Genomic DNA, 54,327 nt, shown 5'->3' with positions numbered 1-54,327 from the left:
GCCCCTGGGCCGTGTGGTCGGGGGGCGGGGCCCGCCGCGCCGCGATGCCGGGCGCGGCCGCGGCGCCCCCCCCCGCGGGGGGGCGGGGCCACCCCGCCCGGCACGGCTGAGCCCCGGCACGGCTCCCTACAGCTCCTTGCCGTACCAGACTTCCGAGTACGGGCTGCCCGTGTCGTACGCGGGGATCTCCCGGTACCCGTGCCCGGTGTACAGGGCGCGCGCCTCGACGAGGTCGAGGCGCGTGTCGAGCCATACGCGGCTGGCGCCGAGCCCGCGCGCGGCCTCTTCGGCAGCCGGGATCAGGACCCGCCCGGCCCCCTTGCCGCGCATCTCCTCACGCACGAACACCCGCTTGAGCTCGGCCGTCTTGGCGTCGAGCAGCCGCACCCCGACGCATCCGGCCGCCACACCGTCGTACCGTGCGACGAGCAGCGCCCCGTTCGGCGGCGCGAGATAATCTCCGCGGTCCGCGGCGATCTCGCGCTCCAGTTCGTCGGCGGGCGTGCTGTGTCCCGCCCCGTACTCGCGCGCGAACCAGCGGTCGCTGACCTCGGTGTAGTACGCGGCCCACAGGGCGGCCGCGTCGGCGGAGTCGAAGGGTTCGGGAGTGACGGTCCAGGCGTTCACGCCAGGTATTGTCGCGGCCCGCCCCTCACGGACCGCAACCGAATAACCCAGGGCTGGATACCCAGGCTGGCTCAGGCCTGCTTGGGCGCGGCCTGCTGGACGACCTCGAAGGACCACACGGTGGACCCGGACGCCGCGGGCTTGGGCCGCTCGCCGCCGCCCTCCCCGCCGCCCTCGCCGCCGCCCTGGCCCTGGCTCTGGCCCTGGCCCTGGTGGGCGGCCTTCATCGGGCCCTCCATCCAGGCCTGGAAGGACTCCTCGTCGCGCCAGCGCGTGTACACGAGGTACTGGTCGGTCCCCTCGATGGGACGCAGCAGCTCGAACCACTCAAAGCCGTCGGAGCTCTCGACGGTCCCGGCGCGCGACGCGAAGCGCTTCTCCAGGATCTCGCGCTGCTCTTCCGGCACGGTCAGAACGTTGATCTTCACCACGCTGGGCACAAGGCACCTCTCAGGGAACAGGGAACAGGGAACAGGGAATCTGATCGCGCGTGTATCGCGTGTGTGCAGTCTCCTACATCCGCCGGTCAAGGCACCGTGAAGGGGGCTGCTCCGAGGCGTCTTGGCGGTACCCGGCCGTTGCTAAAGTTCAGCGCTGGGTGGGGAGTTGGCGACGCATGGGAGAGAAGACAGACCGTGACCAGCATCATCGTCGTGCCCTCGGCGCACGCGCGGCCAACCGGGCAGCTCAGGCTGCGGCCGGGGGAAGTCCTCCGCTTCGGCCGCGCCCTGCCGTCCGGGCAGGGCGCCCGGCAGCTGAGCATCGCGCACCACGGCGTGTCCCGCAGGGCGGGGAGCGTCACGGCGGCCCAGACCTTCTGGACGCTCAGCAACTTCAGCCGCAGCGCCACCTATGTGGTGGAGAACCCGGAGGGCGCGGGCGAGCATCTGAAGGTGGCGCCGGGCCGTCTCGGGGCGCCGGTGCCGTTCGAGTTCTCGCGGGTCGTGCTGCCCGCGGCCGACGAGTTCGTGACGTTCGACGTCTGGGCGCCGGGCCATGACTACCTGGACCACGACGCGGACCAGGCCGCGAACGGCGACGCGAGCGGCTTCGGGGCCGCCCCCGGTTCGGGGCCCGGCTCCGGGTCCGCCGCCGGGTCCGGGTATCCGTCCACCGTGCTGGGCTTCCCCCTCGATCACAGCAAGCGGTACTTCATGGTGCTCGCCGCGCTCTGCGAGCCCCGGCTGCGCGGCGCGCCGCACGCCCCCGCCCCCACGGCCGATCAGGTCGTACGACGGCTGCGCCCGGTCTGGCCCGAGGTGAGCCGTACGACCGTGAACTGGAGCATCGACTACCTGGCGGTGAAGCTGCGCCTCAAGCCGGGCCCGGACGAGGAGGACCCCTCGGGGGCGCGGCTGTACGGCAAGAAGGAGGCGCTGGTGTCGCTCGCGCTGCGGTTCAACCTCGTACGGGAGGACCATCTGACCGTTCTCAGCCCGCCGCTGCCGCCGAACCCGAGCCCGCCGTCGCCGCCGTCGCCGTCGCCCACTCCACCGGCCGGCGCCTGAGGCGGCGACCGGCCGGTGGGTACCGGCTGCCCCTGCCCACCCCCGTTTGAGGGCAGGGGCAGAGCCTCGGCGGTCGGTCGGGCGGTGCGGTTCGCGCCGCCCGGCCGATGTCTCCACAGTGACGGCAGTCGGCCGCGATCGGCACCTGGATCTATGCAGGGTGCCGCCGGGAACCGGGATGGGCCCCCGCCGCGTCCCTGTAAGGTCCGCGCATCGTAAGGTCCGCGCATCCGAAGACGACGGTCGAAGACGACGAGGGGGCGTACGTGCTCGAACTGACCATGGCCGCGGTGTCCGGGGCCGACGCGGGTTCGACGGCTGGCATGCTGATGGCCGAGGAGCCAAGCGCTCCGGGCGCGGTGCTGCGCGTGGGGCGGGACCCAGGCGTGTGCCGCCTCACGGCGCCCGAGGACTGGCTGTTCGTGTCACGGGCGCACCTGGAGTTCCAGTGCGGCCCGGACGGGGCGTGGACGGTCACCTGGCTGCGCGGCTCGCGTCCGGACCCCGCGTCTCGGGTGCGGGTGACGCTGGACGGGGCCGAGGCGCCCCTCGCGTACGGCGCGAGTACGGCGCTTCCGCGCGGCGGCTCGGGCGAGGTGGTCATCCAGGACCTCGGCGGGCCGCGCAGTGTGAACGTGGGCTTCTACCACGAGGTCTGAGCCGCCCCGGCCGACTGTGATGTTCGTCGCGCCGCCGCACCGCGACCGCCCGCCGTGAGCCCGTCCGCACGGCCCGCCGATGATGACCGGTGGACAGCCAGGTGACGATGGGGTTGCCTGCGTCTGTGCGGAGGGGCGTCGCGCGCCCCTTAGGATCCGGGGACGGAGACCGAGCGCGGTCGGATTCAGGCGGAGGACCGAAGAGGCGTGGCGAACGCGGAGCAGGCGCGGCAGAGCGGGCTGAGGAGCGCCCTGGGGGCCGCTGGCCTGGGCAGCAGGATGAGCGTGGCCCGTGCGGGGCTCTGGCTGGTCGCCGCCGTGCTCGCGGTACGGCAGATCGTCGTCGTCCTGCGCAGCCCCAGAGGCGAGCGCCTGACCGAGCTGGAGACCTGGGTCGGCCCGGACGGCGTGCTGCGGGTGACCGGCTCGCTCTACGACTCGGACTCGTTCACCGGCACGCCGTTCGCCGGGCTCGTGCTCAAGCCGCTGACCCGCGCCGCCGAGCAGGCGCTGGGCCTCGGCTGGACGTTCGGCACGCTGCTGCTGGTCGCCGCGCTCGGCCTGGTCGCGGCCCGCGCGCTGCCGACGCCCGTCTCGCGGCGTACGTCGATGCTCGCCGCGCCGGTGGCGATCTGTCTGCTGATGCTGTCGCTCCCGGTGCGCAACGCGCTGTACCTCGGCCAGACCAGCATCATCCCGGTACTGCTGGTCCTGCTGGGCTGCTTCGCGGTACGCGGCGAGCGCGCCTCGGGCATCCTGATCGGCCTCGGGGCCGCCCTGCAGCCCACCGTGCTGCTGTTCGCGCCGCTGCTGTGGTGCACCGGGCGGCGCAGGGCCGCGCTGTCCGGCGTCGTGACCTTCGCGGCCGGTACCGCCCTGGCCTGGGCGGCACTGCCGCAGGACTCGTGGACGTACTGGGTGCGGCGGCTCGCGGGCGCCGGTCTGGGGGCGAGCCCGGACAGCGTCGCCAACCAGTCGCTGCACGGGGCGCTGCTGCGCCTCGGCCTTCAGGGCCCGCTGGAGATCGCCCTGTTCGTCGTGCTCGCGGCGGCCGTCGCGGTGGTCGGGCTGCGCCGCGCGGTCCGTTACGCCCGTGACGGGCAGCTGCTCCTGGCGGTCGCGGTGACCGGCTGTGTGGCCGTGGCGGTCTCGCCGACGGCCTGGCAGCACCAGCTGCTGTGGGTGCTGCTGGCGGTGGTCGGCCGGGTCGGCAGGCGCGCGTCGGACCGGCTGGTCTGGCCGCTCGCCGTCGTCGTCGTGATGACGCTGCCTACGAAGATGCTGCTGCCTGACATGCGCGTGATGTACCCCGTACAGGACAACGCGCCGCTGCTCATGGCGCTCGCCGCGGCGTGTCTGGTGCCGTTCATCGCCCGTACCTCGCCGTACTTCCAGACGCCGGAGCCCACCGCGTACGAGGCCCCCGCCCCGGCCCGCTGGAAGTGGGTGCCGCTGGTTCCGTTCTGGCGGCGGGCGCTGAGCCGTCCGAACCTGCTGCTCGAACTGCTGCTGATCCGCGTCGGCTACTCGATCTACCAGCAGACCCGCATCCTGGCGACCGGCAGCCGCGCCGCCGCGGAGGAGCACGGCGAGCGGGTGCTCGCGATCGAGCAGGCGCTGTTCCTCGACGTCGAGCACTGGTTCAACCGCGTGGTCGTGGACACGCCGTGGCTGGAGTCGTTCCTCAACTTCTATTACACGTCGTTCCACTTCGTGGTGCCGCTGACGGTGCTGGGCGTCCTGTACGCGCGCCGTCCCGGCGACTTCCGCTGGGCGCGCGGCGCGCTCGGTTTCGCCACGGTGCTCGCGCTGCTGGGCTTCTGGCTGTTCCCGCTGGCGCCGCCGCGGCTGATGCCGGGACTCGGCTTCGTGGACACGGTGCACGGCGTGCAGGACTTCTCGCAGCCGGACTACGGGACGCTGACCGGGGTCACCAACCAGTACGCCGCGATGCCGTCGCTGCACTTCGGCTGGTCGCTGTGGTGCGGCATCGTCATCGCCGTACTGGCCCCGAAGCTGTGGATGAAGCTCCTGGGGCTGCTGCACCCGGCCCTGACGCTGGTCGCCATCGTCGGCACCGCCAACCACTGGGTGCTGGACGCGGTGGGCGGGGCGACCGTGGTGGGCGCGGGCTTCGGCCTGGTCTACCTGCTGTCGGGACCACGGGCGACGAAGCCGACGGCGGCCGCACCGGGACTGCCGGAGCCGACCGAGGCAGCGGAGCTGCCGGAACAGCGCACCGCCTCCGCCGACTCCCCCACCGCCCCCACGGCGTCCGCCTCGGCCGCCACCACCGAAACCGGCACCGGCACCGGCACCGGCACCGACCGACTCCGCCTCGGCTAGGCGCGCCCGCGCGGCTCCGCCTCGGCTAGACAGCCCCGCGAGCCCCGGCCGGAGCCGCCGCGCGGCACGCGGGGCCCGCGGGGCTCCGGTCCAGCTGGGGCTGCCGCGTGGTCTGCGGTGGCGGCCGTCGCCTCAGGCGGGCTGGCTGATCCGTACCCGCAGGCCCTCATCGCCCGCCGCCCGCACGGCGACCGCGCTGAGGTCGGCCGCGTGCGCGGTCGGCCCGTACGCCGCCGCGCGCGGGCCGATCCCGACGACCCGCATCCCGGCCGCGAGGCCCGCCGCGACACCCGCCTGGGAGTCCTCGAAGACGACGCAGTCCGCGGGGTCGACGCCCAGCTCGGCGGCGCCCTTGAGGAAGCCCTCCGGGTCCGGCTTGCTCGCGCCGACGGACTCCGCGGTCACCCTGACGTGCGGCATCCGCAGCCCCGCCGCGCCCATCCGGGCTCGGGCCAGGGCCGCGTCCGCCGATGTCACCAGCGCGTGCGGCAGGTCGGCGATGGCCGCCATGAACGCGGGCGCGCCGCCGATCGGTACCACGCCCTCCAGATCGGCGGTCTCGGCCGCGAGCATCTCGCGGTTCTCGGCGTGGTTCTCGGCCATGGGCCGCTCGGGCAGCAGTACGGCCATCGACGCGTAGCCCTGCCGTCCGTGCACGACCTTGATGACCTCGGCGAAGTCCAGGCCGTGCCGGTCCGCCCAGCGGCGCCAGCAGCGCTCCACCACGGCGTCGGAGTTGACGAGCGTCCCGTCCATGTCCAACAGCAGGGCACGGGCGGTCAGAACGGTGGTGGCAGAGGTGGCCGTCATCGGCGGGCTCCAAGCACTCCAGGCGCTCCCAGAGGAGACGGAGAAAGAGAGAACAAGTGGCCCCGTCCGCCGGTCAGGGAGAACGGACGGAGGCCACTTTGTTCCTCCACGATACAAAACAAGGGGCGCTCCGCGCCACCACCCACCGGATCCGGCCGCCGGAACCGCCCCACGGCGCGCCCCCTCACGGCGCCACGGCCTCGAACAGGCTGATCCCCGCGAGCGCCAGCATCACCACGGCCGCGACCTGGGTGATCAGCCGCAGCGGCACCCGCTTCATCAGCGCCTTGCCGCCCAGGATCCCGATTCCGGCCACCGTCCACAGCGCGAGCACCGCGCCGAGCCCGACCGAGACCGGGTCGTCATACCTGGCCGCGAGGTTCGCCGTCATGATCTGGGTGAGATCGCCGAACTCGGCGACCAGGATGAGCATGAAGCCCGCGCCCGAGACCTTCCAGAAGCTCTGGTCGGCGGGCCTGCGCACCTCCTCCTCGCTCTCGCTCTTCTTCAGGAGCAGCAGCGCCGCGCCCGCCAGGAACAGCACCCCGGTCAGCGCCGCGACGAGCCGGTTCGGCAGCAGGGTCAGCACGCTGCCCGCCGCGATGGCGAGCGCGACATGCACCGCGAAGGCGGCGGCCACACCGGCGAAGACGTACGAGGCGCGGTAGCGGGTGCCGAGCACCAGGCCCGCCAGGGCGGTCTTGTCCGGGAGTTCGGCCAGGAAGACGACGCCGAACACCAGCGCCGTCACACTGAGACTGATCAAGATTCCTCTATCGGTCGAGCGCACCGCCCCACCGAGAGTCACTGCGCGCGAGCCTCGGCATGGCAGCGCGCAGGGGGTACCCGAGCCTCGGGCCGGCACGGCCCGACGGCATCGCACTGCTTGCCGAAGGTCTCGCTGACGGATCGTGATCCACGGTCCGCTCCGGGCGCCGGCCAGGCTCAGAAGCCCGGCAGTATGTCGACGGTCCGGCGAAGAGCTACTCCCCTTCTGCGCCGCCATCGTACGCGACGCGGCGGCCCTGGCGGGATTCCCACCCTCCAATAATGTTGAACTTGCAAGCACTGCTAAGGGCTGCCTAACCTGTGGGCTCCGCCGACCTCCCGTCCCCGGAACTCGGAAACCGAGAACCGAGAGAACCGAAGGAGCCCCCCACATGACCGACCGCCTCAACAGCGCCCAGCCCTACGCCGTAGGCCTGTTCCGGATCGTCATCGGACTGCTTTTCGCCTGCCACGCGGCCACCCCGCTCTTCGGGTGGTTCGGCGGCGCGGCCGTAGAGGTCGGCGCCTGGCCGTACTGGTACGCGGGCGTGATCCACCTCGTCGGCGGCGTCCTGCTGATGCTCGGCCTCGGCACCCGCGCGGCCGCGTTCGTCTCCTCCGGCGCGATGGCGTACGCGTACTTCGACGTGCACCAGTCGCAGGCGCTGTGGCCCATCGAGAACGGCGGCGAGGCCGCGGCGCTGTTCTGCTGGGCCCTGCTGCTCCTGGTGTTCACCGGGTCCGGCGCGTTCGGCCTGGACCGGCTGCTCGGGCGCGACACCGGCACGACGGCCGCCGCCGGCGCCCCAGCCTCCGAGGACGCCCGGACATCCGGAGCGGCGGGCCGCTAAGGCACGCCAACCGGTCGCCCTGTCGGCCCACGTGCGGAATATTTCCGGCATACGAACCCGAAGTATGACGTCAGGTGAACACCCGGCGGCGCGTACATGACCCCCGTGATTCGCCGCCTCACCCGTGGGCGTACGCTGCGTGGCTGACCACAAGGCCGCCCCTGACGCTCCCCGCGCCTCGAGGCGTTACGCCGCCAGGAACCGGGGAGTCGGGGAGTCAACGGGTGCTCGAGAGTGTGGGGACGCTGACCGGCAGCCCATGGATCTACGCCATCGTGGCGGCTTCCATCCTCTTCGACGTGTTCCTGCCGATGCTGCCGAGCGGACTGCTGGTGATCACCGCGGCCACCGCGGCGGCGGCCGGTACCGGGGCCGCGGGGCGGGTGGCCGCGCACGAGGTCCCCGACATCCTGGCGCTCGGTCTGTGCGCCGCGACCGCTTCGGTGCTCGGCGACCTCGCCGCCTACCGGGTCGCCCGGCGCGGCGGCGACAGGTTCGACCGCGTCATCGCCCGCTCCCGGCGGCTCAGCGCCGCCCAGGAGCGGCTCGGGGCGGCGCTCGCGCGCGGCGGCGGCATCCTCGTCATCATCGCGCGGTTCGCCCCGGCCGGGCGCTCGGTGGTCTCGCTGGGCTCGGGCGCGGCGCACCGCACGGTACGGGAGTTCCTGCCGTGGTCCGTGCTGGCGGGCGTGATCTGGGCGGCGTACAGCGTCGGCATGGGCTACCTCGGCGGCCAGTGGCTGGGCGCCACCTGGCTGGCCACCGGCGTCTCCCTGCTCGCCCTGGTCGCGGCGGGCTCCCTGGCGGCGTACGTGGTCCGCCGACGCCGCCCGGCGACGGCGGACTAGCGGGCGCTGGCGGGCTGGCGGGCTGGCGGGCTGGCGGTTAGATCGTTTCCCCGGCCGCCGCTCTGCTCCCCCTCGCCGAGCCGCCCCTGACCTCCAGGTCCCTCAGCAGCTCACGGGTCGCGTCCGTGACGGCGTCCACGGCACGGTCGAAGACCTCGCGGTTGTGCGCGGCGGGCGCGCGGAAACCGGACACCTTCCGTACGTACTGCAGCGCGGCGGCGCGGATCTCGTCCTCGGTGGCCTCCTCGGGAAGCACGGGCGGGCGGAGAGTCTTGATACTGCGGCACATACCCCCAGTCTGCGCCACACCGGCACCCGGCAGTCACACGAGTTCCAGCCATGGACGGGACCAGGGAGACCACGGGGGCTCAGCCCTCTTCCGGGTCTGCCGCCGCGCCCTCCTCCGCCGCCGCGCCCTCCTCAGCTCCTTCGCCCGCTGCCTCCGGCAACCGCTCGACCGCCGCGAGCGCCTCCGTCAGCCAGGCGGTCCAGAACGTCTCCAGCTGGATGCCCCCGCGCAGGACGAGATGGCGCAGCCGGTCCTCGGCCGCGTCCGGCACCACCGGGAAGTGCCGCCCCTCGATCCCGGTGTACTCCGCCAGCCGCTCCTGGTGCAGCGCGAGATGCCGCCGCAGCTCGCGTTCGAGACCCTGCGTGCCGACCACGCCCGCCGCGCGCATCCGCAGCAGCAGCGGGTCGCGGATCTGCTTGGGTTCCTCGGCCTTGGCCACCCACGCGGTCAGCTCCGCGCGGCCCGCGGGCAGCACCTCGTACTCCTTCTTCTGCCCGCGCGTCGGCTGCTCCTGCGGCAGCGCGCGGATCAGCCCGGCGGCCTCCAGCTTCCCCAGCTCGCGGTAGATCTGCTGGTGCGTGGCCGACCAGAAGTAGCCGATCGACTTGTCGAAGCGGCGGGTCAGCTCAAGCCCCGACGAGGGCTTCTCCAACAGGGCGGTGAGGATCGCGTACGGGAGGGACACGCCCGCATCCTAGAAGGCCGCCGGGAACGAGGCACACCACCCGGCTACCGCGGAGACAGGTCCGGCGGGGTTCGTATGCCGTGGTGGCGGCGGAGCGCGGAGAGCGCCGCGAAGTAGCCGCACATCCCGTGCACGGAGGGGCCGGGCGGAGTCGCGGCCGAGCACAGGTACACGCCGGGCAGTGGCGTGGTGTACGGGTCCCAGCGTGCGTGCGGACGGGCCAGTGACTGGCGCAGGGTCAGGGCTCCCGCGGCGATGTCCCCGCCGACGTAGTTGGGGTTGTACTCCTCGTACTGGGCGGCCGAGAGGCCGCGGGCGGCGACGATCGTGTCGGTGAACCCCGGCGCGTACTCCTCGATGCGGCGCCGGATCAGGTCGACCGGGTCACGCGTGTCTCCGTGCGGGACGTGGGCGTAGGCCCAGACCGGTCGCTTGTCGCCCGCGGCACGGGACGGGTCGGTGACCGCCGGGTCGACGACGAGGACGAAGGGCGCGTCGGCGCGGTGTCCCGCCGCGGTGGCGGTCTCCTGACGGAAGATGTCGGCGCGTGTCCCGCCCAGGTGCACGGTGCCGGCCTCGCCCACGAGGGGGTCGGCCCAGGGGACGGGGCCGTCGACGAGGAAGTCGGCCTTGGCCGCCCCTGGGCCGTACGTATAGGACGTCAGGGCTTTCCGGTAGCGAGCGGGCAGCGGATGCCGTCGGCCGGACATGCCGAGGAACCCTTTGGGGCTGACGTCCAGCATGACGAGAGGGAAGTCGCCGAGTTCGGCCAGGTCCCGGATGTGGTGTCCGGTATGGATGACGCCGCCGTGTGCGGTGATGTCGGCGGCCATGGCGTCGGCGATGCGGACGCTGCCGCCTTCGGGGAGCGGCCAGCCGCTGCTGTGGGCGGCGTGGGCCAGCAGCAGGGCGACCGCCGCCGAGGCTACCGAGGGGAGTCTGCCCACCGCGTGCGCGGCGACTCCGGCGAGCAGCGCGCGGGCGGGCTCGGTGCTCAGCGGCGTACGCGAGGTGGCGTGGGCCAGGATGCGCGGTGCCAGCAGCAGCGGAGCGGCCAGGCTGCGGGGCAGGGAGCGCTGGGGGGACAGGAGCAGGTCGACGATGTCGGTGGACCGGGCGGCCAGGGGGGCCATGAGGCGGGTCCAGCGAGGCCCGTCCGGGCCGAGGCGGGCGGCGGTGCGGTCGATGTCGCGCCAGGCCGCGGCCGCCGCGCCGCCGGGCAGCGGGTGCGCGTAGGGCATGTCGGGCTGCAGCAGCCGTACCCCTCGTGCGGGCAGGTCGAACTGGCGGAAGAACGCGGAGGCGGCGGCCATCGGGTGGACCGCCGAGCAGATGTCGTGCGTCACCTCGCGGTCGAACAGCGAGGCGGTGCGCAGTCCGCCGCCGATGGTGTCGGCCTTCTCGTACAGCTCCACCTTCAGACCGGCGCGGGCGAGGGTGACACCCGCGGCGAGTCCGTTGGGGCCGGTGCCGACGATGGCCGCGTCGGCGGTCATGCGGCGGCGCCCTGGTGTTCGGCGAGTCGGCGGTAGAGGCTGCTGCTCTCGTTGAGGTCGGCGTGTGTCCCGGTGGCCTGCACCCCGCCGCCGTCCAGCACGATGATCTTCTCCGCCTGGGTGATGGTGGAGAAGCGGTGGGCGATGACGACGACCGCGCACCGGCGGGAGATGGTGGCGATGCTGTCGCGCAGTGCCGCCTCCGACTCTCCGTCGAGGTGGGCGGTGGCCTCGTCGAGGAGTACGAGCCTCGGGCGTTGCAGGAGGGTACGGGCGATGGCCAGCCGCTGGCGCTGGCCGCCGGAGAGGCCGGAGCCGCGCTCGCCGAGTTCGGTGTCCAGGCCGTCGGGAAGGTTCGCGATCACCTCGGTGAGGTGGGCCATGCGCAGCGCGTCGGCGATGTCTCCCTCCGCGGCTTCGGGGGCCGCGTAGCGGAGGTTCTCGCGGATGGTGCCGCGCAGCAGGGTGTGGTCCTGGTCTACGTAGCCGACGAGGGAGCGCAGTTGGCCGAGCGGCATCCGGGCGGTGTCGGTCCGGCCGATGCGGACGGTGCCGGACGCCGGTTCGTAGAAGCGCTCGACGAGTTGGAAGACGGTGCTCTTGCCCGCGCCGGACGGGCCGACGACGGCGGTGAGTCCGCGTTCGGGGACGGTGAAGGACACGTCGTCGAGGACGACGGTGTCGCTGCCGGGGTAGGAGAAGGAGACCTTCTCGAAGGTGAGGCTGTGCCCTTCGACGGCCGCGTCGGGGCCGTCGCCGTGGTCCTCCTGCTCGATGGCGCCGAGCTCCGCGACGCGGTCGATGGAGGCCCTGCCCTGCTGGAACTGGGCGATCGAGATGAACAGCATCACCAGCGGTGACACCAGGTAGAAGAGGTACATCATGAACGATGTCAGGTCGGCGGGCGCCATGTCGCCGGTGGCGACGCGGGCCATGCCCCAGGCGATGACGACGGTCAGCGCGATCTGGGTGCCGACGTTCATGGCCGGGGTGAGCATCGCCGACAGGGCGGAGACACGGATTCCGGAGCGCCGGGCCTGCTGGGCGAGGCCGGTGATGTGCTCGGTCTCGCGGTCCTCGGCACGGGACGCCTTCACCGTCGGCAGGGCGCCCATGACGCGCATCAGGGCGGAGCCGAAGGTGCTGGTGTCCTCGCGGTTGGTGACCGACACCCGGCGTACCTGACGGGCCAGCAGCAGCGAGACCGCGCTGGCGACTCCGAGACAGCCGAGGGTGGTGGCGAGCAGCAGCGGATCGAGCCAGGCCATCAGCGCGATCCCGCCGATCACCATGAAGGCGCTGGTGACGATCTGGGCGAGGGCCTGGGTCATGCAGACGCGGGCCAGTGAGGTGTCGGTGACCATCCGGGTGAACACGTCGCCCTGGTCCCAGCGGTTGAAGGACTGGAGCCGGGAGCGCAGCAGCCGGGCGGCCAGCGTGTGCCGGATGTCGTGCACGACGTTCTCCCCGGCCCGGCCGATGGCGTACGCGTGGGCGGCCGCGAGGGCGGCGTCCGCGGCGAACAGCGCGGACGCCAGCAGGATCGGTCCGGTCAGCGACCGGTCTGCCGCGACGGCCTTGATCATTTCGCCGATGACCACGGGCTGGGCGAGGGTCGCCGCCGCGCCGGCGATCCCGAGGAGGATTCCGGTCAGCAGCAGTGCGCGGTGCCTGTTCGCTATCTGCCAGATGCTCATGCCGCGGCCTCGGCGTCACCGGACTTGACGTAGGTGGAGACGAACATGGGGGACTGTTCGGTGTAGGGGGCGTCGCCGGACCAGGTCGCGGTGCGGCTCTCCGGTTCCAGACCGGCGTCGCGGGCGTAGGCGTCGACCTCGTCCGGGTGGGTGAGGCGGGACAGTTCGGTGCCGACGCGGGTGCTGCCGTCGGACTCGTACCAGATGTGGGAGCAGTGCCACAGGCCGTCTTCCGGCAGCAGGGTGGAGTGGGTCTGCAGACCGGTGCCGCGCTCCGGGTACGGGGTGAAGTAGGTGGCGTGGCTGCGTCCTTCGTGGAGTGCGAGGATGGCGGGCTTGTTGTGGGTCTCCACGATGAGGCGGCCGCCGGGGACCAGCAGGTCGGCGGCGCGCTGGATCGCCTGCCGCTGTTCGTCCGGGGTGAGCAGCATGGAGAGGGTGCCGCAGACGCAGTAGACGAGTCCGGCGGTGTGGTCGGACGTGTAGGTGCGGATGTCGGCGTGCACGGGGTCCACGGAGGTGTCGCCGTCGAGGGCGGTGCGCAGGCTGTCGAGCATCTCGCGTGAGGAGTCGACGCCCGTGATCTGTCCGGTGTGCTGGGCGAGCGGCAGCGCGATCCGGCCGGTGCCGACGCCGAACTCGACGGTGCCGGCGGCGGGGTCGGGGTGGAGTTCGGCTATCCGCTTCGCGGTGGCGGCGGCGGATTCGTCCTTGGGGAAGAGCCGGTCGTACCAGCCCTCGAACTGCCGCCCGTAGCCGATGTCGTTGACTGCGTTCATGTGCTCTTCCTCTTCCTCTTCCGGTTTCTCTTCAGTTCCCTGCGGCCGACTACCTTCTGAGCACTCCGAAGGCGATGGCTCCGGCGATCGCGGCCCCGATGGCGAGGACGAAGTAGGCGGCCACGGTCAGCTCCTTGTTTCGGTCTTGGCGGGCGTCGTCCCGGTCTTGGGGGGCGTGCCGAGGGCGGTCGGCGCGTGCGGGTCGAGAGGGGTATAGGGGGATACGAACACCATCTCCGGGTCGTGGCTCTTGTCGTAGCCGGTGGCGCGGGCCAGCGCGAACTGGAAGCCCTTGACGGTGCCGGCCGACTCGTGCTGGCTGTTGATGGTCGCGCGCAGGTACTCGGTGAGCGTCCGGTAGGCGGAGGTGCGGGTGACGACGGCGAATCCCTTGTCGATGACGTGCAGGATCTCGCTGCAGATGTCGAAGATGGCCTTCTCCGGACGGCGGGTCGGGAACCAGGCGATCTGCCAGGGCTTGCGGCCCTCGATCACATCGACGCCCTGCCACGGTGATGTGGTGCCGTCGGCGTCCAGCGTGCGGTAGAGGAAGTGGTAGTCGTGCATGGCCGGGGTCGGTGCGAAGAACCGCCAGTTCGGCAGGACCGAGAAGGTGTCCTTGAGTTGCAGCCGGTTGAACATCGGGTTCGGGTGCTGGGTGGCGAGGGTGCTCACCAGCATGACGGCCCCGGTGATCCGCCAGGCGGCGCCCTTGCCGGTGAACAGGCTCGATACGGCGGCGCGGCGGGTGGTCACTTGGCGGCCTCCTGGTCGGTTGAGGGGTCGGCTGCCGCGGTGGGACGGCCGGGGTGGCCGAGTTCGTCGAAGAACGCGATGATGCGGTCGGCCACCCGGTAGGCGAAGCGGCTCTGGGTGAGTACGGTGTCGTGCCCGGCGCCTTCGACGACCAGTGTGTCGGTGCGGCCTCCCCGGTGCGCTTCGGCGAGTTCCTTGTGCATCAGCAGCTGGTCGGGGTCGCGGTCGACGGTCTGCTGGGCGGAGACGACCAGGCCGTGCGCCCCTTCGATCGTCTCCAGCTCGCCGGAGAAGGCGCGGAAGTCGGCTTCCACGGCCTCCCATTCGCGACGCCCGGCATCCCACATCCGCACATCGGCGTACTGAGCGAAGGCCTTCTCGCGGTAGGCGACGGGCAGCGCCTCGATCCAGTCCGGGCGGGACATGAGGATGCCGGTGCCCAGCCGCAGGAACCACGTCATCTGGGTGAGGGAGCCACGCAGCTTGTCCGCGGTGTCGCTCTGCTGCTGGGAGCGGTTGAGCTCGTCGGGATGGGAGGAGTCGAGGTAGACGACGCCGTGCAGGCTGTCGCCGAGTTGCCGGGCGGCCCGGCGGGCGATCTCGCCGCCGAGTGAGTGGCCGACGAGGATGACCTTGCGGTGCGCGGCGACGGCGCCGTTCACGACGTCCACGAGGTCGTCGACGGACTCCGAGAGCCCGAAGCGGGCGGCGGACTTGTAGCGGCTGCCGGCATAGCCGGCGCGGGCGTAGGTGATGACGCCGTACTCGGTCTCCTTGGCGAGACGCTCGGTGATCCACGCGAAATGCTCGCTGGTGGAGACCATCCCGGCGGCGAACACCAGGACGGGCCGCTCGCCGTCGCCCCTGGAGAGCACCTCGTACTGGAGCTCGTTGCCGTGGCGGGTGGTCAGCGTCCGAGAGGTGTGCCAGCCTTCGGTGGCGCGCAGTCGTCGCTGGACGGCGGTGCCGGCGGCGATCACCGTGGCTCCGGCGAGCGCGGTGAGCGCGACGGGCAGGGCGCGGTCGTCGCGTCCGGCGAGTACGGGGTGGGTTCTGGGCGCCGAGGTGTAGGCGACCATCGGGTGCATGGCGGTGAACGAGGTCACGAACCGGCCCAGGCCCATGAAGTAGCCGTTGGCCAGGTGGAACGCGGCAGCGCTGGCGATGATGGGGCGGGCCAGGCGGCCGCCGCTCGCGTAGGCGAGGGGGAAGAGGCACTCCAGCGCGAGCACGCCGTGGGTGAGGTACCTGGCTGCCCTGGGATGGTCCTGGGTCCACTGGAACATGCCCTGGTGGCCGTAGGTGCGGGTGCGCATGACGCCGGGGAGCGCGGAGGCGTCGCGCCAGGGTTCGCCGAGGAGTTTCACCCAGCCGGAGATCAGATACGAGAGGTTGGCCTGGAGAGCGACGTACCAGAGCAGGGCGTCCTTGGCCTGGGGGGACGGTACCAGCCGGGCGGCTCCGGTGGCGGTCTGCACCAGGATCGCCACCTGGTCGGAGCCGTCGGTGCCGTAGCGGTGGCGCGGGTAGAGCAGGGCGGAGGTCGCTCCGAGGAAGACGCTTCCGGCGCCGCGCCAGCGTGAGTTGCCGGGCAGCAGCATGCCGGCGGAGACCGCGGCGCGCGTGACGTGCAGGGCGGTGGTGGTCTTCGGTCCGCTGACGGTGTTCAGCAGTCGGCGGACGAGCGGGGTGGATTCGGCTTGGACGTCCTTGACGATGCGCCAGTCGTTGAGGCCTCCCCGGCGTATCTCTTTTCGCTGCGAAAGATATTCGAGAGAAGACGTCAGTGTGGTGACGGCGGCAAGCCGCTCGGACATACCGAGGGCACGGTCCCGGCTCACCAGCGCCGGGCCGAATACCGCAGCGGTGATCTTTTTGGCGAATTTCACGAGGTCCCTTTCGCAGCGCCCCGCAGGGGAGGTCTAAGCTGGGCGACGGTCTGCCGGGCCAGAACGCACCTCTGGCCCGGCAGCCGTTGAGCACCTGCCCCGGTCAGGGGCCGGCGGGTGTCAGCCGTTCGGGTGTCAGCCGTTGCGGCCGAGCTCGAACGCGCCGACCACGGCGGAGGAGATCGCTACGCCGCCCAGGAAGGCGCCGGGTGTGGCCAGCACCGGGGTGGCGTCGGGGAAGACGACTGCCTCCTCCGGGAGGTCCATTTCATTCACGGCGTTGGTGACGTCGTTCATCTCGCGTCCTTTCGGGTCGTCGCCCGGCGCGGTGGCGCCGGAGCGTTGTGTGTGGCGAAGGGTGCGGGTTTCGGTCCGCGGGCCGGGTCAGCCGATCGCGCGGCCGAGGGCGTAGGCGCCGCCGACCAGGGTCGCGCCGCCGGCGAAGGCGCCGACGGCCTTGGCGCCGCCGATGGCGGCGAGCGCGGCGGCCGGGGTGGCGAGGACCGGGGCCTGGTCGGTGTTGGCGTCGGCGGCCTCGATGGTGCCGAGGTCCAGGTCGTTGACGAAGGAGACGATCTCGTTCATGACATTCCTTTCCCGTATAAGGATTCACAGTGATGACCGGCCGCACCGCATGAGGAAACACGGAGCGGCCATAAACAGCCGGAGCGAAAAAGGGAGCCGGGTCGGAAATCAGGCCGATACGCCCAGGTGTACGACGCGACTGCCCGTCGCATCGCACCTGAGAGATTCCACCCCGTTTGCCGTCCGTGACGCGCCGTTGGTTCCGTCGGCGCATGAAGCCGTCGCAGGCATGGAATACCGTCCCCCTGTTTCGCTCTGCCTGGTCTGCCATCGGCGGTCATTCCGAGGCCATCACCAGGCGGCGTGTTCCGATACAAACATCACCGAGAGACACACCATATGACCTGGATCACACCGACATCCGGAGGGTGCGCTTCCGGCGGATGACACATGTCATGCGGCGTCATGACACCTGCCACGCGAACCCATGACGCTCCTCACCGCCACCGGCGTGCGCAGTCGGTGAACATGTTCGTCATGACAGCCATGATCCAGCAGAATGTGATCGAGGTCACGGACCTGTGGCGCCGGTACGGCCGCACGGAACCGCACTGCTTCGACGCGGTCCGCGGAGTCGAACTGGCCGTGTCCGAGGGGCAGTTGTTCGCGCTTCTCGGCACCAACGGCGCTGGTAAGACCTCGACGGTGGAGCTTCTCGAAGGGCTCGCCCGGCCCACGAGAGGGACGATCAGCCTCTTCGGGGGACTCGATCCCGTACGGGACCGCAGGCGGGTGCGCGCGCGTACCGGGGTGATGCTCCAACACGGCGGATTCCCCACGGATCTGACCGTGTCGGAGACCGTCCGCATGTGGGCCTCCTGCACCACCGACCCCCGCCCGGCCGGTGAAGCCGTCTCTCTGGTCGGCCTGGCCGGACGCGGCGACGTCGCCGTCAAGAACCTCTCCGGGGGCGAGAAGCGGCGGTTGGACCTGGCACTGGCCACCCTCGGTCGGCCGGACCTGTTGTTCCTGGACGAACCGACCACCGGAATGGACCCCGAAGGCCGCCACGACACCTGGCAGATCATCAAGCGGCTGCGCGGTGAGGGAACCACGATCCTGCTCACCACGCACTACCTCGAAGAGGCCGAGCAGCTCGCCGACCGGCTGGCGATCATGCACGCGGGGCGGATCGCCACGACCGGCACGGTCGCCGACATCGTCGCCGCCCACCCCTCCACCCTCGGCTTCCGCCTCCCGCCCGGCCTCGGCCCCGACGACCTGCCGTCGGCCGCCGAACTCAGGGCGGAGGCCGGGATCGCCGACGACGGCCGCGTCGAGTTGTCCACCGGGGACCTTCAGCACACCACCACCGAAGTCCTCACCTGGGCCCGCGCCAAGGGAGTCACCCTGCACGGACTCAACGCCAGTTCGGCCTCCCTGGAGGAAGCCTTTCTGCGGGTCGCCAGGACGGGAACGAAAGAAGCCGCATGAACACCCACGCCGCCCATCTCACCGCGCTCTCCCGAGTGGAATTCACCCTCTTCCTGCGCAGCAAAAGCAATCTGTTCAACGTCCTGGTCGTCCCCGCACTGATCGTCATGGGGACCACAACGGTCATGAGGCAGTTCGACCTCGAGGACAACGGGCTGGCCATGGGCCAGGTGATGATCTCCACCAGCGCCGGAATCGTCCTGATCATGGCCCTGTACGCACCGCTCATCGGCGTCTACGTGCTGCGCCGTGAGGAGCACGTCCTGAAGCGGCTGCGCACCGGAGAGGTCGGCGACCTCGTCGTCCTCGCGAGCCCGGCCGTCCCGATGGCCATCGCCGCCGTGTTCCAGTTCGCCCTGATCGCCACCGCCGTCTCGGTCATCGCCGGTCTCGGCGCACCCGCCGCCCCGCACCTGGTCGCCGTCGGCGTCCTGCTCGGCACGCTGCTCACCGCTTCGGCCGCCGCGATCAGTACCGCCGCCGCCCGCACCGCGGAGAGCGCCCAGGGCGTGAGCACGATCGGCTTTCTCCTGCTGCTGCTCACCTCCGGCACCGCCGTTCCACTGGAAGTGCTCCCCGACGCGCTCGGCGACGTCCTGCGCTTCTTCCCGCTGACCCCCGTCATCGAACTGGTGCGGTCCGGCTGGACCGGTCAGGACGCCGGGATGGTTGACTCGTTGGTCAGGATCACCACGTTGCTCGCCTGGACGGCTCTCGCCGCATGGGGCGCGCAGCGCTGGTTCCGCTGGGAGCCGCGCGTCTGACCCCCGCGCGGCGACGACGGCCCGGCGGGCGGTGACGGCCCGGCGGGCGGTGACGGCCCGGCGGGCGGTGACGGCCCGGCGGGCGGTGACGGGTACCGACAGCACCAAGGAAAGGGCGGGGGACGGGGGATGACCTCTCTGGAGACAGCGCGGTACGGCACGGACGTCAGGAGGGCGACCGAGCAGACCCGGTGGATGCTGTGCTTCATGCCGTGGCTGCTGCTCGCCTCGCTGCTCTGGCCGCTGCTCACCCGCCTCGGCGCCACCCACGCGCCCGCCGCCGTCGGCTGGTGGATCGCCGCCCTCACCGCCCTGCAGGGAGTCGGCGCGACGACCACCGTCGCCTACACCGTCGGCCGGGTGACCCGGCCGAGGGTGCTCATCGGCGCCATGGCCGCGGTGACGCTCCTCGAACTGGCCCTGCTGCCCTACGCGTACACCACGGGCTGGCTCGACGGCGCGCACACCCTCGTCACCGCCTGCGTCGTGGTGGCGATCCCGCTGGCCTTCGCCCTCTCCCCCCTGCTCGGCCAGGCCGGGTACGCGGGCGCGGCTCTCGCCGAGTCCGTCGCGGCCTGCGCCATCGCGCTGTTCCTCGACCGCGCCGCCGCCCCGGCCGTCCTCGCCTTCTCGGTCACAGCCTGGACGGTCATCGGCGTGCTGATGCGGTCCTCGCTGTGGTTCCTGGCCGTACTGTGGCAGCTCAACGCCGCCCGCGAGGCACAGGCCAGGCTCGTCGTCGCCGAGGAGCGCCTCCGCTTCGCCCGCGACCTCCACGACGTCATCGGCCGCAACCTCGCGGTGATCGCCCTCAAGTCCGAACTGGCCGAACGGCTCACCCAGGCTCCCAAGGCCCGAGCGGAGCTGGCGGAGGTCCAGAGCCTCACCCGCGACCTCCACAAGGAGATCAGGGAGGTCGTCAAGGGCTACCGCACAACCGATCTGTCCACCGAACTCCAGGGCGCCCGCTCCGTCCTGGAGGCCGCGGGCATCGCCTGCCACGTCCGGCAGGACGGCGACCCGCCGGAGCCGCCCCTGAGCCAGGAGGTCCAGACCGCACTCGGCTGGGCTGTCCGCGAGGGGGTCACCAATGTGCTGCGCCACTCCCACGCGTCCAGCTGCACCATCCGTCTCGCCCGCGCCGCGGGCGGCGCAACACGGCTGACCATCACCAACGACGGCGCCGAGCAGCAGCCGTCGAAGGGCGCCGGCAGCGGCCTGGCCGGTCTCGCCGAACGCCTGGTCCCGCTCGGCGGCTCCCTCCAGCACGGTGCCACGGACAGGAACGGCTACCGTCTGAGCGTGCACCTACCGAATGAGGCCAGCCGATGATCCGCGTTCTCCTCGCTGACGACGAACACCTCATCCGCGGCGCGTTCGCCGCGCTCCTCGCCTTTGAGGACGATCTCGACGTCATCGCCGAGGCCGCCACGGGCCCCGAGGCCGTCGCCATGGCGCTGCGCCAGAAGCCCGATGTCGCGGTCCTCGACCTCCAGATGCCCGGCAAGGACGGAGTCGCGGTCGTCCAGGAGCTCGCCGAGGCGCTGCCGGACTGCAAGACGCTGATCGTCACCAGCCACGGTCTGCCCGGTCACCTCAAGCGCGCCCTCGCCTGCGGCGTCAGGGGCTTCGTCTCCAAAGCCGTCTCCGCTCAGGAACTCGCCACCATCATCCGTACCGTCCACGCGGGCAACCGCTATATCGATCCCATCCTCGCCGCGGACGCCATCAGCGCGGGCGAGTCCCCCCTCAGCTCCCGCGAGGCCGACGTCCTCTCCCTGGCCGCCGACGGCGCGCCGATCGAGGAGATCGCCGAGCGGGCGGCGCTGGCGCCGGGGACCGTGCGCAACTATCTGTCGTCGGTCACCACGAAGCTGAGGGTGGAGAACCGGCACGCCGCGGTGCATCTGGCGCAGCAGCGCGGCTGGATCTGACGCCGGGCAGCCCCGGCGCGCCCGTGCCTCCGGCGTGCCCAGGGCCTGCCTGGGCTTCCCCCTCCGAAAGCCCAGGCGGCCACTCGCCCGCCCGGCCGGATCGCCCCGGCCGGGGTCAGACACCCCGACCGGGTCAGATCGCCGCGGCCAGCTCCGTGCCCTGCCGCACGGCCCGCTTCGCGTCCAGCTCCGCCGCGACGTCCGCGCCGCCGATGACGTGCACCGTCTGCCCGGCCGCGCGCAGCGCGTCGTGCAGCTCGCGGCGCGGCTCCTGCCCGGAGCAGAGCACGACCGTGTCCACTTCCAGGACTTCGGCGCTCCCGTCGGCGTGCGTGAGGTGCAGCCCCGCGTCGTCGATGCGGTCGTAGGAGACGCCTGCCACCATGGTCACGCCCCGGTGCCGCAGTTCGGTGCGGTGGATCCAGCCGGTCGTCTTGCCGAGTCCCGCGCCGACCTTGCTGGTCTTGCGCTGGAGCAGGTGGACCCGGCGCGGCGGCGCGGGCCGCTCGGGCGCGCGCAGTCCGCCGCGTTCGCGGTAGTCGGTGTCCACGCCCCACTGCCGGAAGTAGGTCTCGGCGTCCAGGCTGGCCTGGTCGCCGCCGTCCGTGAGGTACTCGGCGACGTCGAAGCCGATCCCGCCCGCGCCGATGATCGCGACGCGCTCGCCCACCGCGGCGCCGCCCTGGAGCACGTCGAGGTAGCTGAGTACGCGGGGGTGGTCGACGCCGGGGATCTCCGGGGTTCTAGGGGTCACGCCGGTGGCGAGCACGATCTCGTCGTACGGCGCGCCGAACGTCCCGTCGGTGAGCGTCTCGGCGCTGACGGGGGTGTTCAGCCGTACGTCGACGCCCTTCAGCTCAAGCTGCGTACGGAAGTAGCGCACCGTCTCGTCGAACTCCTCCTTGCCGGGGATCCGCCGTGCGACGTTGAGCTGTCCGCCGATCTCGCCCGCGGCGTCGAAGAGCGTGACCTGGTGCCCGCGCTCGGCGGCCGAGACGGCGAACGCGAGCCCGGCGGGGCCCGCGCCCACCACGCCGACGCGCTTGGGGCGGCGCCGTACGCCGTCGACCGGGACCAGGACCAGCTCGGTCTCGTGGCAGGCGCGCGGGTTGACCAGGCAGGAGGTGATCTTGCCGCTGAAGGTGTGGTCCAGACAGGCCTGGTTGCATCCGATGCAGGTGTTGATGGCGTCGGCCTGGTCGTTCTTCGCCTTGGCGACGAACTCGGGGTCGGCGAGGAAGGGCCGGGCCAGCGACACCAGGTCGGCGGTCTTGTCGGCGAGCAACTGCTCGGCGAGTTCGGGGGTGTTGATCCGGTTGGTGGTCACCAGCGGAATCGACACCTCCCCCATGACCTTCTTGGTCACCCAGGTGTACGCGCCGCGCGGCACCGACGTGACGATGGTCGGGATGCGCGCCTCGTGCCAGCCGATGCCGGTGTTGATGATGGTGGCTCCGGCGGCCTCGATCGCCTTGGCGAGGGTGATCACCTCGTCCAGGGTCGATCCGCCGGGGATCAGGTCCAGCATGGAGAGCCGGTAGATCAGGATGAAGTCCCGGCCGAGCCGCTCGCGCGTGCGCCGCACGATCTCCACGGGCAGCCGCATGCGGTTCTCGTACGAGCCGCCCCAGCGGTCCTCGCGCTGGTTGGTCGCCCCGGCCACGAACTCGTTGATGAGGTATCCCTCGGAGCCCATGATCTCGACGCCGTCGTACCCGGCGTGCCGGGCCAGCTCGGCGGCCCGGACGAAGTCCTCGATGGTCTGCTCGACCTCGTCGTCGGTCAGGGCGCGCGGGACGAAGGGGCTGATCGGCGCCTGGAGGGCGCTCGGGGCGACCAGGTCCTGGTGGTAGGCGTACCGCCCGAAGTGCAGGATCTGCATCGCGATCCGGCCGCCCTCGCGGTGCACGGCGTCGGTGACGACGGTGTGCCGCTCGGCCTCGGCCTCGGTGGTCAGCTTGGCGCCGCCCTCGTACGGGCGTCCGGCGTCGTTGGGCGCGATGCCGCCGGTGACGATGAGCCCGGCGCCGCCGCGGGCGCGCTCGGCGTAGAACGCCGCCATCCGCTCGAAGCCGCGCTCGGCCTCTTCGAGGCCGACGTGCATCGATCCCATGATGACCCGGTTGGGCAGGGTCGTGAACCCGAGGTCGAGCGGGCTCAGCAGATGCGGGTACGGGCCCTGGGGGTCTTGGGGGTACGGGCTCTGGCTCATCCGGGGGGTCTCCTCGCGGCGGTGTCGTCACCCTTGTTGTAGACCACCCGCACCCTGTTGTGCAACAAGTTGCAAAACATGTGACGAGGACGACGCCCGCGCAGACGAGGACGACGCCCGCGCAGACGAGGACGACGCCCGCACAACGGCCACGGCCCGCACCGACCCGCCCACACCGGCCCGCCCACACCGGCCCGCCCGCACCGGCCCGCCCGCGTCAGCGGGGCGCGGCGGCCCCGACGCCGACGTACCCGAGGTCGACGGGCGCCTCGGGCGGGCCGCCCCTCCGCCGCACCCCGGCGAGCAGCTCGGGCAGCCGCGGCGGCCACAGCGGCTCGGCGTCATCGGCCGCGAGCTCGTCCGGGGACCGCCACCGCCAGTGCAGGATGCCCTCGTCCGCGTGCACGGCGGCCACATCTCCGGCCAGGTCCCGGCGGGGCCCGTACGCGAGGAAGACGTGCTCATGCTGGCGCACGGGCACCCCGGCGCGGGTGAAGTCGTGCTCCCACAGACACAGCAGGGACGCCCCGTCGATCGCGACGTCCGTCCACCCGGTCTCCTCCCGCAACTCCCGCGCGGCCGCGGCCAGCGGCGTCTCGCCCGGATCCATGCCGCCGCCCGGCATCGCCCAGTGGACGCCGACCTCCTCGTTGTCGTAGCGGAACATGAAGACGGACCCGCCGGGGTCCAGGACCGCAACTCGGGCCGCCTGCCTGGGTATACGCATGGCCTCACCCTGTCACAGCGGTACGACGCCGCCACCGATCCGGCCCGTCTCCCCCGTACCCACCACTCGTTATCCAGCCTGCGGCGCACGGCACACGCCGCTCACGACACAGGAGACGGAGAAAGACCCAGATGCCCCCTGCCCACCGCGCCCGCATCGCCATCCATCTCACCGCGGGCCTCTGCCTGGCCTTCGTCACCGTCCAGTACGCGCTGTACGGGCCCTGGCCGCTCGCTCTGCTCTTCGGCTTCGTGTCCGTGGCCCCGCTCGACGCGGCGATCCGCCTCATGCTGGACGACGCGGCCACCGGCGACCACCGCGGTCCCGCCGCCCGCACGGACCCGGACTCCGCCGCCCTCGCCCTGGCCGCGCTCAACCAGGCCTGCTGCGAACGCTGGTGGACGGCCCTGGGCGCCGACCACGACCCCACCTGCCACAACAGGCGCCGTCACAGCGCCGCATGACCTCCCGCACGTCAAGCGCCCTACCTGGCCGGTCCCCTGCCGCCCCGCACTCCAGAGCGTGGAAGCACAGTTGAACCTCTCCGCGCCCCCGCTGGCTAACCGAAGAAGAGGAACCAGAAGCCCCCTACGACGCACACCACGCACAGCGCGGCGAGAACGACGATCCCGACCACCGTTCCCGCGCCGCCCGGCGGCTTCGACTCGGCCCACCGCTTCACATAGGGGCGGCCGGGTTCGTCGGCGCGGTACACCACGTCCACGGCATCCCCGGCGCGCAACCGCGTATGGCCGCCGCCCCGCAGGCTGGCGGTGTAACGCGTGCCCCCGACGTCGTACCGCACTCGTACCACGCGTGTCGTGGTGGCCCCGTTCGGCCCGCCGCCGGTCGCGGTCCGCGTCCTGGCATCGGACACCAGGGCCTCGGCCCGGCCGTCGTACTCGACGCGCTGGTCCTTCCCCATCCCCGAGGCGAGCACCACGGCGATCAGAGCGAGCACCCCACCGAGCAGCAGGCACACCAGCCCGCCCAGGACCGACAGGGCCCGGTCCACGACAGATCCCGACACGTATCCCTCCCCAAGCGGCCCTGCCCGCGAAAGCAGCGGCCAAACGGGAGATCCACGGGATGCGGCATCACGACCCGATGGCCGTGATGCCGATCAGCGCCTTGACCATTTCGCGCTCCTTGGAGCCGACCCGCTTGTCGTGTCTCCAGGGCGCGGCCGGCGCCCGGACGCCTCCGCGTGAGCGGAGGCGAACCCGGTGCTACGCGGCCAGACCGACAATCCGCTCAGCGGCATCGAGCGCCAGACACCACGGAAACTCCCTCGGCTTTCCCTGGCCCGGCTGGTTCGGCACGAACCCGCCTTCCCCGTACAGCACTTCCACGCCCATCTCCCGCAGCTCGGCAACGCTGCGCTCGAACTGTCGGTGCTGCACATAGGCAGCGTTCACACACGGCATCGTCACCGTAGGGATGCCCTTGCCGATCCCTTCCGCGACGACCCCGACGACGAAGCTCTGGGTGATGCCGAGCGCCCACGCGTTCACCGTATTGAAGGTGGCGGGCGCGACGACGATGACATCCGCCTTCGGCCATACGTCCGGCTGCCCAGGCCTCTTGTACTCCCACCGCACTGGATTCCCCGTCAACGCGGCCAGCTCGTCGAGATCCTCCTCCAACCACCCGGCCGCCGCAGGCGTCAGCCCGAGGCACACGTCGAAGCCACGCCGCTGGGCGTCCTCGATCACCTTCGCGACGTCGAAGACGGGAGGAGCGGCCGAGCCGAACAGGTAGAGAGTCGAAGCCATGGCGGCAGTGGATCACACGCAACCGCCCCCGATCCAGGTGGAGTCGGAGGCGGACGCGAGTACCGTTCCAAGTGGGAGCAAGGAACGAGGAGACCGGTATGTCCTCACCGGATGACGATCACACAGGAACCCGCATCAGGGAGCAGCGGAGACTGGCCAGGCTCACGCAGCGTCAGCTTGCTGCCCGCATTCCATACTCGTACAGCCTGCTCAATCAGGTCGAATGCGGTGCCCGCCCCGCCACCAGCGGCTTCGTCGCCGCTGTCGCCCACGCACTTCACGTCGACGTCACCGCCCTCACCGGACAGCCCTACGTGACCGAATTGCAGCGCGACCGGCTCGCAGAACTCGTGCGCCCCGTACGCGAAGCCCTCGACCTGTACGACCTGGGAGTGAATCCCGACCTGACCGTACGACCAGCCTCTGTCCTCATCGCCGTGGCCGACCAACTGTGCGAGCAGGTGAGGGCCACCCATCTACGAAACGCGGCCCGGTCCCTCCCCACGGCAATCGCAGAGCTGACCCACACCGCATGGGCCACGCCGTCTACCGAGTTGTGGCAGGCGCTTGCTTCCACCTATCGCACTGCGCACGACATCAGCGTGAAGCTCGGCTACTACGACCTGTCCGCGGTTGCCCTGGACCGCATGGACTGGGCAGCCCAGCGCGCCTCCGACCCGTGCCTGGCCGCAGTCCGCCAGTACATGCGAGCGCTGGTGTACTTCCGTGAGGGCGAGTACCGGATCGGGCAGCGCCTCGTCGCGTCCGGACACGGTGTGATCAGGCAGGCGGAGACGACCCGCGAGACTCTGGCTGTGACCGGCCAGCTGCATCTCGGCGCGTCCGTGATCTGCGCGCGGGCTGAGGACAAGACTGCTGTTGACCGGCACATTGATGAGGCGCGGCAGATCGCGAAGCGGATCGGGGACGCCTCCGATGTGCACTGGCTCAGCTTCGGACCGGCGAACGTGGCGCTGCACAAGATGTCTGCCGCTGTGGAGATGGACCAGTACGACGACGCGCTCAAGCAGGCCCGCAGGATGCGGCTTCCGGTAGCGCTGGCGACATCACGTCGCGCACACTTCCTCATCGACCGCGCCCGCGCGGAGATGGAGACCGGGTGCACCGAGAAGGCGCTGGAGCACCTCGTTGAGGCCCGTAAGGTCGCGCCGGAGCAGACGCGATACCACCCAGGAGCACGGGAGACGATCCGGGGCCTGGTGCATCTGTCACGTCGTACGCCAGACGCATTGAACTACATGGCCGCTTGGGTCGGCATGTAGGGAACACTCGCAACGCTCACGAAACTGTGAGCGTTCCACCCGCGCTGCGCCCGTACCGTCCCGCATGTGAGACAGAGCACTGCGGCCATGGAGGCGTGAGCAATGACCACCGGGGACACCAAGACCACCACCGGCCCCTTCGCCCGCGAGGTCATCGCCGAGGGCCTGGACGCGACCGGGATCCTTCCCCCGTACGAACGGCTCGTCGAGCTGGACGAGTTGCTGCGCGCCGAGCTGACGCGGCTGGTGCCCATCGTGCAGCGCCGCACGGACACCCTGTGGCGCGGCGCACCCGACTGGTACACCCAGCGCAGCATCCTCGACGGCGCACGCCACGCCCTGGACAGCGACCTCGGTACCGGGCTCCGGTCAGCGGCGACGCAGGTGCACCAGCTCGCGCGGTACTGCCGCTGGCTGGCCCAGGCCGCCGGGGAGGTCTCGTGAAGATCTGCGCGAAGTGCGACAGGGCCATCACGAAGGGCCAAGAGCACGAGTCCTATCCGATTGACTCCCCGTCAGGCGGCGGCACCACCGTGTACCGCCACGTCGTCTGCCCGACGGAGCGCCACTGACTCCTCGGGGTCGCGCCCCGATGCGGAGTGACTGTGTGACGGCCAGAGGGGCTGCGGCCGCCCCACCGAGCGTCTGGCCCCGGCCGCGTCGCGGGATGCAGCCCGGACAGGGTTCGGTCCCCATGCAATCGAGATCGAGGAAGCGAGGAACAAGCATGACTGCTCCCAGCGCCACTCTGGTGCCCTTCGGTGCGAGGGAACTCGTACCGACGTATACCGTGTCCGTCGACCCCGACTCCTTCGCCTACGACTCCGAGCAGCAGGTCAACGTCACCACTGACGGCAAACTCTGGGCGACCACTCCCATGGCGGCGTCCAGCACCGCGACCAACAACGACACCAGGCCCGGCAACCCGCCTGACGAACAGAGCGACCCGTATGCCTTCCCCGGCGACGTAGCGGTGAAGTGACATGGCGCCGCGCGGGCCCGTGCTGGTGTTGGCCGAGGAGCTGGACCCGACCGCCGACCTGGTGGTGCACGCCCTCACCGAGCGGCGCGTGCCGGTGCTCCGGTTCGACCTCGCCGACTTCCCCTGGCACATCACCCTGGCCGCCGAGCACGGCGGCACCGTCGAGGGGTGGCGAGGAAACCTCACCGCCACGGCCCGCGTGGCGCATCTGGAAGACGTCCGGGCCGTCTACTACCGCCGGCCCGGACTTCCCCGGATCGACCCGAATGTGCCGGAGGACTATCGGGAGTGGGCCGTGGCGCAAGCCCTCGTCGGCATGGTGCAGGTCCTCACTTCGCTGCCGGTGACGTGGATGCACCACCCTGACGTGTACCGGGCCTCCGCACACAAGCCCGGTCAGCTGGCCGCCGCCGCGGCGGTCGGCCTCACCGTTCCCCGCACACTGATCACCAATTCACTCGACGCCGCACGCGAGTGGGCCCGCGCCATCGGCGGCCCGCTGGTGACGAAGCCGGTGACCTCCGCCTCGATCCGCACCTCCGGCACGCGACCCATGATGCTGCCCACGCGGCGCTTCCACGCGGACGAGCTGGACGAGGGGATCGAGACCACCGCCCACATGCTCCAGGAGTGGATTCCGAAGTCCCGCGAGGTGCGCCTGACCGTGGTCGGTCGACGCATGTTCCCCGTGGCCATCCACGCGGGCAGCAAGGCTGCCGAGGTGGACTGGCGTGCCGACTACGACGCTCTGGAGTACGGGCCCACCGAAGTGCCGGAGGAGGTGGAGAAGGGCGTCCTGAGGTTCATGGACCGCTACGGGCTCAACTACGGCGCGTTCGACTTCGCCGTCACTCCGGCCGGGAGGTGGGTGTTCTTTGAGTGCAACCCTGCCGGGCAGTGGCAGTTCATCGCCGCCGCCACCCGACTCCCCATCGCCCAAGCACACGCCGACCTGCTGCAAGGAGATCGCCGGTGACGACCACCGCGGCCGAAGCCGCCGCCCTGCGCACCGCCCTGGCCAACGAGATCACCACCCCGGCCTCCCCCTGGTACGCCGCGTTCGCGACGGTGCCCCGCCACGTCTTCGTACCCGCCTTCTTCCAGCAGCAGCCGGACCGGGCATGGCGGCTGACCACCCCGGCCGACGACGCCTACTGGCCCACCGTGTACACCGACACCGCTCTCACCACGCAGCTCACCGGCGGTGACCCCACCTCCTCGTCCAGCCAGCCCAGCCTGATGCTCTCCATGCTCGAAGCCCTGGAGGTCGAGCCGGGTCACCAGGTACTCGAAGTGGGCACCGGCACCGGCTACAACGCCGCACTCCTCGGCCACCTGCTGGGCGACGAAGCCGTCACGACCGTGGACGTGGACCCCTCGCTCACCGGCCCGGCCGCCGACCGGCTCGGCGTGGTCGGCCACCACCCCTGTGTGCACACCGGCGACGGCGCTCTCGGCGTTCCCGGTCGGCCGCCTTTCGACCGGATCATGGCCACCTGCGGCATGCCCCACATCCCCCGTGCCTGGATCGAGCAGAGCCGCGACGGCGCCGTGATCCTCGCGCCGGTCGGCTGGGGCCTGGCCCGCCTCACCGTCCGCGACGGCGGCGCCGAGGGGCGGTTTCTGGCCGGCGGGGCGTACTTCATGTCCCGCCGCGTCCCGGCCGTCACACCCCGGTTCGCCGAGCTGGACGCCGCGGAGCCGCGTACCAGCCGGGCCCCGGTGGACGCGGAGCTCCTGGACCGGCTGGCGTTCCCGCTGTCCCTGGCTCTGCCCGGCTACCGGTCCTGCACCTGGAACGGTGACGACGGCCGCCCCGATGCCGTGGGGATCTGGACGCCGGACAGCTCCGTGGCCCGCGCCCAGCTCGACGGCAAGGTCCGCCAAACAGGGCCCCGATCTCTGTGGGACGAGGTTGAGGTCCTCGCCGACCTCTTCCCGTCCGAACCGCCCGCGCGGGAGGACTTCGGCCTGACCGTCACCCCCGATACGCAACGCGCCTGGTACAGAACCGCTGACGGCCCGTCCTGGCCCTGCCCGGACTCCCCGTGAAAACGGCCCCCTAGTCGCCATGGACTGGGGGGCCTGAAGCAGGCTCTCACCTGCTGCTTACCTGCGGTGGGCGCGGACGGTTTCGAACCGCCGACATCTGCCTTGTAAGGGCAGCGCTCTACCCCTGAGCTACGCGCCCGCGGAGATAGCGACAGCCTACCTTGCCCCGGCCGGTGCCCTCGCGAGGGGCCGGACGGGGGGCGGTCGCGCGGGCGGCTGGCGGGGACGGATGTCCCGAACCGCCCAAAGACCGTTCCCGAGCCCGCCCACTCGCGGGCCCGAGTGGGAGGATGGGGGCGGTAGTGGCGGGCTGGTTACGGTACGGGAGAGGCTTGTGACGGGGACGACATCATCACGGCCGCGCACGCAGCGAGTTGTACGCCACCGCGGGTCCGCGGGCGCCCTCCGGGATGTCGTGACGTTGCTGGTGCTGCCGGTGCCGCTGCTGGCGGCCGCGCTGCCCGCGGCGTTCGCGGGCGGTGGGACGCGGCGGTGGTTCGGCGGGCGCGGGGAGAGCCAGCGGGCCGAGGCGCAGGCCGCCAAGGACGACGCGGCCGCGGCGTTCTACGAGCTGGACACCGCGCAGCGGGAGCTGCGGATCTCGATAGAGACGATCGCCGCGGTCGACGACTCGCCCCCGGCCCGCCGGGTCGCGTCCGACTTCGCGGCGCTGGGGCAGCGCATCGACGAGGTCAGTCACGAGTACATCCGCGTGGTGGACGCGCACGATCTCGACCGGGACGACCTTGAGGCCTCGGTCGCGGCGCGGGCCCGGAGCGAGCTGACCCGCGTCAAGGGCGAGCTGACCCAGGTCAAGCAGGAGCTGGAGCGGTTCGGGCAGGGGCTCGGGCCGCTGCTCGACAAGGCCGAGACCCAGCTGGCCCGCCTCGCGCCCGCCGTCGAGCGGGCCCGGCAGGCGCTGCTCGGCGCGAGCACCGCGCTCGACGCGGCGCGCGGCGCCGGGCTGCGGGCGGACGACCTCGCGGCGCGGCTGGCGGCGCTCGGCCCCGAGCTCACCCGGCTCAACCAGGGGGCCGGGCAGCACGGCGTGCAGGAGACGCTGCACCGGGCCGACCAGGTGCTGCGCGAGGCCGAGGCGGTGCGGGCCGAGGCCGCGCGGCTGCCGGAGCGGGCCGCCGAGATCGACCGGCGGCTGGTGTCGCTGCGCACCCGCGCCCAGGCCCTGCACACCAGGTCCACGCAGGTGGAGCCGGTGCTGAGCGAGCTGCGGCGGCGGTTCACGGTGGCCTGCTGGCAGGATCTGCAGCAGGTTCCCGAGCAGGCGGCCGACGCGGTGCGGCAGGCCGAGCAGAAGCTGTCCGAGGCGCAGCGGGCGCGCGCCGACCAGCGCTGGCCGGACGCCACCTCGCTGCTGAGCACCGTACGGGCGCTGCTGAACGCCACGGACGAGGCGGTCTCCGCGGCGGGCGACCGGCTGCGGCGGCTGAACGCCGTGCAGAAGGACCCGGAGCAGGAGATCGAGCGGACCCGGTTCGCGATCCGGGACGCGCAGCGGCTCGCCATGGCCGGGCGGCACACCCCCGACCCGAAGCACGCCCGGCCGCTGGACGACTCGGTGGCGCGCCTCGAACGCGCGGTCGAGGGGCTGGCGGGACGGCACCCTGACTACTGGCACTTCCTGACGGAGACGGACGCGGTACGCCAGACGGCCGCGGACGTGGTCGCCCGGATCCGCGGCGAGCGCGGAGCGTCCGGGGGCTAGGCCGGGCTAGGACCCCCTCCAGCCGGGTTCCGTCCGGGAGCTAGCCGGGTTCCGTCCGGAGGGCCGGGACGCCCCCCTTCGCCGCGGGCGGCGCGGCGGACCGGGATGGCCCAGTGCTGTGGATTTGTCGGGTTTGAGTCGGAGGCGGATGCTGGGTATACGTCCGTGCGCGTGATCCGGCACGTACGCATGGCCTCCGCGAGCCCAGGGAGGGCGGACACTATGGCCACGCACATACTCCACCACCCCCGGCGGCACATCACGCTCGACGAGCACCTGCCCATCGATCATCGGCTCAGCAAGGTCTACCGGGTCGGCGCAGGGCTGACCGGTCTGGTGCTGCTGGCGTTCGGCATTCTGGGGCTGCTCGACAGGGTCGGCTTCTTCGACACCGGCGACAACACGATCGCCGGGCTGAACACCAACGGCGCGCTGAGCGTGCTGTCGATCTGTGTCGGGCTGCTGCTCTTCGTCGGGATGGTGATCGGCGGCAACTTCGCCTCGACGCTGAACATCACGCTCGGCATCGCGTTCATCCTCAGCGGCTTCGTCAACCTGGCGCTCCTGGAGCGGGAGTTCAACCCGCTCGCCTTCCGCATCCAGAACGTGCTGTTCAGCTTTGTGGTCGGCGTGATGCTGATGTGGTTCGGCATGTACGGGCGGGTCAGTACGACCCTGCCGCACGACAATCCGTACTGGAAGTCCCGGCACCCCGACCAGGCGGCCCGCGAGGAGGCGCAGCGGGCCAGGCGCCAGCGGTAGCCGTCTGACAGCGGGAGGCCGCTGACGGCGAGAGGGCCACTGGCGGGCGGCAGGCCCGCTGGCGGGCGGGTCAGCCGCAGCAGCCTCCGCCGCAGCATCCGCCGCCGGACGCGGGGCCGGGCGCAGGCGCGGCTGACGACGTCGCCGACGCCGCGCCGCCCACGGCCACGGTGGACAGGAGCTTCACGGTGTCCTCGTGCCCGGTGGGGCAGGACGCGGGAGCTGCGGACTCGGCCATCGGGCGGCTGACCTCGAAGGTGTCGCCGCAGGTACGGCAGCGGAACTCATAACGGGGCATGGGAGAAGGCTAGCGCCTGGGGCCGGTCCGGGGGACAGGACCTAGGCTGCCGTGGCCGCACGCCTGCGGGCCAGGGTCAGGCCGTCGACCACCGGGAGCATCACGCTGTCGACGCGGTCGTCGGCCTTCGCGTGCTCGTTGAATTCCTTGATCGCCGCGGCGGCCCCGGTGGCGTCCGGGTCGGTGACCCCGCCGTGCATGAACACGTTGTCCACGACCAGCAGGCCGCCCTGCCGCATCCTGGGCACCAGTTCCTCCCAGTACCCGATGTAGTTCTGCTTGTCGGCGTCGATGAACGCCAGGTCGATGTGCGGTTCGGCGGGCAGCGCGGCCAGGGTCTCCAGCGCGGGCGCGATCCGCAGCTCGATCCGGTCCGCGACCCCGGCCTTGTCCCAGGCCTCGCGGGCGTACGCCGTCCACTCCTCGGAGATGTCGCAGGTCAGGAGTGCCCCGTCGGGCGGCAGCGCCTGGGCCATGGACAGCGAGGACAGGCCGGTGAAGGTGCCGACCTCGACCACGCGCCGCGCCCCGGTCAGCTTGACCAGGAACGCGAGCAGCGGGCCCTGTTCCTCGGCGACCTGCTTGCCCGCGTCCGCCGGGTACCTGGTGTGGGTGACGTCCACGAGCATCCGCTGCACCGGGTCGAGCGGCGGGTTGTGGCCGAGCAGGTAGGCGTAGAGCTCGTCGGTCAGGGGGGTGCCGTTTCCCTTGGACATACGGATCGGTCTCCTCGCGTCGGGTTCCCGGTACGCACGCTACTCCGGACGCACGCTACTCGGAGCCCGCCGCGGACAGCAGCCCGCGCAGGATCTCCTCCCCCGCCGCCGCGCCCCGCTCGTCGAGCGCGGTGAGCCGCGGGGCCGTCCAGCCGGTGTCGGCCAGTTCGCCGTGGCCGGGGCGCCAGGACCGGTCGGCGGCCTGGAGCAGGTCGGCGTCCAGGAGCGAGTCGCCCGCGGCGAGGGTGCGTTCCGCGCCGGTGCGGCGGGCGACCTCGCGCATGGCCGCGCTCTTGGTCAGCGGCCGGGGTACGGCGTAGATCTTGCGGCCCTGGAGCGAGACCGTCCAGCCGTGGCCTTCGGCCCATTCCGCGAGCTCCTTGACCCAGCCGTCGGGGAGCAGCGCGCGGTCGACGACGAGGTAGGCGAAGAGGTCTTCGGCGACCCGCTCCTTGAGCAGCCAGGAGTCGTCGGCGGTACGCAGCAGATGGGCGCGGATCTCGGCGAGCGGGGCGCAGTCGGCGGCCAGCCGGGCGGCGACCCGGCGCTGCCAGTCGGGGTCCGAGACGCCGTCGACGAGGAGGTGGCCGCCGTTGGCGCAGATGGCGTAGCGCGGGGCGGGGCCCGGCAGGTGGATGCGGCCGTACTGCTCGCGGGTGCGGGTGGTGGTGGGCACGAAGACCGTGCGGCGGGCCAGCTCGGCGAGGAGTCCGGCCGCGGTCTCGGTGAGGTAGGAGAGCGGCTTGCCCTCGTAGACCTCGACGCAGAGCAGGCGGGGTGCGTCGGCGTCGGGCATCGGGAGCTGGAGCGCGGCGGCGGAGTAGATCAGAGTGCGGTCGAGGTCGCTGGCGACGAGGACGCGCGCGGGGGTGGCGGGTGCGGGGGTGGCGGGTGCGGGGGTGGCGGGTGTGGGGGTCTCAGGTGCGGTGCTCACTGCGCGGTCACCGCCTCGCCGCCGACGGACGCGCCGCCAGCCGCCTCGCCCGCGACCGCCTTGCCGTCGGCGCCGGTCGCGCCGCGGGTGTACTGGGGGTGGATCAGCCCGACGCAGGTGTACGGGAGGCCGTCCGCCTCCTCGACGGGTACGCCGCGCTGCCGCGCCAGCAGCCGTACGTGGTCGAGGTCGGCCCCCGCGCCGCGCCGGGCGAGGATCTTCCAGGGGACGCGGCGCAGCAGGACACGCGTGGTCTCGCCGACGCCCGGCTTGACGAGGTTGACGTCGTGGATGCCGTATTCCTGGCTGATCCGCTCGACGGCGGCCCAGCCCTCCCAGGTGGGCGCCCGGTCCGCGGCGAGCAGCTCGGCCGTCTGGGCGTCCACGGCTTCGGCGACCTCGTCGAAGCGGGCCGCGACGGTGTCCAGGAAGTGGCCCGAGAGGTCCGCGTCCGCCAGGTCGCGGTAGAACTTGGCGCCGTGGAAGTCGTCGGGGCCCACCAGGTCGGTGCGCAGCACGGTGCGTGATATCAGCCCGGACACGGTGGAGTTGAGGCAGGCGGAGGGGATCAGGAAGTCCTCGCGGGTGCCGTAGACGCGCACGCAGGAACCGGGGTCGGCGAGCACGGCGATCTGCGGGTCGAAGCCCTTGGCGCCCCCGGCGGCCTCGAACTCCTCCACGGCCTGGGCGAGTTCGCGGGTGATGGCGCCCTTGCCGGTCCAGCCGTCCACGAAGACGACGTCGGCCGGGTCGTGGTGGGCGGCGAGCCAGCGCAGCGCGTTGGCGTCGATGCCGCGGCCGCGGACGATGGACACGGTGTAGTGCGGGAGGTCGAGGCCGTGCCGGTGCGCGGCCCAGCGGCGCATCAGGACGCCTACGGGGGTGCCCGCGCGGGCCAGCGAGACCAGGACCGGGCGCGGGGAACGCTCGGCCAGGACGGTCTCGGTGACCACGCCGACGGCCTGGGCGAGCCGGGCGGCCGAGGCGTCAAGGGCGGCGTGGAACAGCCGCTGGTACTGCTCGGTGGGCTGGTACTCGACGGGCAGCGACTCCGCGTAGTGCGCGCCGCCGCGCTGGATCGCCTCCTCGCGCTCCTCGGTCGGCGCCTCGAGCTCCGCGTCGGAGAGGTCCTGGAGCAGCCAGCCGACGTCGTCGGGTGCGTACGAGGAGAAGGCGGGGCCGCGGAGGGGCTCGGGCAGCATGGCGGGTTCCTGCCGTTCGGGGTCGTGCGGAGGGGTGTGCGGGGGTGTGGCGTGCGAGGGCGTGCGGGGCGGTACGTACGAGGGGACGACGGCGAGCAGGACGCGCTCGGCGTGTTCGGCGAGCCGCGCCAACAGGCCGTCGGGGGCGTGCAGTTCGGGGGTGTCGGCGGTGGAGTCGACGACGGCGACGACCGTGTCGAAGCCGCCGCCCGCGACGTTGTAGGCGTACCGGACGCCGGGGCCGTCGGCGGGGTCGTCGTGTGCGGGGAAGGCGATACGGCTGCGGATCGCGTAGCCGGGGTCGTCGACGGCCAGCACGGGCGAGCGGGTGGTGGTCGAGTACCGCACCTCGGCGTCGAGGCGGTCCTCAAGGCCGACGGCCAGGCGGAGCGGCGCGTACATCAGCTCCTCGAAGCCGAGGACGAGGACGCGCCGGGCGTCGGCGGGCACGGCGTCGGCGATCCGGGCCGCCATCGCCGGTACGGCCTGGTCCAGGCGCGCCCGGTGGGCCGGCGTGAAGCCGTGCCGCCCCCCGTCGGGCACGCCGTCGGGCCAGTCGAGACCGACCCGCGTCACGCCGGACCCGCCGCGCGCTCCGGGCCCTGGGCCCACCATCACGGCGGCCCCGTCGGCCGCCGCGCTCTCAGCGGGCGTTGACGCACCAGGCCCCGTGCCCCGCGCGCCCTCCGCGACCGCGGCAGGTGCCGACGCATCGGACTCCGTGCCCCGCACGGGCCCCAGAGCCGCCCCTGCGTCAGCCGCGTCCGTGGACGCGGGCGCGGGCGCGGGGCGTGACTCCTGGGCGGCGACCAGGGCCTGGCCGCGTTCCAGGACGTCCGAGGGGAGGCGGACCGTACCTGTGGCCGTGGCCACCAGGTCGACGCGGGCGCCGATCTCGCGGGCGAAGTCCGTGAGCCGGTGCTGGTCCTGGGGTGAGCGCATGTCGACCAGGGCCACGATGACGTACCGGCCGCGCGGGTAGCGCTGGTGCAGCGCACGGATGGTGTTGAGCACCGTGTTGCCGGTGGAGAACTCGTCGTCCACGAGCACCAGCGGGCCGTCGCCCGCGAGCAGCTCGGGCGACTCGGGCAGCAGCAGGTGCGAGGTGGCGTGCGAGTGGGACTCCTCGAAGCCGCCCGCCCGCGCGACGCCGTCGACCGGGCGGCGGGTGGAGTGCAGATACGGGGCGCGGCCCACCCCGTCGGCGACGCAGTGGCCGAGCCCGGTCGCGGTCTCCGCGTAGCCGAGTACGACGGCGCGGCCCGCCTGCTCGTCGCCCAGCAGCTCGCGCACCCGTACGCCGAGGTCGTACCCGGCCGCCCGTACGGTCGAAGGCCGCTGCGGCACGTGCTTGCCGAGCACGTTCGAGACGAGCAGATGCGCGCGCTTGGGGTTGCGGCGCAGCGCCAGCCCCAGCAGCTCGCGCAGTCGCGCGTCGCCGACCAGCTCGACGTCCAGCCGCTTGGCGACCCAGGTCCCCGACCACACCACGATGTTGAATTCCCTCTCGTTCGGGTTCGTTCGTTGAGCGTTGACGCTCAGGGGGTTCAGACGTTCACACGCTCAGGGGGTTCAGGCGCTCACCGGCGTCGTCAGCGGGGCTGCTCGGCGGCGGCGAGCCCGGCCGTGAGGAGTTCCACGAAGCCGACGTCGGCGTGGGCGACGCCGAACACCTCGGCCCGCCGCAGCGTCCGTTCCGCCCAGGCGCGGTGCGGCTTCACCTCGTTCATCTTGTTGGTGTAGGCGGAACGCAGCACCCCGCCGCCGTCCCGGCCCGGCCGCAGGATGTCCTGGGCGTCGCTGAACTCCTCGTGGCTGACCACCGACAGCGCGTGCACGGGCAGCACATGCGAGGGGTGGATGCAGGTCTTGCCCTGGAGGCCGTTGGCCCGGTCGAGCTCGATCTCGCGGAGCAGCCCGTCCATGTCGTGCTCGATGAGCGCGGCCCGCAGCTCCTCGGCCCGGCCGGAGAAGGGGGTGGCCCTCAGCTGGGGCTTGAAGATCCGCTCCTGGGTGCGGAAGTACTCCCAGACCGGCCCGGTCACCGTGAAGCCGGTGCCGTCGGCCCGGCCCAGGAGGTTGACCACGTCCCCGATCGCCGAGGCGACGATGCCGACGTCGTACGCGGTCATGTGCGGCGGCCTGCGCAGCCCGTACGCGGAGCAGAAGTCGGTCACGCCGAGGCGCAGCGCCAGGACCCGCTCGCGGTACTTGTCGACGGTGCGGGCGATCCCGGTCAGGGCCTCGACGCGGGTCTCCAGGTGGAGCAGCTCGGGTGACTCCAGTACGGGCATGGCGAACAGCCTGCGCCCGCTGGCGGCCTCGGCGGCGGTCAGCGCCTCCAGGAACGGCACGCCCCGCTCCTCGGTGAACTTCGGCAGCACGAATCCGGACAGCAGGGTGACGGCGGGGCCGAGCCTGGCGACCAGGCCGGATATCTGCGCGGGCTCGCGCACCCGGATGAACAGCAGCGGAAGCGCGGCCCCGCCGCCGTGCCCGCCGCTCCCGTCACGGCTCGCGCCCCGCCCGTCGCACTCGCCGCGCTCGGCCAGCGCGGTCAGCTGGCTGACCAGATTCTCCTCGGCGCGCGGCACCTCGGAGTCCTCGATGGAGTCCTCCAGGCAGAGCACCATGGAGGCGACACCGGCCCCGGCCTGGCGTACGACGTCGTCGGCCAGCCGGGGACGCGTCGCCGGGCTGTACAGGGTGGCGCCCAGGGCCATGGCGAGCAGGCTCGGCGGGCTGTCGGCGGTGAACGCGCACGGCTCCATATGGAACAGGCGATTCCGGATCTCAGGCGCGATGTGCCCGAAGTGACGCATGAGACTCCCCGTGATGGACAGGACGACTGGCTCGATCCCGACGGGATGCGGCCCGTACCGCGTTCCCCAGGGGGCGACCCCCGGACGACCCCCAGCCGGACCAGCAGGTCAGACGCCGTGACCGTACGGACATCGCACGGACATCGAGCGGCGAGCCCGAGTAATAGTACGTACGGACAGATGCCTGAGGTTCCCCGCAGGCGTGAAGTTCTGGTGACCGGGGCGCGTCGCGGGCCTGCGCGGGTCGTGCGCGGGTCGTGCGCGGGCCCGCGCACGCCGGTGCCGGGACGGGCCCCGCGTTGTCCCGGCCGGTGCGGGGAAGGCAGGATGACGCCATGACGCACGCCATGCTGAAGGGGTCGAACGTCCCGCTGGAGGCCGCGGCCGTCCGCGCCGTGCTGCGCTGGACTCCGGGGCCCGAGGCCCCTGACGTCGACGTCGACGCGTCGGCGCTGCTGTTGGCCGCCGACGGCAGGGTGCGCTCCGACGAGGACTTCGTCTTCTACAACCAGCCGCGTCATCCGTCGGGCAAGGTCTGGCGGCTCGGCAAGAAACGGCGGGCCGACGGCCTCACGGACACCGTCCAGGTGGATCTGGCGGGCCTCGACCCGGCCGTGCAGCGGGCCCTGATCGTCGCCTCCGCCGAGGACGTGTCCTTTCAGCACGTACGTGAGCTGCGCGTGTCCCTGTACGACGCGGCGGCGGCCGAGGGCGAGCCGTACGCGTACTTCGATGTGAAGCCGGAGACCGGCGCCGAGACCGCGCTGATCTGCGGTGAGCTGTACCGGCGCGGGGACGCGTGGAAGTTCCGGGCGCTGGGCCAGGGCTATGCCGACGGTCTGGTCGGGCTCGCCACGGACTTCGGCATCTCCGTGGACGACTCCGACGACTCCGACGACCCCGACGGCGGCGACGCGGCCGATGCCCCCGGCAGCCTCCCCCGCCCCGCCGACACGGGCGGCGGCGCGGCCCCGGCCGACGCCGGCAGCTCCGCCGGGACCCCCGCGAGCACGGACACACCCGACACCGACGGCTCCGATCAGGCCGCACGGCCGGACTCCGCGCCGCCGCGGCCGCCCGCGCAGCACGCCCCGCCGCGGCACTCGCCCACCCACCCGACCCAGCCGGTCCCCGCGCAGCCCGCCTACGGGTACCCCCAGCCGGTGACGCCCGCCGGACCGCCTCCGGCGGCGCCCGATCCGGGGTTCCGGCTCCCGCCCCAGGGGCCGCAGTTCATCGGCCGCTGACCGCGCCGCCCGCACGGCCCCGGCGCGCCGCCCGGCCCCGGACCGGCGGCCTTCCCTACCGGCCCCCTGACCTCTCCTTGTAGCCGCGCCCCCACTGCAGCCCCCAGCCGTACAGCCGGTCCAGCTCCGCCTGGAAGCCGTACACGAACTTCACCTCGCGGTGTACGACCAGCTCGCCCTTGACGTTCTCCAGCGAGAACACCGCGCAGGAGCGGGCCTGCGGCGCGCGCTCGTCGAGGTCGATCTCGATGCGCGGGCCGTTGCTCGGGTAGAGCGTCACCTTCGCGTGCGTACGGTCGAAGGCCGGGGTCTGGTCGTAGATGTAGACGAAGAACAGCAGCCGCTTGATGGACTCGCGGTGGTCCAGGTTGACGTAGATCGTCTCGCCCGACGGCGACCCGAACCGGTCGTCGCCGCTGAGCTTCACATACGGCGGCGCGTTGATCCCGCCGAGGAAACTGCCCAGCGGCTGTACGACGCCCTTCGCGCCGTCCGTCAGCTCGTACAGGCAGCCGAGGTCCAGGTCGACGTTGACGACGCCCTGGGTGTGCGCCTGCACCACCTCGGGCTGGAACATCTTGAGCGGGTTCCGCAGCAGCTTGCCGCCCGTCTTCGGTCTGCCCTCGATGTCGGACGTACGCATCCGCCAGGAGAGGTTGACGCGCAGGTTGCCGCTGGCGGCGCCCTGTTTGGTGAGGGACACCGCCGGGCTGCGCTTGGTGAGTTCGATGCAGTTGGCCGCGGCGCTGCCGGACTCGAACTGCGTGGACCGCCCGCGTAACAGCCCATCCCAGAAGGACATCCCGACCCCCAACTCGCACGGCCTCGGACACCTCAGACTCCGAGGGCACCTCAACGACAGCTCTGACGACGGCGACGGGGCGACCGCAAGGCTTCCGCCTCATGGCCGCCCCGTCAGAGCGTTCCGCAATCAGGCCGGGATCACACCCCGGAGGAGACTTCCGCCTTCTCGTCCGGGCTCGGCCCCTCGCCCTCCCCTTCGGCCGCGGCCAGTGCGCGGTTGCGGCGCACCGACGACCAGAAGGACCAGGCGATCAGGGAGACACCGACCAGACCGGTGATCAGCTCGTGGATCTCGTACTGGATGGTGATCATCAGGATGACGGCGAGCGCGCCGATCGCGTAGTGCGCGCCGTGCTCCAGGTAGACGTAGTCGTCCAGGGTGCCCTGGCGGACCAGGTAGACGGTCAGCGACCTGACGTACATGGCGCCGACGCCGAGGCCGATCGCCATCAGCACGATGTCGTTGGTGATGGCGAAGGCGCCGATGACTCCGTCGAAGGAGAAGGACGCGTCCAGGACCTCCAGGTAGAGGAACATGAAGAACGCGGCCTTGCCGGCGAGGGCGACCGCCGAGACCGGCTTGCCCTTGCGCTTGGCCTCTTCCTCCGCCTCGTGCTCGCGCTCCTCCTCTTCTTCGAGCTTGTCCTCGAAGAAGCCGGAGAGCCCGCCCACCACCATGTACGTGATGAGTCCCGCGATGCCGGAGAGCAGGACCGTGCCGGACTTGTCGATGTGCGCACCGCCGTGCTGGTGGGCGTTGACGGCGAAGGTCATCGAGGTGATCAGCAGGACGATCAGCGCGACGCAGGGCGCCAGCATGTCGATCTTGCCGAACTTGGCCAGCGGCCGCTCAAGCCAGCCCAGCCACTGGATGTCCCGGTCCTCGAAGATGAAGTCAAGGAAGATCATCAGGAGGAACATGCCGCCGAAGGCGGCGATCGCCGGGTGCGCGTCGGTGACGTACTGCTGGTAAAGCTCGGGCTCGTTGATCGCCAGGTCGACCGCTTCGATCGGCCCGAGCTGGGCGCTGATCGCGACGATCACCACGGGGAAGACCAGACGCATGCCGAAGACGGCGATCAGGATGCCGATGGTGAGGAAGATCTTCTGCCAGAAGGCGTTCATCTTCTTCAGGATTCCGGCGTTGACCACCGCGTTGTCGAACGACAGCGAGATCTCGAGGATGCACAGGATCGCCACGATGCCGAAGGCGGTCCACCCCCCGATGAGCACCGCGGCGACTAGGCCGAGCGCGGTGACCGCGAACGACCAGCCGAAGGTTTTCAGAAGCACTGGTTACCCCATCGATGGTTGTGTGCGGGCCTTCCCCCGCAACCGCACTCGGCCCGAAGCCCCGGCTTTGCAGCCTGACGGCCATGTGGCCTTACGGCTTCACGACCCAGGCTTTACGAGACGTTGACCCCGAAGTCTAGAGCGATGCCTCGCAGCCCCGACGCGTACCCCTGCCCGACGGCGCGGAACTTCCACTCTCCGCCGTAGCGGTACACCTCGCCGAAGATCATCGCGGTCTCGGTGGAGGCGTCCTCGGAGAGGTCATAGCGCGCCAGCTCCTGGCCGTCGGCCTGGTTCACCACGCGGATGAACGCGTTGGCCACCTGGCCGAACGTCTGGCCGCGGGCGTCGGCGTCGTGGATCGAGACCGGAAAGACGATCTTGTCGACATTGGCAGGGACCTTGGGCAGGTCGATCAGGATCGACTCGTCATCGCCGTCGCCCTCACCGGTGAGGTTGTCGCCGGTGTGCTCCACGGAGCCGTCCGGACTCTTGAGCTGGTTGTAGAAGATGAACCAGTCGTCGCCGAGCACCCGGCCGCTGTTGCACAGCAGGGCGCTGGCGTCCAGGTCGAAATCGGCTCCGGTGGTCGAGCGTGCGTCCCAGCCGAGCCCGATCATCACTTGCTTGAGGTCGGGTGCGGCCTTGGAGAGGGAGACATTGCCTCCCTTGGCGAGCGTGACGCCCATATGCGGTTTCCTCCCCTGGGTGGTGCACTGCGGTGTGGCGCTGCGGTGTGGCGCTGCGGTGTCGAGCGCGTCCGGCGCCGCACTCAGCAGAGGTGCGGCGCCGGACGATCAGAGAAGCGCGGGGCTCAGACGTTGACGCCGAAGTCCTGCGCGATGCCGCGCAGGCCGGAGGCGTAGCCCTGGCCGATGGCGCGGAACTTCCACTCCGCGCCGTTGCGGTACAGCTCGCCGAAGACCATGGCGGTCTCGGTGGAGGCGTCCTCGGAGAGGTCGTAGCGCGCCAGCTCGGCGCCGCCCGCTTCGTTCACGACGCGGATGTAGGCGTTGCGCACCTGACCGAAGGACTGCTGGCGGGACTCGGCCTCGTAGATCGAGACCGGGAAGACGATCTTGGCCACGTCCGCCGGTACGTTGGCGAGGTTCACCTTGATGACCTCGTCGTCGCCCTCGCCCTCACCGGTGAGGTTGTCGCCGGTGTGCTCGACGGAGCCGTCGGGGCTCTTCAGGTTGTTGAAGAACACGAAGTTCTGGTCGTTGGCGACCTTGCCCGCGTCGTTCGTCAGCAGTGCGCTGGCGTCGAGGTCGAAGTCACCGCCGGTGGTGGTGCGGGCGTCCCAGCCGAGACCCACGATGACCGCGGTCAGGCCGGGGGCCTCCTTGCTCAGTGAGACGTTGCCACCCTTGCTGAGGCTGACTCCCACGGGTCCTCCCTAGATTTGATGTCGAGGGCCGAGCCCCCAAGTAGTGCGTGTCCATACGGATCAACGATCCGATCCTAGTGACCGGTTCCCGCGCGAGACAGGATCAGGGCCGGATCAGGACCGGATCAGAGCGACCCGAGCGCCGTCGCGTAGTCGTTCAGGTCACGGGCGTCGGGCAGGCCGTTGACGACGGTCCAGCGCACCACGCCCTCCTTGTCGATGATGAAGGTGCCGCGCACCGCGCAGCCCTTGTCCTCGTCGAAGACGCCGTACGCGCGCGAGGCCTCGCCGTGCGGCCAGAAGTCGGACAGCAGCGGGTACTCGAGCCCCTCCTGCTCGGCGAAGACGCGCAGACTGAACGGCGAGTCGTTGGAGACCGCGAGCAGCTGGACGTCGTCGTTGACGAACTTCGGCAGCTCGTCGCGCAGCGCGCACAGCTCTCCGGTGCACACGCCGGTGAACGCGAACGGGTAGAAGAGCAGCACCACGTTCTTCTCGCCGCGGAAGTCCGAGAGCCGTACGGTCTGACCGTGCTGGTCCTTCAGCTCGAAGTCCGGGGCCTTGGTGCCCGCCTCGATCGCCATGGTGACGTATTCCCTCCGTAGGGCTGTTCAGGTGGCGCCCAGCCTACGAGAAACACCTGAGCCCCCGTCGGCCAGTCGGTCGACGGGGGCTCACCGGCGGTGTTCGGGGTCTCAGCGCTTGCCGGACTTGGCGGCCTTCGGCGTGGCCAGGCGGCTGCCCGACCAGTCCTTGCCCGCGCTGACGCTCTTGCTGGCGGTCAGGCCCGCGGTGGTGGCGGCCTCGTTGATCTCGCTCGCCTCGACGTAGCCGTCCCGGCCGGTCTTGGGGGTCAGCAGCAGGATGGCGCCGCCTTCCTCCATGTACGCGATGGCGTCCACCAGCGCGTCTGTCAGGTCCCCGTCGTCCTCGCGGAACCAGAGCACCACGGCATCGGCCACATCGTCGTAGTCCTCGTCGACGAGCTCTCCATCGGTGCCGACGACCTCCTCGATGGCCTCGCGGAGCTCCATATCGACGTCATCGTCGTAGCCGATCTCCTGGACCACCTGCCCGGGCTGGAAGCCCAGCCTTTCGGCCAGGCTCGTCTCCGCGTGGTCCGCGGTCGCGCTCACGGGTTGCCTCCTGATCATGTTTGGAAGTTGTTCTCGGCCACGCGCGTACGCGAGGCACTGGCCGTAGTCCACACGGGCGGGACGGATCGCGCAAGTACCCGGCCTGCGAGACCGCCGAAACGGTGACGTTCCCGGCCGTGTCGCCGCAACTCAAACCCCGGTTCGCATCCGGTTCGACGCCTTACTGCGTCCGATTTATCTGTGATCGGTGATTCATCACACATCGGGGGAGTCGCCGGGGTGCGCCGCGCCGGAGGTTACCCCTGGGTACAGATGACGTTCGGGCCGCCTGGGTGGACGATGGGGACCGACGCCGACCCCAGGCGACGCCTGCCCATGCAGCCAGTACCACCGACAGTGAAGGAACAGCGTGGCTTCCGGATCAGATCGCAACCCGATCATCATTGGCGGCCTTCCCAGCCAGGTCCCGGACTTTGATCCCGAAGAGACTCAGGAGTGGCTCGACTCGCTCGACGCGGCCGTCGACGAGCGCGGCCGCGAGCGCGCCCGCTACCTGATGCTCCGGCTGATCGAACGGGCCCGTGAGAAGCGTGTCGCGGTACCCGAGATGCGCAGCTCGGACTACGTCAACACGATCGCCACCAAGGACGAGCCGTTCTTCCCCGGCAACGAGGAGATCGAGCGCAAGGTTCTGAACGCGACACGCTGGAACGCGGCCGTGATGGTCTCCCGCGCCCAGCGCCCCGGCATCGGCGTGGGCGGTCACATCGCCACCTTCGCCTCGTCTGCCTCGCTGTACGACGTGGGCTTCAACCACTTCTTCCGCGGCAAGGACGAGGGCGACGGCGGCGACCAGGTCTTCTTCCAGGGCCATGCCTCGCCCGGCATCTACGCCCGCGCGTTCCTCCTGGACCGGCTCTCCGAGGCGCAGCTGGACGGCTTCCGCCAGGAGAAGTCGAAGCTCCCCAACGGCCTGTCCAGCTACCCGCACCCGCGGTCGATGCCGGACTTCTGGGAGTTCCCGACCGTCTCCATGGGCCTGGGCCCGCTGGGCGCGATCTACCAGGCCCGGATGAACCGCTATATGGAGGCGCGCGGCATCGCCGACACCTCCAAGTCGCATGTCTGGGCGTATCTGGGCGACGGCGAGATGGACGAGCCCGAGTCGCTCGGCCAGCTGTCCATCGCCGCCCGCGAGGGCCTGGACAACCTGACGTTCGTGGTCAACTGCAACCTCCAGCGCCTGGACGGCCCGGTACGCGGCAACGGCAAGATCATCCAGGAGCTGGAGTCGCAGTTCCGGGGCGCCGGATGGAACGTGATCAAGCTGATCTGGGACCGCTCCTGGGACCCGCTGCTGGCCCAGGACCGCGACGGCATCCTGGTCAACAAAATGAACAAGACCCCGGACGGCCAGTTCCAGACGTACGCCACCGAGTCCGGCGCGTACATCCGTGAGCACTTCTTCGGCGACGACCACCGGCTGCGCGCGATGGCCGAGGGCATGACCGACGCCCAGCTGCTGCACCTGGGCCGCGGCGGGCACGACCACAAGAAGATCTACGCGGCCTACGCGGCGGCCAAGGCACACAAGGGCCAGCCGACGGTGATCCTGGCGCAGACTGTCAAGGGCTGGACCCTCGGCCCGAACTTCGAGGGCCGCAACGCCACCCACCAGATGAAGAAGCTGACGGTCGACGACCTCAAGCACTTCCGGGACCGGCTGCACCTGCCGATCGCCGACCGGGAGCTGGAGGACGGCGCCCCGCCGTACTACCACCCCGGCCGGAACTCCGAAGAGATCCAGTACATGCACGACCGCCGCCAGGGCCTCGGCGGCTATGTGCCGGTCCGGGTGGTGCGCGCCAAGCCGCTCACGCTGCCGGACGACAAGGCCTACGCCGTCGCGCGCAAGGGCTCGGGACAGCAGTCGATCGCCACCACCATGGCGTTCGTGCGCATCCTCAAGGACCTGATGCGGGACAAGGAGATCGGCAAGCGCATCGTGCCGATCGCGCCGGACGAGTACCGCACCTTCGGCATGGACGCCTTCTTCCCGAGCGCCAAGATCTACAACCCGCTCGGCCAGCAGTACGAGTCCGTCGACCGCGAACTGCTGCTGGCGTACAAGGAGTCGCCGACCGGCCAGATGCTGCACGACGGCATCACCGAGGCGGGCTGCACAGCCTCGCTGATCGCCGCGGGTTCGGCGTACGCCACCCACGGCGAACCGCTGATCCCGGTGTACGTCTTCTACTCGATGTTCGGGTTCCAGCGCACCGGTGACCAGTTCTGGCAGATGGCCGACCAGCTCGCGCGCGGCTTCGTCCTGGGCGCGACCGCCGGACGTACGACGCTGACCGGCGAGGGTCTGCAGCACGCGGACGGCCACTCCCAGCTGCTCGCCTCGACCAACCCGGCCTGTGTCGCCTACGACCCGGCCTACAGCTACGAGATCGCGCATATCGTCAAGGACGGCCTGCGCCGGATGTACGGCCCGGACAGCGAGGACGTCTTCTACTACCTCACCGTCTACAACGAGCCGATCCAGCACCCGGCCGAGCCCGCCGACGTGGACGTCGAGGGCATCCTCAAGGGCATCCACCGCGTCCGGGCCGCCGACACCGGCACCATCCCGGCGCAGATCATGGCCTCCGGTGTGGCGGTGCCGTGGGCGATCGAGGCGCAGAAGATCCTCGCCGACGAGTGGAACGTCAAGGCCGACGTGTGGTCGGCGACCTCCTGGAACGAGCTGCGCCGGGAGGCGGTCGCGGCGGAGGAGCACAACCTGCTGCACCCCGAGGAGGAGCAGCGGGTTCCGTATGTCACGCGGAAGCTGACCGGCGCCGAGGGCCCGTTCGTGGCGGTCTCGGACTGGATGCGCGCGGTCCCGGACCAGATCTCGCGCTGGGTTCCGGGCCGTTACGCCTCGCTGGGCGCGGACGACTTCGGGTTCGCCGACACCCGAGGCGCGGCCCGGCGGTTCTTCCACATCGACGCGCAGTCGATCGTCCTCGGGGTGCTCACCGAGCTCGCCAAGGACGGCCGGGTCGACCGCTCCGCGCTGAAGCAGGCCATCGACCGCTATCAGCTGCTCGACGTCACGGCGGCCCATCCGGGCGCGGCGGGCGGCGACGCGTAACCCACGCCCTGGTGGGTGGCGGTACCCGCGTCGGGTACCGCCACCCACCGCCTCGCCTACCATTCCCCCATGTCCGAGCAGCCCGAAGCCACCGCACTGGACCGCTGGGAGCGCCGCACCCAAGGCCCGCTCCTGGCGCTCGCCCTGCTCTTCGCCGTCGCGTACGCCCTGCCGATCGTGCGGCCGGACGCATCCGACTGGGTGCTGGACGCGTGCCGCGCCGCCAACTGGGCGGTGTGGGCCCTGTTCGCCGCCGACTACGGAATCCGGCTCACGCTCACGGAGGACCGGAAGCGCTTCATCCGCTCCAACCCCCTGGCGCTGCTCGCCGTGCTCCTGCCGCTGCTGCAGCCGCTGCGGCTGCTCCGCCTGGTGTCGCTGCTGCTGCTCGTCGGGCAGCGGGCCCGGATGGCGACCCAGGTCAGGGTCACCACGTATGTCGCGGGCTCCTGCGCCGGGCTGCTGGTCTTCGGCGCGCTGGCCGTCCTGGAGGTGGAGCGGGACCGCCCGGACGCCACGATCCAGTCACTCGGGGACGCCATCTGGTGGGCCTTCACCACGATGACCACCGTCGGCTACGGGGACATGGCGCCCACGACCGGACTCGGACGGGCGCTGGCCATCGGCCTGATGCTGTCCGGGATCGCCCTGCTCGGTGTGGTCACCGCGAACATCGCGGCGTGGTTCATCTCGCGCTTCGACACGGACGACGCGCAGGCACAGCGCCAGACGGAGGCGATCGAGGCGCTGACGCTCGAGGTCCACACCCTGCGCGCGGAACTCGCGGCGCTCGCGCCGCCGCGCGACGCGCTGCCCCCGCAGCAGGACGGCGCGGCCGAGCGGACGTGACGGCCGAAGACATGTCCCTCAGCTCTCCCAGATCTTGAAGGCCCGCACCCGGTACGGCGTCTTCGGCGCCCAGGTGCCGCCGCCCGGATAGGTCTCGAACTCGCCCGTCTCGGCGCAGACGGCCGACTGGTACGTCGTCACGGGCCGCCCCGTACGGTTCGCGAGGGCCTGCGCGCTACCCCCCTCCGGTAGCGCGACGCAGCTCTCGATGCCCGTATCGGACAGCTCGTGGGTCTGCCGGGCCCCGGCGAAGTCCGGCCGCTCCCACAGGCACAGCTCCCCCGGCCCGCACCGGCCGAGCGGCGTCGGCGGCGCGGCCCCCGCCGCGGGCACGGGTCCGAGTACGGCCACGGCCAGAGCGGCGACCCCCAGAGCAGCGGCCCTGAAACTGACCCCCGTGGTGTGACGCATGACGTACCCCCGTCGCATAACAGAATGAAGAGAACCCGACCGATCTCGCTGCCTGTACTCTGACCTGCGCGACGAGCCCGCCGGAAGGGGTTCGGGCGACCGCCACCCTGATAGGTGACACAGCGCGACAAAGTCACGCACCGTCACCGACACCCATCCCTGAGTGGGCGACTTAGCCCGATTCCCCGGCGGAAAACGTGATCTGCCCCACCCTTCACGCGAAGGGGCGAACGGTTCTCCTACGCTGTCCCGCGGTGACTTCTTTCGACTCCTCCTCACAATCCGCGGTACTGCGCGCGCTTGGCGCGCTCGCCGTCGTCTTCGTCATGCTGGCCATCACCGGCTGGACGGCGGTGCACCGCGACGGTGCGGGCAGGAGTCCCCTGCGGGCCGCGCTCCAGGAGTGGGAGCGCGGCGGCGTCGACGGCCGCGCACTGCCCGACCCGCAGGCCCCGGCGGCCCGTATCACCGAGTTCTTCGGCTCGCTCAGCGCCCAGCAGCGCCAGCGGCTCGCCGCGCGGTACCCGCTGGTGGTCGGCAACCTGGACGGCGTACCGCTCACGCTGCGCTACCAGGCCAACCGCGTCGCGCTGGCCGACGCCCGCGAGGCCGAGCGCGAGCGCGCGGACGACCGGCGGCTTTCCGACGAGGGACGCCGCACGGTCCGCCGCCGCCTGCACCGGTTCACCGCGCTGCTCCGCGACGACCGGCAGATCCTGGCCTTCGACCCCACGGGATCCGGCCGCGTCGCCGAGGTGCTCGGCGACCTCGGCCGAGCCGAGCGGGTTTCTGTCGTGGTGCCCGGCGTCGGCACCGATCTGCTCACCTTCCAGAAGACCTACGGCGAGTTCACGGCGCCGGTCGGCATGGCCAGGTCGCTGTACGACGCGGAGCACGCGGTCGACCGCGACACCCGTACCGCCGTGATCGCCTGGGCCGACTACACCGCGCCCGCGGGCATCGGCGTCGAGGCGGCCACGTCCGCGCGCGCCGAGGGCGGCGCGAAGCGGCTGAACCGGATGCTGCGCGCCCTGCCCGGCGCCGCGCCGACCACGCTGTACTGCCACAGCTACGGCTCGGTGGTGTGCGGGGCCGCCGCCCGCGACCTGCCGCGCCGGGTCACCGACATCGCGGTCGCCGGCAGCCCCGGCATGGGCGCCGAGACCGCGTCCGGGCTCGGCGCGTCCGCCCGGATCTGGGCCATGCGGGACGCCGACGACTGGATCGGGGACATCCCGCACCTCAAGTTCGGCGGGCTGGGACACGGCGCCGACCCGGTCTCGGACGGCTTCGGGGCGCGGGTGCTCGCGGCCGGGACGTCGGGCGGGCACACCGGCTATTTCCTGCCGGGCAGCGCCACCGTGCGCAACCTCGCCCGGATCGGCGTCGGCGCGTATGACACGGTCCGCTGTGACGACGGCGGCACGGCCTGCCGGAAGATTTCTTCCGGTTCCGCACGCTCCTGACGCGCGTAGAAGCTCGTCGGCGCGGGAGACGACAGGATCGCTGCGAGGGGGGACGAACCCGCGCTCGGCGCATACGATGACCCGCATGGGTGACGTTCTGGCTGGATTTCAAGCCGCCTGGGAGTTCGATTCGGACTCCGTGCTCATCCGTTTCGGACGGGGGATCCGCACACCGAAGCTGTTCCAGGCGCTCGGTGAACGCCGCATCCCGCACGAGGCGCTGGCGGCGGTGACACTGACGCCCGGCAAACGCGGCACGGTGGTCCTGCGCGCCGTGCCGAGACCGGGCGCCGATCCCCTGATGGAGGCGGCGGCGGGGCAGCTCAAGGAGAGCTGCGACCCGTACCGGCTGGTGCTGCCCGCCGAGCGGGAGGTACTCGCCGAGTACTACGCGGACGAGCTGCGCGCCCTGCTGACACCCGGCGCCGAGCCAGCCGAGCGCTATCTGGTGGCGGTGCCCGAGGGCCCGGCGCAGTTCAAGGCGTACGACGGCAAGGCCTCCTTCGACGGCGAGGCGGTGTCCTTCCGCTGGTTCTGGACGGGCGCGTCGTCGGCCAAGTGGAAGGCAGGCGACCAGAGCATCGGCGTCACCGAGCTGACCGGCGTCGAGTGGCGCTCGCCCGACGCCTTCGACGGTCATCTCCGGCTGCTGCGCCGCGCCCCGTCCCAGCCCCAGCCCGCCCAGGCCGACCAGGACCCGGCCGCGGTGCTGTTCGGCCTGGGCTACGGCCCGGTGCACGAGTCGCTGCCGTTCGCCGCGTCCGTCCTGGCGGCGGTACGCGACCGCGGCCCCGCCGTCGCGGTGGAGTCCCGCGCCACGGGTCACCGCGACCCGGCGGACATCGCGGACCGCATCCGGCACCTGGGCGAACTACACCAGGCCGGACTGCTCACAGACGGCGAGTTCACCACAAAGAAGGCGCAACTCCTGGCCGAACTGTGAGCCTGGGACGCGCCGGAGAAAACACACCGCCAGACAAGGGGGGTCGGACAGCCCCTACTCACGCCCCGCGGACGTGGACGCCATATCCGCGTAGCGCCCGCCCGCGACCCGCCCCGCGATCGGCTCCAGAAGCGCCAGTTCCTCCGCGCTGAGGGTGATCCGCGTCGCGCCGGTGTTCTCCTCGACACGCCGCGGCTTCCGGGTACCCGGAATCGGCACCACGGCCAGCCCGTGCACCCGCGCCCGCTGCTGCGCCCAGGCCAGCGCGACCTGCCCCAGCGTCACCCCGCGCGCGGCGGCGATCTCCCGTACCGGGGCCAGGAGCGCGGCGTTGGCCGACGCGTTCTCCCCGGTGAAGCGCGGCATCGTACGCCGGAAGTCATCCGCGCCCAGCTCTTCCCCGGCGTTGACGAACGCGCCGGTCAGAAATCCCCGGCCCAGGGGCGAGTACGGCACGAAGCCCACGCCGAGCCGGGCCGCCGTGGGCACCACCGCGGCCTCCACGTCACGGCTGAAGACCGACCACTCGGACTGCACGGCGGCGATCGGATGCACGGCGTGCGCCGCCGCCAGCTCGGGCCCGGTGACCTCGCTCAGACCCAGGTGCTTGACCTTGCCCTCCGCGACCAGCTCGGCCATCGCGCCGACCGTCTCCTCGATCGGCACCCGCATATCCCGCCGATGCATGTAGTAGAGGTCGACGCAGTCCACCCCGAGCCGCCGCAGGCTGCCCTCGACGCACTCCCGTATATACGCCCGGTCGTTGCGGAACTCGCGCTTGGCCAGATCCTCGCGATCGAGCACGATGCCGAACTTGGTCGCGAGAACGACATCCTCCCGATGCGCCCGTACGAACGGCGCGATGAACGTCTCGTTCTCCCCGAACCCGTACATGTCGGCGGTGTCATACAGCGTGACGCCCAACTCCAGCGCCCGCTCCAGCGTGGCCCGCGCCGCGTCCGCGTCGGTGGGCCCGTAGGCGAAACTCATCCCCATGCAGCCAAGCCCCTGCACCCCGACCTGCGGGCCCTCGGCCCCAAGCCGCACGCGACCCACCGTCTCACCCATCACTCAAACTCCCTCTGCGGCCCGCCGCGCGGCGCCCGAGTAGTAATCGATCTTGTAATCGAGCACGGAGAGCGTGCCCTGAAGCTCCGCGATCCGGGCCCGCACATCGCGCCGGGTCTCCTCAAGCAGCTGCTGGCGCTCCGCGAGCGTGTGCTCGCCCTGGCGCACCAGCTCGGCGTAGCGGACCATGTCCGCGACCGGCATGCCGGTCAGCCGCAGTTTGCCGACGAACTCCAGCCAGTCCAGGTCGCGGTCGGTGAACCGGCGCTGGCCGGTGTGCGACCGGTCGATGTGCGGCATCAGCCCGATCCGCTCGTACCAGCGCAGCGTGTGGGCGCTCAGCCCGCTGAAGGCGGCGACCTCGCTGATCGTGTACCGGTCCCGCCCCTCAGGGCGTCCCCGCACCGGCGCAGCGCAGACGCGCGTTTCCACGGACGTGCTCTCCGTCACCGTCATGCCCTCAACGCTAGAACCTTGGAGCGCACTCCAAGCAAGCGAAAAAAGAAGAGCTCACCAATGCCCAGGCATCCGCAGCGCCTCGGGCAGCCGCGTACCGGCGTCCCCCTTCGCGGTGTCGAGCTGAGCCTGGGTCACGAACAGCGCCCCGCGCAGATCCGCGCCCCGCACATCCGCGTCCCGCAGATCCGCGCCGATGAGATCGGCCGTGCGCAGATCGGCACCGCTCAGATCCGCCGCGACGAGCAGCGCGCCCCGCAGGTTGGCGCCCCGCAGCCTGGCGCCGCGCAACCGGGCCCCGACCAGATCGGCCCCGCGGTAGTTCTTCCCGGACTCCCCGGCCCGCACCAGCTCACTGGCCCGCAGCAGCAACCCGCTGACCTCCCCCCGCAGCCCCGTCACATCAAGCTCCAGCACCACATCCGCCCCGGCCGCACGCAGCCGCTCCAGGTCGTCCCGCACCCGCCGCAGCTCACCGTGCACCGGGCGGGCCCGCCCGAGCTCCAGGGCCTCAGCGACGTACCACAGCAGCTCATGAAGCTGACGCATGACCGGAAAGACCTCGAACATCCGCCGCGCGGTGTCCGGGTCCCGCCGCCAGTCCCGCCCGCCGAAAGTCACCAGGGACACCTGCTGCCCCGCGCCGAAGCAGTCGAAGACGGTACAGCCGGAGTACCCGCTCTCCCGCAGCCGGGCGTGGATGCCGCAGCGGAAGTCCTCCTGAAGGTTGCCGCACGCCACACCTGCGGCCTTGTCGACCGCGAAGTCGGCCGAAGCGGCGAAGGGCAGGGCGACGCAACACAACCCGAAGCACTTGCCGCAGTCAGCCCGAAGCTCAGACACCACACACACCTCCGCGCAAAGCGTCCATTCTCCCCCACTCCCGAGGCCTCGATCACCCAAGCACTACGCTCATACGCATGCAGAGCCTGGCGATGATCGAGAACTGGCCGGTGCCCACGGCGGCCGCCGCCGTCGTCCGCGCGGACGGCACCGTCACCGGGGCCCACGGCCCGACCGAGCGGCGCTTCCCGCTCGCCTCGGTCACCAAGCCGCTGGCCGCGTACGCCGCGCTCGTCGCGTACGAGGAGGGCGCGATCGAGCTCGACGAACCGGCGGGACCGGAGGGCTCCACGGTCCGCCACCTGCTCGCGCACGCCAGCGGTCTCGCCTTCGACGAACACCGGGTGACGGCCCCGCCCGGCGCCCGCCGCCTCTACTCGAACGCGGGCTTCGAGGTGCTGGGCGACCATATCGCCAAGGCGACGGACATCCCGTTCGCCGAGTACCTGCGGCAGGCGGTGTTCGAGCCGCTCGGCATGACGCGGACGTCCCTCGACGGCTCGCCCGCCAAGGACGGCGTCTCCACGGTCGACGACCTGGTCCGCTTCGCCGCGGAGTTGCAGGCGCCGCGGCTGCTGGACGCGCGGACGGTGCTGGAGGCGATGACCGTGGTGTACCCCGGCCTGTCCGGGATCCTGCCCGGCTACGGCCATCAGAAGCCCAACGACTGGGGTCTCGGCTTCGAGATCAGGGCGGCCAAGTCGCCGCACTGGACGGGAGCCTCGTCCTCGCCCGGCACGTTCGGTCACTTCGGGCAGTCGGGCACGTTCCTGTGGGTGGACCCGGCCGCAGGTGCGGCGTGTGTCGCGCTCACGGACCGGGCGTTCGGCCCCTGGGCGACGGAGGCGTGGCCCCCCTTCACCGACGCGGTCCTAGCGGACCTCGCCCGCGCGTAACCCCACGGGGCGCGCCCCGTGTCCCCCCTCCGGGGGTCGCCCTACAGGCCCTGTCGGACCGGTCACCGGGGTCGGGTGGGTTGTGCCCACCCGTTCCGCCCTGCGGAACGTATGCCCACAACGGGAAGCCGGAACGTACGCCCACCTACCCCGCAGACGCGGGCGTAAGGGGCGGGAGGGAGACGGGAAGGCGGGACGTACGCCCA

Annotated in this window: 55 protein-coding genes and 1 tRNA gene; 23 read left to right on the top strand and 33 right to left on the bottom strand. The window is 71.5% G+C overall.

The features are described 5' to 3' along the window. Positions 1 to 126: 126 nt before the first annotated feature. The gene (locus tag ACX6XY_RS22625) at positions 127 to 627 is read right to left on the bottom strand and encodes a GNAT family N-acetyltransferase (protein WP_460333701.1); all 501 of its coding nucleotides are present in this window, start codon (positions 625 to 627) and stop codon (positions 127 to 129) included. A gap of 71 nt (positions 628 to 698) precedes the next feature. Continuing rightward, positions 699 to 1,067, bottom strand: a complete 369-nt coding sequence (locus ACX6XY_RS22620; protein ID WP_460333698.1) for an antibiotic biosynthesis monooxygenase family protein — start codon at positions 1,065 to 1,067, stop codon at positions 699 to 701. Positions 1,068 to 1,262: 195 nt separating this feature from the next. Between ACX6XY_RS22620 and ACX6XY_RS22615 the strand changes: the two genes are divergently transcribed. The 3 genes from ACX6XY_RS22615 (at position 1,263) to ACX6XY_RS22605 (ending at position 5,140) form a co-directional block, all read left to right on the top strand. Beyond that, a complete protein-coding gene (locus ACX6XY_RS22615; RefSeq protein WP_460333695.1) occupies positions 1,263 to 2,135 on the top strand; it encodes an FHA domain-containing protein in 873 nt (290 codons plus the stop codon). Between the two features lie 266 nt (positions 2,136 to 2,401). After that, complete coding sequence (locus ACX6XY_RS22610) at positions 2,402 to 2,794, top strand: FHA domain-containing protein (protein WP_460333692.1); 393 nt, start codon at positions 2,402 to 2,404, stop codon at positions 2,792 to 2,794. Positions 2,795 to 3,001: 207 nt separating this feature from the next. After that, positions 3,002 to 5,140: a bifunctional glycosyltransferase 87/phosphatase PAP2 family protein gene (locus tag ACX6XY_RS22605; RefSeq protein WP_460333689.1), complete on the top strand. Its 2,139-nt coding sequence runs from the start codon at positions 3,002 to 3,004 to the stop codon at positions 5,138 to 5,140. Between the two features lie 132 nt (positions 5,141 to 5,272). Here the strand turns inward: ACX6XY_RS22605 and ACX6XY_RS22600 are convergent, their stop codons facing one another. Together ACX6XY_RS22600 and ACX6XY_RS22595 are read right to left on the bottom strand one after the other, a co-directional pair. Continuing rightward, on the bottom strand, positions 5,273 to 5,950 hold the full coding sequence (locus ACX6XY_RS22600; protein ID WP_460333686.1) for an HAD-IA family hydrolase: 678 nt from the start codon (positions 5,948 to 5,950) through the stop codon (positions 5,273 to 5,275). A gap of 184 nt (positions 5,951 to 6,134) precedes the next feature. Further along, positions 6,135 to 6,716 carry a TMEM165/GDT1 family protein gene (locus ACX6XY_RS22595; protein ID WP_460333683.1) on the bottom strand — a complete coding sequence of 194 codons (582 nt, stop codon included), beginning with the start codon at positions 6,714 to 6,716 and terminating at the stop codon, positions 6,135 to 6,137. Between the two features lie 394 nt (positions 6,717 to 7,110). Here ACX6XY_RS22595 and ACX6XY_RS22590 point away from each other — a divergent pair, with 394 nt between their 5' ends. Together ACX6XY_RS22590 and ACX6XY_RS22585 are read left to right on the top strand one after the other, a co-directional pair. Further along, positions 7,111 to 7,569: a DoxX family protein gene (locus ACX6XY_RS22590; RefSeq protein WP_460333680.1), complete on the top strand. Its 459-nt coding sequence runs from the start codon at positions 7,111 to 7,113 to the stop codon at positions 7,567 to 7,569. A 224-nt stretch (positions 7,570 to 7,793) separates the two neighbouring features. After that, positions 7,794 to 8,417, top strand: coding sequence for a DedA family protein (locus tag ACX6XY_RS22585; RefSeq protein ID WP_460333677.1), 624 nt, complete (start codon positions 7,794 to 7,796; stop codon positions 8,415 to 8,417). Positions 8,418 to 8,454: 37 nt separating this feature from the next. On the opposite strand, the gene ACX6XY_RS22580 is transcribed toward ACX6XY_RS22585, so the two are convergent. The 9 genes from ACX6XY_RS22580 to ACX6XY_RS22540 all read right to left on the bottom strand — a co-directional run bounded on the left by ACX6XY_RS22580 (position 8,455) and on the right by ACX6XY_RS22540 (position 16,596). Further along, entirely contained in the window at positions 8,455 to 8,706 is a 252-nt protein-coding gene (locus ACX6XY_RS22580; protein ID WP_460333674.1) for a DUF2277 domain-containing protein, read from the bottom strand. A 79-nt stretch (positions 8,707 to 8,785) separates the two neighbouring features. Then, on the bottom strand, positions 8,786 to 9,394 hold the full coding sequence (locus tag ACX6XY_RS22575; protein WP_460333671.1) for a PadR family transcriptional regulator: 609 nt from the start codon (positions 9,392 to 9,394) through the stop codon (positions 8,786 to 8,788). 44 nt (positions 9,395 to 9,438) lie between these two features. Further along, a complete protein-coding gene (locus tag ACX6XY_RS22570) occupies positions 9,439 to 10,890 on the bottom strand; it encodes a phytoene desaturase family protein (RefSeq protein WP_460333668.1) in 1,452 nt (483 codons plus the stop codon). Then, a complete protein-coding gene (locus ACX6XY_RS22565; protein ID WP_460333665.1) occupies positions 10,887 to 12,587 on the bottom strand; it encodes an ABC transporter ATP-binding protein in 1,701 nt (566 codons plus the stop codon). Before ACX6XY_RS22565 ends, ACX6XY_RS22570 begins: the two co-directional genes overlap by 4 nt. Continuing rightward, entirely contained in the window at positions 12,584 to 13,366 is a 783-nt protein-coding gene (locus ACX6XY_RS22560) for a class I SAM-dependent methyltransferase (protein ID WP_460333662.1), read from the bottom strand. The genes ACX6XY_RS22565 and ACX6XY_RS22560 overlap by 4 nt, the downstream gene beginning before the upstream one ends. Before the next feature lie 126 nt (positions 13,367 to 13,492). Continuing rightward, complete coding sequence (locus ACX6XY_RS22555) at positions 13,493 to 14,122, bottom strand: hypothetical protein (protein WP_460333659.1); 630 nt, start codon at positions 14,120 to 14,122, stop codon at positions 13,493 to 13,495. Next, complete coding sequence (locus tag ACX6XY_RS22550) at positions 14,119 to 16,011, bottom strand: alpha/beta fold hydrolase (RefSeq protein ID WP_460333656.1); 1,893 nt, start codon at positions 16,009 to 16,011, stop codon at positions 14,119 to 14,121. The genes ACX6XY_RS22555 and ACX6XY_RS22550 overlap by 4 nt, the downstream gene beginning before the upstream one ends. A gap of 135 nt (positions 16,012 to 16,146) precedes the next feature. Beyond that, positions 16,147 to 16,308 carry a hypothetical protein gene (locus ACX6XY_RS22545; protein ID WP_460333654.1) on the bottom strand — a complete coding sequence of 54 codons (162 nt, stop codon included), beginning with the start codon at positions 16,306 to 16,308 and terminating at the stop codon, positions 16,147 to 16,149. Positions 16,309 to 16,395: 87 nt separating this feature from the next. Continuing rightward, positions 16,396 to 16,596 (bottom strand): hypothetical protein, encoded by a 201-nt coding sequence (locus tag ACX6XY_RS22540; protein WP_460333651.1) that lies wholly within the window; start codon positions 16,594 to 16,596, stop codon positions 16,396 to 16,398. Positions 16,597 to 17,073: 477 nt separating this feature from the next. Between ACX6XY_RS22540 and ACX6XY_RS22535 the strand changes: the two genes are divergently transcribed. The 4 genes from ACX6XY_RS22535 (at position 17,074) to ACX6XY_RS22520 (ending at position 20,728) form a co-directional block, all read left to right on the top strand. Then, positions 17,074 to 18,030, top strand: a complete 957-nt coding sequence (locus ACX6XY_RS22535; RefSeq protein ID WP_460333648.1) for an ABC transporter ATP-binding protein — start codon at positions 17,074 to 17,076, stop codon at positions 18,028 to 18,030. After that, positions 18,027 to 18,794, top strand: coding sequence for an ABC transporter permease (locus ACX6XY_RS22530; RefSeq protein ID WP_460333645.1), 768 nt, complete (start codon positions 18,027 to 18,029; stop codon positions 18,792 to 18,794). The genes ACX6XY_RS22535 and ACX6XY_RS22530 overlap by 4 nt, the downstream gene beginning before the upstream one ends. Before the next feature lie 129 nt (positions 18,795 to 18,923). Continuing rightward, positions 18,924 to 20,126 carry a sensor histidine kinase gene (locus ACX6XY_RS22525; protein ID WP_460333642.1) on the top strand — a complete coding sequence of 401 codons (1,203 nt, stop codon included), beginning with the start codon at positions 18,924 to 18,926 and terminating at the stop codon, positions 20,124 to 20,126. After that, positions 20,123 to 20,728: a response regulator gene (locus ACX6XY_RS22520; RefSeq protein WP_460333639.1), complete on the top strand. Its 606-nt coding sequence runs from the start codon at positions 20,123 to 20,125 to the stop codon at positions 20,726 to 20,728. Before ACX6XY_RS22525 ends, ACX6XY_RS22520 begins: the two co-directional genes overlap by 4 nt. Before the next feature lie 133 nt (positions 20,729 to 20,861). Here the strand turns inward: ACX6XY_RS22520 and ACX6XY_RS22515 are convergent, their stop codons facing one another. Beyond that, a complete protein-coding gene (locus ACX6XY_RS22515) occupies positions 20,862 to 22,940 on the bottom strand; it encodes an oxidoreductase (RefSeq protein ID WP_460333636.1) in 2,079 nt (692 codons plus the stop codon). Between the two features lie 217 nt (positions 22,941 to 23,157). After that, positions 23,158 to 23,667: an NUDIX hydrolase gene (locus ACX6XY_RS22510; RefSeq protein ID WP_460333633.1), complete on the bottom strand. Its 510-nt coding sequence runs from the start codon at positions 23,665 to 23,667 to the stop codon at positions 23,158 to 23,160. A 131-nt stretch (positions 23,668 to 23,798) separates the two neighbouring features. On the opposite strand from ACX6XY_RS22510, the gene ACX6XY_RS22505 reads away from it, so the two are divergent. After that, positions 23,799 to 24,131 (top strand): hypothetical protein, encoded by a 333-nt coding sequence (locus tag ACX6XY_RS22505; RefSeq protein WP_460333630.1) that lies wholly within the window; start codon positions 23,799 to 23,801, stop codon positions 24,129 to 24,131. Positions 24,132 to 24,226: 95 nt separating this feature from the next. Here ACX6XY_RS22505 and ACX6XY_RS22500 read toward each other — a convergent pair whose 3' ends face one another. Together ACX6XY_RS22500 and ACX6XY_RS22495 are read right to left on the bottom strand one after the other, a co-directional pair. Beyond that, complete coding sequence (locus ACX6XY_RS22500; protein ID WP_460333627.1) at positions 24,227 to 24,697, bottom strand: DUF3592 domain-containing protein; 471 nt, start codon at positions 24,695 to 24,697, stop codon at positions 24,227 to 24,229. A gap of 199 nt (positions 24,698 to 24,896) precedes the next feature. Further along, the gene (locus tag ACX6XY_RS22495; RefSeq protein ID WP_460333624.1) at positions 24,897 to 25,442 is read right to left on the bottom strand and encodes a flavoprotein; all 546 of its coding nucleotides are present in this window, start codon (positions 25,440 to 25,442) and stop codon (positions 24,897 to 24,899) included. A 98-nt stretch (positions 25,443 to 25,540) separates the two neighbouring features. On the opposite strand from ACX6XY_RS22495, the gene ACX6XY_RS22490 reads away from it, so the two are divergent. From ACX6XY_RS22490 to ACX6XY_RS22470, 5 genes are all read left to right on the top strand, one after another. Then, on the top strand, positions 25,541 to 26,725 hold the full coding sequence (locus ACX6XY_RS22490) for a helix-turn-helix domain-containing protein (protein WP_460333621.1): 1,185 nt from the start codon (positions 25,541 to 25,543) through the stop codon (positions 26,723 to 26,725). 102 nt (positions 26,726 to 26,827) lie between these two features. Next, positions 26,828 to 27,169 (top strand): DUF6415 family natural product biosynthesis protein, encoded by a 342-nt coding sequence (locus ACX6XY_RS22485; protein WP_460333618.1) that lies wholly within the window; start codon positions 26,828 to 26,830, stop codon positions 27,167 to 27,169. Positions 27,170 to 27,452: 283 nt separating this feature from the next. Beyond that, a complete protein-coding gene (gene tgmA, locus ACX6XY_RS22480) occupies positions 27,453 to 27,707 on the top strand; it encodes a putative ATP-grasp-modified RiPP (RefSeq protein ID WP_460333615.1) in 255 nt (84 codons plus the stop codon). Position 27,708: 1 nt separating this feature from the next. Further along, positions 27,709 to 28,683 (top strand): ATP-grasp ribosomal peptide maturase, encoded by a 975-nt coding sequence (tgmB, locus tag ACX6XY_RS22475; RefSeq protein WP_460333612.1) that lies wholly within the window; start codon positions 27,709 to 27,711, stop codon positions 28,681 to 28,683. Continuing rightward, entirely contained in the window at positions 28,680 to 29,759 is a 1,080-nt protein-coding gene (locus ACX6XY_RS22470; protein ID WP_460333609.1) for a methyltransferase domain-containing protein, read from the top strand. Before tgmB ends, ACX6XY_RS22470 begins: the two co-directional genes overlap by 4 nt. Before the next feature lie 67 nt (positions 29,760 to 29,826). Here ACX6XY_RS22470 and ACX6XY_RS22465 read toward each other — a convergent pair. Continuing rightward, positions 29,827 to 29,898 (bottom strand) — tRNA-Val (locus ACX6XY_RS22465). Between the two features lie 195 nt (positions 29,899 to 30,093). Here ACX6XY_RS22465 and ACX6XY_RS22460 point away from each other — a divergent pair. Both ACX6XY_RS22460 and ACX6XY_RS22455 read left to right on the top strand, forming a co-directional pair. Beyond that, positions 30,094 to 31,482, top strand: a complete 1,389-nt coding sequence (locus tag ACX6XY_RS22460; protein ID WP_460333606.1) for a hypothetical protein — start codon at positions 30,094 to 30,096, stop codon at positions 31,480 to 31,482. Between the two features lie 222 nt (positions 31,483 to 31,704). Further along, positions 31,705 to 32,244, top strand: coding sequence for a DUF4383 domain-containing protein (locus tag ACX6XY_RS22455; RefSeq protein ID WP_460333603.1), 540 nt, complete (start codon positions 31,705 to 31,707; stop codon positions 32,242 to 32,244). Between the two features lie 70 nt (positions 32,245 to 32,314). Here the strand turns inward: ACX6XY_RS22455 and ACX6XY_RS22450 are convergent, their stop codons facing one another. The 5 genes from ACX6XY_RS22450 to ACX6XY_RS22430 all read right to left on the bottom strand — a co-directional run bounded on the left by ACX6XY_RS22450 (position 32,315) and on the right by ACX6XY_RS22430 (position 38,216). After that, positions 32,315 to 32,542: an FmdB family zinc ribbon protein gene (locus ACX6XY_RS22450; protein WP_460333600.1), complete on the bottom strand. Its 228-nt coding sequence runs from the start codon at positions 32,540 to 32,542 to the stop codon at positions 32,315 to 32,317. A 41-nt stretch (positions 32,543 to 32,583) separates the two neighbouring features. Then, a complete protein-coding gene (locus tag ACX6XY_RS22445; RefSeq protein WP_460333597.1) occupies positions 32,584 to 33,258 on the bottom strand; it encodes an O-methyltransferase in 675 nt (224 codons plus the stop codon). A gap of 55 nt (positions 33,259 to 33,313) precedes the next feature. Beyond that, on the bottom strand, positions 33,314 to 34,192 hold the full coding sequence (locus ACX6XY_RS22440; RefSeq protein ID WP_460333594.1) for an HAD family hydrolase: 879 nt from the start codon (positions 34,190 to 34,192) through the stop codon (positions 33,314 to 33,316). Then, the gene (locus tag ACX6XY_RS22435) at positions 34,189 to 36,888 is read right to left on the bottom strand and encodes a phosphoribosyltransferase (RefSeq protein ID WP_460333704.1); all 2,700 of its coding nucleotides are present in this window, start codon (positions 36,886 to 36,888) and stop codon (positions 34,189 to 34,191) included. The genes ACX6XY_RS22440 and ACX6XY_RS22435 overlap by 4 nt, the downstream gene beginning before the upstream one ends. A gap of 98 nt (positions 36,889 to 36,986) precedes the next feature. Further along, entirely contained in the window at positions 36,987 to 38,216 is a 1,230-nt protein-coding gene (locus ACX6XY_RS22430; protein WP_460333592.1) for an HpcH/HpaI aldolase/citrate lyase family protein, read from the bottom strand. 335 nt (positions 38,217 to 38,551) lie between these two features. On the opposite strand from ACX6XY_RS22430, the gene ACX6XY_RS22425 reads away from it, so the two are divergent. Then, entirely contained in the window at positions 38,552 to 39,463 is a 912-nt protein-coding gene (locus ACX6XY_RS22425; protein WP_460333590.1) for a TerD family protein, read from the top strand. 55 nt (positions 39,464 to 39,518) lie between these two features. Here ACX6XY_RS22425 and ACX6XY_RS22420 read toward each other — a convergent pair whose 3' ends face one another. The 6 genes from ACX6XY_RS22420 to ACX6XY_RS22395 form a co-directional block, all read right to left on the bottom strand. Further along, positions 39,519 to 40,265 (bottom strand): TerD family protein, encoded by a 747-nt coding sequence (locus ACX6XY_RS22420; protein WP_460333587.1) that lies wholly within the window; start codon positions 40,263 to 40,265, stop codon positions 39,519 to 39,521. A gap of 140 nt (positions 40,266 to 40,405) precedes the next feature. Continuing rightward, positions 40,406 to 41,560, bottom strand: coding sequence for a DUF475 domain-containing protein (locus tag ACX6XY_RS22415; RefSeq protein WP_460333583.1), 1,155 nt, complete (start codon positions 41,558 to 41,560; stop codon positions 40,406 to 40,408). A 113-nt stretch (positions 41,561 to 41,673) separates the two neighbouring features. Beyond that, the gene (locus tag ACX6XY_RS22410) at positions 41,674 to 42,249 is read right to left on the bottom strand and encodes a TerD family protein (protein ID WP_460333580.1); all 576 of its coding nucleotides are present in this window, start codon (positions 42,247 to 42,249) and stop codon (positions 41,674 to 41,676) included. 125 nt (positions 42,250 to 42,374) lie between these two features. Then, complete coding sequence (locus tag ACX6XY_RS22405; protein WP_460333577.1) at positions 42,375 to 42,950, bottom strand: TerD family protein; 576 nt, start codon at positions 42,948 to 42,950, stop codon at positions 42,375 to 42,377. Positions 42,951 to 43,075: 125 nt separating this feature from the next. Then, the gene (locus ACX6XY_RS22400) at positions 43,076 to 43,534 is read right to left on the bottom strand and encodes a peroxiredoxin (protein WP_460333574.1); all 459 of its coding nucleotides are present in this window, start codon (positions 43,532 to 43,534) and stop codon (positions 43,076 to 43,078) included. 111 nt (positions 43,535 to 43,645) lie between these two features. Further along, positions 43,646 to 44,086 carry a DUF3052 domain-containing protein gene (locus ACX6XY_RS22395; protein ID WP_460333572.1) on the bottom strand — a complete coding sequence of 147 codons (441 nt, stop codon included), beginning with the start codon at positions 44,084 to 44,086 and terminating at the stop codon, positions 43,646 to 43,648. Positions 44,087 to 44,456: 370 nt separating this feature from the next. Here ACX6XY_RS22395 and aceE point away from each other — a divergent pair, with 370 nt between their 5' ends. After that, positions 44,457 to 47,189 (top strand): pyruvate dehydrogenase (acetyl-transferring), homodimeric type, encoded by a 2,733-nt coding sequence (aceE, locus tag ACX6XY_RS22390; protein ID WP_460333569.1) that lies wholly within the window; start codon positions 44,457 to 44,459, stop codon positions 47,187 to 47,189. A gap of 69 nt (positions 47,190 to 47,258) precedes the next feature. Further along, positions 47,259 to 48,038: a potassium channel family protein gene (locus ACX6XY_RS22385; protein ID WP_460333567.1), complete on the top strand. Its 780-nt coding sequence runs from the start codon at positions 47,259 to 47,261 to the stop codon at positions 48,036 to 48,038. Positions 48,039 to 48,056: 18 nt separating this feature from the next. On the opposite strand, the gene ACX6XY_RS22380 is transcribed toward ACX6XY_RS22385, so the two are convergent. Beyond that, on the bottom strand, positions 48,057 to 48,449 hold the full coding sequence (locus tag ACX6XY_RS22380) for a peptidase inhibitor family I36 protein (protein WP_460333564.1): 393 nt from the start codon (positions 48,447 to 48,449) through the stop codon (positions 48,057 to 48,059). Between the two features lie 254 nt (positions 48,450 to 48,703). On the opposite strand from ACX6XY_RS22380, the gene ACX6XY_RS22375 reads away from it, so the two are divergent. Together ACX6XY_RS22375 and ACX6XY_RS22370 are read left to right on the top strand one after the other, a co-directional pair. After that, on the top strand, positions 48,704 to 49,915 hold the full coding sequence (locus ACX6XY_RS22375; protein WP_460333561.1) for an alpha/beta hydrolase: 1,212 nt from the start codon (positions 48,704 to 48,706) through the stop codon (positions 49,913 to 49,915). A 76-nt stretch (positions 49,916 to 49,991) separates the two neighbouring features. Further along, the gene (locus tag ACX6XY_RS22370) at positions 49,992 to 50,858 is read left to right on the top strand and encodes a DUF4429 domain-containing protein (protein ID WP_460333558.1); all 867 of its coding nucleotides are present in this window, start codon (positions 49,992 to 49,994) and stop codon (positions 50,856 to 50,858) included. Positions 50,859 to 50,912: 54 nt separating this feature from the next. Here ACX6XY_RS22370 and ACX6XY_RS22365 read toward each other — a convergent pair whose 3' ends face one another. The 3 genes from ACX6XY_RS22365 to ACX6XY_RS22355 are packed head-to-tail and all read right to left on the bottom strand — an operon-like array spanning position 50,913 to position 53,225. Further along, positions 50,913 to 51,926: an aldo/keto reductase gene (locus ACX6XY_RS22365; protein ID WP_460333555.1), complete on the bottom strand. Its 1,014-nt coding sequence runs from the start codon at positions 51,924 to 51,926 to the stop codon at positions 50,913 to 50,915. A 3-nt stretch (positions 51,927 to 51,929) separates the two neighbouring features. Continuing rightward, complete coding sequence (locus ACX6XY_RS22360; protein ID WP_460333552.1) at positions 51,930 to 52,382, bottom strand: MerR family transcriptional regulator; 453 nt, start codon at positions 52,380 to 52,382, stop codon at positions 51,930 to 51,932. Positions 52,383 to 52,436: 54 nt separating this feature from the next. Then, positions 52,437 to 53,225 (bottom strand): pentapeptide repeat-containing protein, encoded by a 789-nt coding sequence (locus tag ACX6XY_RS22355; RefSeq protein WP_460333549.1) that lies wholly within the window; start codon positions 53,223 to 53,225, stop codon positions 52,437 to 52,439. A 77-nt stretch (positions 53,226 to 53,302) separates the two neighbouring features. Here ACX6XY_RS22355 and ACX6XY_RS22350 point away from each other — a divergent pair, with 77 nt between their 5' ends. After that, on the top strand, positions 53,303 to 54,121 hold the full coding sequence (locus ACX6XY_RS22350) for a serine hydrolase domain-containing protein (RefSeq protein WP_460333546.1): 819 nt from the start codon (positions 53,303 to 53,305) through the stop codon (positions 54,119 to 54,121). The last annotated feature ends 206 nt before the right edge of the window (positions 54,122 to 54,327 follow it).

The sequence above is a fragment of the Streptomyces sp. O3 genome, from assembly GCF_054788135.1.
The sequence above is the reverse complement of the archived record's forward strand: the minus strand, read 5'-3'. Positions and strand labels throughout refer to the sequence as shown.

Excerpts from the sequence above, each read along its gene's own strand:
- ACX6XY_RS22565 (WP_460333665.1), bottom strand. The coding sequence starts at position 12,587 with ATGAGCATCTGGCAGATAGCGAACAGGCACCGCGCACTGCTGCTGACC.
- ACX6XY_RS22365 (WP_460333555.1), bottom strand. The coding sequence starts at position 51,926 with ATGGGTGAGACGGTGGGTCGCGTGCGGCTTGGGGCCGAGGGCCCGCAG.
- ACX6XY_RS22430 (WP_460333592.1), bottom strand. The coding sequence starts at position 38,216 with ATGCGTCACTTCGGGCACATCGCGCCTGAGATCCGGAATCGCCTGTTC.
- ACX6XY_RS22505 (WP_460333630.1), top strand. The coding sequence starts at position 23,799 with ATGCCCCCTGCCCACCGCGCCCGCATCGCCATCCATCTCACCGCGGGC.
- ACX6XY_RS22560 (WP_460333662.1), bottom strand. The coding sequence starts at position 13,366 with ATGAACGCAGTCAACGACATCGGCTACGGGCGGCAGTTCGAGGGCTGG.
- ACX6XY_RS22600 (WP_460333686.1), bottom strand. The coding sequence starts at position 5,950 with ATGACGGCCACCTCTGCCACCACCGTTCTGACCGCCCGTGCCCTGCTG.
- ACX6XY_RS22410 (WP_460333580.1), bottom strand. The coding sequence starts at position 42,249 with ATGGGCGTCACGCTCGCCAAGGGAGGCAATGTCTCCCTCTCCAAGGCC.
- ACX6XY_RS22580 (WP_460333674.1), bottom strand. The coding sequence starts at position 8,706 with ATGTGCCGCAGTATCAAGACTCTCCGCCCGCCCGTGCTTCCCGAGGAG.
- ACX6XY_RS22485 (WP_460333618.1), top strand. The coding sequence starts at position 26,828 with ATGACCACCGGGGACACCAAGACCACCACCGGCCCCTTCGCCCGCGAG.
- ACX6XY_RS22360 (WP_460333552.1), bottom strand. The coding sequence starts at position 52,382 with ATGACGGTGACGGAGAGCACGTCCGTGGAAACGCGCGTCTGCGCTGCG.
- ACX6XY_RS22380 (WP_460333564.1), bottom strand. The coding sequence starts at position 48,449 with ATGCGTCACACCACGGGGGTCAGTTTCAGGGCCGCTGCTCTGGGGGTC.
- ACX6XY_RS22515 (WP_460333636.1), bottom strand. The coding sequence starts at position 22,940 with ATGAGCCAGAGCCCGTACCCCCAAGACCCCCAGGGCCCGTACCCGCAT.
- ACX6XY_RS22450 (WP_460333600.1), bottom strand. The coding sequence starts at position 32,542 with ATGCCCCGTTATGAGTTCCGCTGCCGTACCTGCGGCGACACCTTCGAG.
- ACX6XY_RS22535 (WP_460333648.1), top strand. The coding sequence starts at position 17,074 with ATGACAGCCATGATCCAGCAGAATGTGATCGAGGTCACGGACCTGTGG.
- tgmB (WP_460333612.1), top strand. The coding sequence starts at position 27,709 with ATGGCGCCGCGCGGGCCCGTGCTGGTGTTGGCCGAGGAGCTGGACCCG.
- ACX6XY_RS22530 (WP_460333645.1), top strand. The coding sequence starts at position 18,027 with ATGAACACCCACGCCGCCCATCTCACCGCGCTCTCCCGAGTGGAATTC.
- ACX6XY_RS22545 (WP_460333654.1), bottom strand. The coding sequence starts at position 16,308 with ATGAACGACGTCACCAACGCCGTGAATGAAATGGACCTCCCGGAGGAG.
- ACX6XY_RS22400 (WP_460333574.1), bottom strand. The coding sequence starts at position 43,534 with ATGGCGATCGAGGCGGGCACCAAGGCCCCGGACTTCGAGCTGAAGGAC.
- ACX6XY_RS22445 (WP_460333597.1), bottom strand. The coding sequence starts at position 33,258 with ATGTCCAAGGGAAACGGCACCCCCCTGACCGACGAGCTCTACGCCTAC.
- ACX6XY_RS22590 (WP_460333680.1), top strand. The coding sequence starts at position 7,111 with ATGACCGACCGCCTCAACAGCGCCCAGCCCTACGCCGTAGGCCTGTTC.
- ACX6XY_RS22510 (WP_460333633.1), bottom strand. The coding sequence starts at position 23,667 with ATGCGTATACCCAGGCAGGCGGCCCGAGTTGCGGTCCTGGACCCCGGC.
- ACX6XY_RS22520 (WP_460333639.1), top strand. The coding sequence starts at position 20,123 with ATGATCCGCGTTCTCCTCGCTGACGACGAACACCTCATCCGCGGCGCG.
- ACX6XY_RS22425 (WP_460333590.1), top strand. The coding sequence starts at position 38,552 with ATGACGCACGCCATGCTGAAGGGGTCGAACGTCCCGCTGGAGGCCGCG.
- tgmA (WP_460333615.1), top strand. The coding sequence starts at position 27,453 with ATGACTGCTCCCAGCGCCACTCTGGTGCCCTTCGGTGCGAGGGAACTC.
- ACX6XY_RS22370 (WP_460333558.1), top strand. The coding sequence starts at position 49,992 with ATGACCCGCATGGGTGACGTTCTGGCTGGATTTCAAGCCGCCTGGGAG.
- ACX6XY_RS22495 (WP_460333624.1), bottom strand. The coding sequence starts at position 25,442 with ATGGCTTCGACTCTCTACCTGTTCGGCTCGGCCGCTCCTCCCGTCTTC.
- ACX6XY_RS22525 (WP_460333642.1), top strand. The coding sequence starts at position 18,924 with ATGACCTCTCTGGAGACAGCGCGGTACGGCACGGACGTCAGGAGGGCG.
- ACX6XY_RS22570 (WP_460333668.1), bottom strand. The coding sequence starts at position 10,890 with ATGACCGCCGACGCGGCCATCGTCGGCACCGGCCCCAACGGACTCGCC.
- ACX6XY_RS22350 (WP_460333546.1), top strand. The coding sequence starts at position 53,303 with ATGCAGAGCCTGGCGATGATCGAGAACTGGCCGGTGCCCACGGCGGCC.
- ACX6XY_RS22455 (WP_460333603.1), top strand. The coding sequence starts at position 31,705 with ATGGCCACGCACATACTCCACCACCCCCGGCGGCACATCACGCTCGAC.
- ACX6XY_RS22490 (WP_460333621.1), top strand. The coding sequence starts at position 25,541 with ATGTCCTCACCGGATGACGATCACACAGGAACCCGCATCAGGGAGCAG.
- ACX6XY_RS22420 (WP_460333587.1), bottom strand. The coding sequence starts at position 40,265 with ATGTCCTTCTGGGATGGGCTGTTACGCGGGCGGTCCACGCAGTTCGAG.
- ACX6XY_RS22540 (WP_460333651.1), bottom strand. The coding sequence starts at position 16,596 with ATGAACGAGATCGTCTCCTTCGTCAACGACCTGGACCTCGGCACCATC.
- ACX6XY_RS22385 (WP_460333567.1), top strand. The coding sequence starts at position 47,259 with ATGTCCGAGCAGCCCGAAGCCACCGCACTGGACCGCTGGGAGCGCCGC.